We start from the raw sequence: 54,697 nt of genomic DNA on the forward strand, positions 1-54,697 counted from the left end.
ACGCCAAATCCGGAGGTGGAGACATACGCTTTCTCAAATACGCGCTTATGGCGACGGTTGCAGATTATGTCATTGGTGATCTGCTGTTTCTCTTTCCCGGACAGCTCGATGGTTACATTGTCACGCCAGGCGTCCAGCACGCTTTTCTCGTTCTCAGAGAACGTCACAGAAATATGGCCATGCGCAGGGGTGTTAACAGTAGCGATAAAATTCATGGTGATAATCCTTTAAACAACTTGTTTTCTTGTTGGTTTAATTATCGCTACGCGCATAAGGCGTCCAAGCGCTCTGTTCCGGCAGCTGGTGGCCGGCAGGGAGTCGGAGGGGTGCTCGGTAGCCTGGCGGTAAGAGGTGGATGTTTTTAGCCTGCGGGAAACAGGATGGTCATTTAAGGCCACCAGCATGGGTGGCCTCGTTTTCTTAGTGGAGCAGACCGACGTCGATGGTATCGCCGGAGCCATCCACGCGGATCATCAGCATGGCGAAAGCATTTAATGGGTATCCTGCGTGCCAGTCCGGGAAGCGGTCATCGCGCATGAAGTCGGCAATGTCATAAACGCTGTCTTCAAAGCGGAAGAAGCGGGCATCAAATTGTTCGTCCTGTTCAACGTGATCCATTTCCTGCTGCTCTTCCGGCGACAGGTCGAGCCAGGATTCCAGCCATACGTTTTCAGCTTTAGGGGAGATAGTGAAATCGGTCATGTGCATATCCTCCATGCGTAAACATCTTGTTTTCTAGTTGGTGTAATTATCGCAGTGTGGATAAGGCAAAAAACATTTTGTTATCGGGGATAAGAAAATGGCGCGGGATACGCGCCATTGGAAGGGATTATTCAAACACGCTTTCGGGAATAAATTCGTCTACCATCGCGCTGGAAACGATACGCAGACCGTATTGACCCATCCAGGTGCTGTTAGAGTTCAAATCGGAGGTAAACAGCTTATCTACTCTGGTCATCAGCTTATCGAACATCGCCTTGTCCGCGGTGCGGAAGTACGCTTCCAGCTTTAGCAGCAGCGGGTCGGTTGCGTTGCTGATGTTCTGATAACCTACGGTGTATACCGCACTTTCACCTTCCCCCTCGCGCACTAAGGTGCTGGTGTGAACCTCCGTTCCGGTAGTGTTGTCACGCAGAACGACGGTCAGTTTGGCAACTTTCTCGCCGAAGGTGGTTTCGGACGCATAATGTAAATCCAGCACAAGATTTTCGCGTAAAACAGTCATCTTTATCTCCCTGTAGTTGACTAACCTATATTATTGTCATAGGTATGTACTTACAATACAGGAGACTAAAAAAGCCCCGAAGGATGAACGGGGCTGTCGTAGGGTCGACTAATCGCTTTTGCACATGTCAGGCTGTCGCCAGTAGAGAGGCACGCTGGATTTCTTGCTGGGCTGCTTTGTTCGCCTCCAGTAGCGCCTGTTCCAGCTCTCCTTCCGGCCAGATAATCTGTTTTGCCATCCACCCTCTTCCACTCTGGCGACGCACACTCATGACGTAACGCGTGCGGGAACCATTGTCGAACGAGACCAGCGTCTCTTTGAACAGGCGAATAGCAGTGCCGTTGGCGATGATATCGAGCAGGGTCAGCTGGCTCATTGCGGTTGGCTTTTCTTTACGTGGCTGGCCCGCACTCAGTTTGGTGATCATCGCGTTTTTCATAATTCACTCCGTAAACAACTTGTTTTCTTGTTGGTGTAAATAATACCAGCGAGAAAACGGCTACAAAGCATAGCGTTACGGCGCTGCGCTGCCCCGGAGGTTGCAAACAGCAAAAAGCCACCGTGCTGGTGGCCTCACTCTTAATCTTCGTCGTCCGGGAACTCAATGTGTACCGCGTCCACCAGCTCCCGCTGTTCATCTTCACTGAGCAGGTGCCAGATATCCTTCCCTTTGGGCGATTCCCCTTCTGCCGGGACGAACGACCATAGCTTGCGGTGCAGTTCCGGCCCTACAGCATCCAGACATTCGGCCAGCGAATCCACACTCCATACCTCCACCAGCACAGGCATCTTAATTTCATTCCCCGGGCAATCGTCAGAGGCGCAAACTGTAGCGCCTTCATACTCGCGGCCACAGTGCTGGCAAATGAAAATGGTCATGCGCTTATCTCCGTTAAATAAACATGTTGTTTTCTTGTTGTTGTTATTATCGCAATAAGAAAGCGGGGAAAAAGTATTCATTAAAGGCTGATGTGTTTGTGTCGATTTATTGCTATGTATGTATCTGGCTAACTCAGAGGGAATGTGATGAGCACTAACAACTACACAGACGGTTACTTCAGCATCGACGTCGAGAGAGGCGAACTGCTACATGGCGGTATCTCTGTCGGACGCATCATTTTGACCAACGGTCAGATTTATACAGAGCTGGACGACACCAGTTCAGACGCACCTGTCGTCTCCGGCCCCTTCGGGACAAGAGAAGAGGCGCTCGATGATTTGTGGGACAACAGGGACGATGCGAATCAGGGCAGTGAGATTTTCGAATAAGCGTCATCGGCGATTTCGCCACCAAAACCCGTAACCCTTTACACTAGATCTGGCTTCCCGACATGAGCGTGCGAAGCTGATCTGGTCTCAACGCTTAACTGCGGGATTCACCATTTCCCGCACTCTTCAGGTGAATGAGGAATAAGGCATACTCCCGCAGTCGTCCCTCTCTCTGTACCGGGATGTACCCGTTCCCCGACCGGCAGCCAGCCTTTTCCCGGTTCGTATAGCGGGATTCCCACCGTTTCCCTGAAAACCTCCAGCCTTTTCCCTGCGGCGACGCTCCCGTTCCTGAAAAGGGACATGACCTTTTCCCTGGATGGCCCGAAGGCTGACCGAAGGGGTGAAAATGGACGTCACGGGGGATGAAAACTATGGCTTGAATTTCTACGGAGGAAGTAGCGATCCCCCTCTTCCCCTTCCCACTTATACCTACCTCTAATTCTCCCTCTTATGGGGGCGTATACCTCCCCCCTGATAACGCTCTATACGGCGAGTATTTCTTTGGGTGAAACGGGAGGTTTGTTCTCTCTACCGGCGTATGTGGTTTCGTTCTTCTTGAGGTGGCTCTTCTCTGTGTTTTCGTCTGGGTCGTTCTCGTCGTTTTGGTGAGTGTTCTTCTCCGTGTATGGAGTAATGGCAGGTGCGCTTTTCTCTTCGTTTACGTGAAATGATGGAAGTGTGGGTAATGGCAGTAGGGCGCTTTTGTTGTTCTCCGCATATGAAGTAATGGCGTTCCCTGCTATTCAGGAATTTGCGTAATCTTTCGGGGTAATAGTGGGTAAGCGAGATTGCGACGGTTCTGTTCTGGTCTTGGTTTGTCCGGGGTTTCGTTCTGGCTGTTCTTCTCCGTGTATTGGGTAATGGCGTCTCGGGGTTTGCGTGCGCGAGCTGCGTTCTCGATTGCCTGGGAAGATTAGGTGGGTGGTCTGTAGCCTGGGGCAAAGAGGTGGGTCTTTCCGGTAGCCTGACAGGAAGAGGTGGGTGTTTCCGGGATTTTGGGTAATGGCGTCTCTGGGTTTCCTGTGGGTGTGGTTAACTTGTTTTCCTGTACCTGAAAACAACTTGTTTAGATATCCAATACAACGCAACGGGAGCGCTTCTGAGCATGTCTATTTTTGGGTGGTATCACGAGTCGTTTTTGACGTTTTGGTCGCAGGGAGATGGGTTCTGGTGCGCAGGATTTTGGGTATAAGAGATGGCGTGCGAAAACGTCAACTTTTTAGACCAAATCAGGGGAAATCGTTGACATTTCGTTGATGTGTTATTTATTTGTTTTCTTATGAGTGTAATTGACTTAAATGCCTTGTCACGCCTGGGCTGGGGTAGGTTGGAAGGGTGGGGAAAGTGGCGATCAACGGACTCTTATAGAAATCCTCAATTTGTGACCGCCAATGTCAATGGATTGATAGTCCTGGCTCAATGTCTAATAGACATTCCCATTGAAGTGTTTTTGGGTGGCGGATTCTTGTCGGGTCCAGTCAGGACGTGCATTCTGGTTTTGACAGTCGTAAAAGCGGAGGATATCCCGCATCTGAAAATCGATGTTGTCCTGTGGCGTAGCATTAACGAAGGTGTAATCGGAAGTCTTCCCACGAACGAGATTTTGCCGTCCAAGATGAATCAGTGCCCAGTTGTGGAATTGCTCGCGGCTTTCGACCTGTCCAAATGGCGTGAATCCCCAAGCGCTGAAAAATGCCTGCATGTATTCGTCAGATTTAGTGGTTGGGATTATCGCAAACAAGATCTGCTCTCCCACGCCTTCTAGGTAGGCTTTTCCAGACAATTGGGTCGCGGTTTTGCCTGAAAGAAGCTCTGCGTTGCAGAGCAGCATGGTATCGCGTCCTGCCGGTGGCGCTGTGCGTATCAATTCATCTGTGCTTTCAGCAGCCGCTGCGGAAAACGATATGCCCAACGCGAAAGCACAGGTCAAACGAAAATTCATTGACTCTCCTTGTTTACTTATCGGTGTTATTAACTTGTTTTCTTATATTCGCAAACAAAACCATAATCCGAACTCACCGGTGCTCAGTTCCGGTTGTGACCTATTGAGCGCGAAAGCAGGATACTTTTCCAATGTTTTTCACGCCTGTTGATTTCGTGTTTGTCGCTGTTGTTGTCCATGATCTCCAGAATGGAAAACGTGACGTTTTTGAGCCGTTCCTCGTCGCAGGTACCGAACGCTTCAATCAGTCCGGCGTTCCCACCGTGTCCCGTCGTAAAGTAGGTCTTCCATCTTCCCCATATTCCGTCTTTGCCGTTAGCCTGGCCAACATACAGCTTCTCTCCATCGACATCGGTTAGCAGGTAAATGCCTTTGACAATACTCAGCGCTGTTTTCCACGATTTTAGCTCCTGCCGGATGATGGCTCCCAGACTGACTCTATCCAGTACCACGTTTTTGTAGCCGGGAAACTCACCAAACGAGAGACAAACAGGGGAGATCTCGACGATTTGCATCGTCCCAGCTAGCGTCTCACCTTTCAGGATAAAGTTGCGAGGACGAGCCGTGCGAACGTACATACGCCCACGATATTCATCCAGTTCAGTAACAGGGGTCAGTTGATAGAGATTGTATGTTTCATTCCGACCTGGGACATAATGAGATGCCGTCAGACTACACCCCTTCTTGATATAGGTCCCGGCATAGAGAAATCGTTCCTTATCTTCAGTCTGAATGAGTGAGACAACATAAGTTCTATCAAAGCTTTTATGCTTCTGTAGACATTGCCAACTATCAAACGTCTTGTTTACGAACTCCGTTATCGGGTTTTCTTTATACTCGTTGGTGCTAGCTAAATGAATTTTGCAGTTCTGTGGGGTCAGCGGCGGGTATCGCGACTGAAGGTACTGGAATAGTTCCATGCATAAAGTGTCCCTGATTAGATCGACTCTGCCGTCTTGTATCTCACACAGAGAGCCGATCTGTCCACTCGGAACAAGCAATTACCAGTCCCATGCAGGCAGCCCATCCACCAGCTCGGCGTCGCAATCGAATTGCACCGCGTCAAAGCCGGCATCCAGTATGGCCTGTATGTTGGAGATCGCCTCTTTCGAAATGCCGTATTCACTTAGCTCTTCTTTCCAGTCACTGCCACGCATTCCAGCACGAACAATCCAGCCGTACTGTGTACCGTGTACCCAATTCAACCCGCGATCGGTAAGTGGGTCGAAGCAGGCAATGGGTAGCCGCTCTGAATCCGCTGCCGTTACGTGGGCGGTGCTGATCACTGCCGTTTTGTAGACTTCCGTGAACTTCAACATACCAACTCCTTAAACAAATTGTTTTCTTATATTCGTTATTATCTCAGATAACAAAAGGCTGAAAACAAAATGTTTAAGGGGTAATTAGGTCAATTTAAAGTCATCTATGTCGTCCACGAACTCCATATGTCTGGCTTCAACACTAGACAGTCTGATCAGATATGCAAGCCCGTAACTAAGTGAAGTGGGTTGTTCCAGCACAAACTCGAACCCGTTCTCATGCGTTTTACCAAGCCAGAATCCACCGCCGTATTCTTTTTTACGTTGGAAGAAAACGAACTGTCCAGGTATTAAGTACTTGAGCACTTCTCCCCTGTAGACGATCACATATTTGGAATTTTCTCTGCCCATTTCACACACCCCAATACTGTATGTATAAACAGTAGTATTTTAGATGCAATGAATCAACTTTGATGGTTAATTAAATAACTAGGTGGTGAAAACAATTTGTTTCGGCACTTGAGATTTCGGTAATTGCACATACATGGAAAACGACAACGTTTGAGACCTGATTTGACCCATGTGAAAGGAGGAAACGATGAAGACCTATGATCGCAACCGTAACGCTATCACTGCCGGCAGCCGGGTGATGGTGGCAACGAATGGTGCAACGGGAGTCATCAGGGAAATCTGTGGAGAAGGCAAATCAGAAGAACAATTACGCCGCTCTGACTGCGTGTCTATCGAAGGTGTGGAAGGTCTGTTCTGCCCAATGGATTTAGTTCGCCTGGGGTTCCATTGATTTCACCATCAATAAAACAAATTGTTTAAGGCCACAATTAGTGGCCTTATCTGTCTTATGGCACAGCGGTAATCAGATCGCAAATGCCTGTTTTAGTTAAATCACTATTCAGCTGCTGAAAATTGGCATTCAACATCGCGGTGTGTATGCGATTCTCAAGCTCAAAGAAAAGGTCGATCTTGCCCTCTTTTGCTGCGTGCTTCTTCCAGACATTTACCTGGTCGTCAGCAATGCGACTGGCGCAGGTGAACAAAAACGAACTCCCTCTGGGAAGAGATGTCGTACTGTAGTACTCACCATTGACCTCAATATACTTAGCCCGGAATGATTCCAGAGTTAGCTCATTACCTTTCTTGGCCGGCTTTGCGTCTGCCTTGCTTGTCTTTTCCTGAACTTCAGGCTGTTTCTGCGTCGGCTTCGGTGTCTCATTGACCGCTGCTGTAGCGGCCGGAACACCTAAGCCATTGAGACCATTAATTTGGATAAGATAAGCCAGCTCCAGAGCCTTATCATCAGTGAGTTTTCCACGCATATTTACCCACTGTCGTTGAACCGTCTTTAGGGTATCTGCATTTTCTGGGTTAGCCTTGAGCGCGCTGGAATAGGTTGCGCTAAGTTGTTCGTCTAATTTTGACAGGCGTTCGTTGTCACAGATTTTGTGTTCGATTTCTGTCGAAGCCTTTTGGCAGTCAAAGCTGGCTGCAAATGAGACCGGCGATGCCACCAACAATGATGCCAGTAGGATATTTTTCATATTCACTCCATAAATACAAAAGCGCCTGACTATATCACTTAACCAACTGCTTATCTCGACTGATCGTCAACCACTTTCAGTCCATCACGTACCGCTCTGACATACGCTCAAGGTATTGGTATGCTGGATTTGGCACCGTTGGCCAGCCTGCATACCACGGTTCATCGCCAAACAAACTCAGCAGTTCGTTACCTACTCCGAAACAGCAGCAACTCTCTTTTACGTCATCAGCGTTTTCAGCTTCGTCCCACATATTTCTGGCCGTTTCTGCGTCGATTTCCCTCTCTCTGCGCAACTTTATGATTTCGGACTTTACGAAAATCAGATTTGCGTCGTTGTCATCGCCGACCGTACTTCGCAGTTGAGGGGCGAGGCAGCCAATCAAGTAATCATCACTCACTCGCTTAATAAATGTCTGAACATCATCACCGCCCATCGCAAACCAGGCGGCAGTCCACGCTTTCCCATAGCAGGTTATGGTGACTCTTCCCTTACCCGGCTCGTAGTTTTCAATCATTACGCGTACCGGGTCGAGACGTTCCAGATCCGTCAGCACAAAGGAAAGAACATCTAATTTCTCGACCTTCATGCAGCCTCCCACGCGCTCCAGATCTAACGGAGTGCCGGCAGCCAGAGCCTCTTTTGCTGTGTCCATTGCGTCCATGAACCGGTCGAACTCATTGGCGCGTTTCTCAAGGTCTCTCCACTGCTGGCTCCAACGGCGTGCCAGATGTTCGATAAAAACCTGCGCCGATTCATCAAAGTTACCTTCGAACGTCACAAGCTCCTTGTCGATTTTGATGGTTCCGGCAGGCGTTCCTTCGTTCCCCTGTAGCACTAAATTAAATGGCAGCTTCGCCTGATTAACGCTGGCGAATGTAATTCTCGAGTTTTCGCTCATGTGTTCACCTCTGATAAAGTGGCTCTATTCTTACATAAATTAGGTAAGTATTTACCTATCATTTTACGCGTTTGAAAACGTATACGCTTACAGTGATTCCGGTGTCTTCAAACTCGTCAGTAAACGACTTCCCTTTGGCATAAACGTAATTATCCAGCGTCATCCAGTTCAGAACTGGCGCATCACCCGGCAGTACTGCCACCAGTCGCCCGCCGACTTTCAGATGCTCCAGCGCGGCCAGCGTATGCTCTCTGTGACGGCCAAGAGAGTAGGGCGGGTTCATGACGATTTTGTCGAACTGATAGCCTGCGTTGTCCTCAGACCACTTCATGAAGTCGCAGCAGACCGTATTTGTGTACCCCTTGCCAAGCAGGATATCAGCGAAGAGAGGTGCGACTTCTATGCAGGTAACGTCTTCCGGATTAGCGTCGATGCAGGCCAGCAGATCTCCACGCCCGGCTTCAGGCTCCAGCAGCTTCTCACCTGGCTTCAGCTCGATGGCTCTGGCAACGTACTCCGCTATCAAACGTGGGGTAGGGTAGAACTGGTGTGATTTTGTATCCGGCATTAAGCCGGTGGCCACAATCGTATTGAGCGTATGGCCGATCTCATACGGGAACTGCCAGTGCTTTTTCTCCTGTACGCCGCCAATGAAGTTCAGTGTGCGCTCAAGCTCTTCCACTTGCGACTTCTGGAGGTTGGAATCAGAGAAGTACCAGACGCCTTTGTCTTTGTTGAATCGCCCGTCGCGCAGCGCGGTACGAACCGGCTCGGAGATCGTCTTCTGGATTAACCCGAACTCTTTTGGTGCCCGTGTTTTGGGTGCAGTACGGCATGGCGCCGGGATTGCTGCAGGCATACTGTAAGCCAGCACCTCATTCAGCTTCCAGGCCACGTCAGGATGTATTTCAAAGTGAACGTTGCCGTTCTTGAACATCTTCACGCGCATCAGGTTTCCGTCGACATTCATCCAGTCACCGGTCTGGCAGTCGTTTGCCCGGTACGCAGCAGATAGCATCTCAGTTGTGCGGTTGATGGTGATGAACTCTTTGTGCGCGAAGAAATGAAGCATGACGCGCAGGTCGTCGATGTAGTCCTCTTTTCGGTAGTTCACGCTGACGCTGTCCCGCCAGAACTCGGAAATGCAGTTGGCGATGATCAGACGCTCGCTAAAGCCGTTCGTCTTATTGGTCTTGTGGGCAGGACTCAGCGCCTTAAACAAGCCATACACGCGCTCAGAGAGATATTTGTGCCTGTCATTCAGCAGATTGAGCATCGTGGGGATGACCGTTTCTGCTTTGAACTCCGGCACACCAACGAACTCCTTAACCTTCATCTGGTAGCCGGTTCTGTCAGTCCTGATGGTCTCCTGCTTGCCCTCGATAAACTGCTCACGCCACTCGTCGCGGCGGGAAGCTGGCATGATCAGCAGAACGTTTGTCATATCCGTGACCTTCTTCCAGTACTCGGCCCAGATATTCTGTTTCACCCATTCAAGGTCGACCTTGTCCAGCCAGGCTCTGTTAAAGCGTGTGCGCTCGTCATCCGGCCGGTGGTTGAGTCGCAGCAGGCGGTTAATCATGTTGTGGCGTTCGTCGCCATAAACGAAGTCGTGAACCTGATGCATGAATGCGATCTCTTTCTCGCACTCGGCCACAATTTCGTGGATGACGTTCATTTCCTGCCGGTAGTCGATATCAGTGTTTGGGGTGATAGCGTCAATGATGGAAAGGGCTGTATTCATGATTGCACCATTAAACAAATTGTTTTCTTGTTGGTGTTATTTTCCCAAAGTTGAAAAGGCGTAAAAGCAGCATTCACAGGCGTTGCAGCTGATTTAAGGCGTAAAAAAGGGGGCTTTCGCCCCCTGTCGGCAGGTGAGATATTAGTGGTGTACGTGCTGCGTTTTGTGCGGCTGTTTGTTCAGGTCGTGGCGATGGGTCAGCTCGCGCATCATGTCTTCAAGACGGCTCTTGGTGTCGTCAAGCTGGTCGGCCATTGCCCCCAGCAGATGGCGAACGGCTATCGGATCGTCGCTGTTCAGCTCAGGCATTTTGAACCCAGCCTGGGAAGACATCAGTTTGAAGGCGGCCAGCAACATCGCCAGAGAAGACTTCAGCCCGGCGATTTCACGATCTTTGCTGGCGTTGGTTTCATCTGCCTTGACTGAATCCGGTGAGCACTTCGGCTTGATTACCATTTCCAGAGTTGCCTGAAGTTTGTCGGCGCGTTCTTTCTCTTCCAGATACGCTTCGCCGAAATGACGCGCCAGCATCACAATTTCAATCGGATCATCAATCATGCTTGAGAACTTGAGAACGCTGAAAAGGCGGTCGATAGGGGAGGCGTCGTCTTCGTGACCAACCACAAGACCCATGATCTCAACCAGTTCGGCCGCACCAACTTTTTTAATCACGTTTTCAACTTTGGCATTAGTTTTTTTGCATTTTTCGCACATGTGTTTTTTCCTTATGTTTTTAAACAAGTTGTTTTCTCGATGGCGTTATTGTGGCGTGACTGAAAAGGTGGGCAAACGCTACGTAAAGGCGGACGCCCACACTGACGGTTAATGAAGACGTTTGGATTCCTTCATTTCGCGTTCGACATGCTCACGACAAGGCTCATACTCAATGGCGCTGGCGGTAATTTTCCCGGCAGCAATTAGCTTCACGGCAGCAAAGCAAAGTCCTTTAAAGGTGAACTTGGCCTGGTTGCGTCCGTTTCCGATGACAACGTTTTTGCCATATCCGCGGTCAATGAAGATCTTGAGGAACTGGCGGTTAACAGTGGTGTATTTGCGCTTAACGTACACATCACCCAGCGAGTCCATCAGCGCACCCAGAACAGCCCCGGACGTTCCGAGAATGCGACCAGCTTCATTCAGCCCATAAAGCTCATCAGCAGTGCCGCAAATGGTGTCCATGAGAATGGCTTTTGGCCTTGCCACCGACAGCTTGCGCTCAAGATCAGCACGCTGTTCTTCAAGATCGGCTGCCAGTCGAAGTGCTTCTGAAAAGGTTTCCGGGATGCTGGGGTAGGCACCGTAAAGCGCCCCGCTTGAAACACTCATTTCCAGCTCATGCCAGCGCTCAATGACAGCAGCGCGGTACTTCAACGAGTAGCCGGTAATGAGAACATCGGTATGCTTTCGGTCGAGCATGTACTCGCCTTCCATTCCCCGGTAATCGATGTTGACAACAATGCCTTCAACAATTGTAAGTAACTGATTTTTCTCATAACGCAATTTTGCGTTATGGTAATCGTCGGCATACAGCTCATTCAGCACGCTACGGATGTCGCGAAGAATGTCGCTGTGTCGTTTACCGGTCAGCTTTGAGATTTCTTTTGAGGACATCAATGGTCTGTCCGGGAGCACACCGGGAATCGATAAAGTAGTCATCTCAAACATACATTCTCCATTCAGTGTAAAAAGGGCCGTCAGTGGCCCTTGTTGTTAACTCTCATTGGTTAATTGGCTAAACAATTTGTTTTAACAGTGCCGAAAATGGATTCGGCATCAAAAGAACCCGAGAATGCTGCCCACCGGAACAACGAAAATTCCCACGACACGCGCAAGTGTCATTCCGGCATCAAACTGAAGATCGCCACCGTTCACGAGTTTCACCAGATTCATGATCCAGCCACCAAGCAGAAAAATGGCGAGGCCAACAATCATCGCGGTGACTTTCTGGAAGCTCCATTTCATGCAATAGCCTCAGTCACAGTAGAAGGAAGATCCGGAGTTGCAGGTCGAGCTGGAATCGTGTCCAGCAGCATCCCATCCAGAGAGACAGGAGGTCGTTCTGGCAGGGGCGTCGTCTGCAAGGTTGTGGTGGAAGTAGTTGTGTCCGGTATCAACAGACTCTGACCGGCTGGCACGGCTACCGCTGCCAGGGTTGCTAAAATTACTCCGTAGGCCATTGGCTTCAGTCGATTTCGTTGAAAATTTTCCATGGGAACTGTCCTTGTGCGTCTGGGATTCACGCAACACACGAGAGGCGACGGAATCACGCACCTTCTCCATGCCTACTGTCGCACCCAGATTTGCTATGGCGGTAGCTTGCGCATCAATGCGCTTCTCCAGCTCAAACACTCGTTCTTCCAGTTCCGCAAGGCGTGCAGAAACACGACCGCTAAACAGCTCGGCCAGAACCAGGCGAATTGAACGGGGACGTTTATTGAAAGAAGTGAAAGGCGTTTGACGTGCCATTTGGATTCCATTCTGTGTCAGAAAGAGTTGCGGCTGGCTTGGCCAGCCGCCTTTTGGCGTTCCATCCTGGAACAGTACCTAACCGGTACTTCGTCATCCTGACGAACGGTAAGATACCTGATTTAAAATGATAGGTAAATACTTACTTATCATTTTGTGACAAAAATCCAATGTCACGCTTGTGAGGCATATCAGCTGCGGAGTAGGCGGCGATCTTCGCCAGGCGGTCACACATTTCGTTCTCGCGATGACCGGCATGACCTTTAACCCACTTCCAGCGGACATTGTGACGGCTGGCGGCCGAATCGAGACGTTTCCAGAGATCGACGTTTTTGACTGGCTTCTTCTCAGACGTGATCCATCCGTTACGCTTCCAGCCTTTCATCCAGAGCGTCATGCCGTTTTTTAAATACTGGCTGTCGGAATGCAGGATCACGTTGCAGGGGTACTTCAGACGCTCCAGCGCAATCAGGGCGCCCATCATCTCCATCCGATTGTTGGTCGTGCTGTGGAAGCCCTCAGAAAGCTCGCGCTCTTCGCCTCGATACTGGAGAACGATGCCGTAACCGCCCGGCCCGCCCGGATTTTTGAGGCAAGAGCCATCACTGAATACTTTTACGGTTTTGAGCTGGGGATTGAACTCGACTACGGGGGTTTTGAAGTTGGTACGGGATTGCTGGTGGGTTTGGTATCTGGCTTTGGACTTCGTGCGGCAGCCAGTATGTTGCCGGGCTGGGGTCTTGGTCGTCATTTTGGCTCCAGAATCGCGCGCCGCGACGATTTTTTTCCTCGCGCGTGTGCGCACGCGTGCGTGCAAATATTAAAAATTATTAGAAAAGAAAAACTTACTTCCCAGAACAGGTTTTAATAAAACCTGAACTGAACGAACGAAGTGAGTGAAGTTCACCTCGAACGAAGTGAGAGGTTGTCTTTTCAGGTAATACTTTCCCAGGGAGGTGAGTACAAAATTTCCTCACCAACCTGGTCGTTACATAACCTGAAAAGTTATGACCTAAGTCTACTGCCAGCTTAGGCTTGGGAAGTTATGGATGACAGCACCCCAGAACCGAGATCTTCCCACACTTTATGAAGGGGAGTACTGGATTCAACCTCTCGAAACACTCCAGACTCGACAATCATAAAGTGACCCTTCTCTCTGCTCACTTTGGTTCCCCCTTCCCCAACCCCTAAACGGTGCCGGTTCTACGCTGGTAGTGAGCTTTTTTAAACCTGATGCCAGTGACGCTATCCCCCACCCATCAGGTCGAGCTGCCGGAATCAATCCGGAAAGCGGGTATATTTTATCACTGGCGATCTGCGTTTTAAATGGTAAGTACTTACCGATTATTTCGATTGATTATTTTCTCGCCCATGAAGCTGGACGTTCAGGGCAAACACCTCATTGATGAGTTCCCCTAACAGCTGCTCCACCAGCTCTTTGTGCTCGCCTGAATGAAGACATTTGAGCGACCATTCGTAGAGACTGAAAGCCTTATCGCGATCTTTCATCATGTCGCGCACTTTGGCCAGAAAATCGCTCTCAACGAGCGCTACGACGTTCGTCGGGTATACCATGATAGTTTTCCTTACTGTGGTTCATAAAATCGATTCTAGAGCGTCTGAAGAGGGGTTCCAGTGGGTTCTGGAGGTGTAAAACGGTCAGGGAGTTGTTTGGAAATCACGTCTTAAAAAGCCTGCGTCTGTATATATTAATAATTAGTACTTAGTTATTTATATATACAGACGCAGGTTCTCAAACTAACTCCCAGACTGGTGTTTACGCTGCCTTTTTACGTGGTCTCTTCTTCCTGACAACATTGGCAGGATCATAACCACCCAGCTTTTTCATCACCGCCAGCGGTATCTTGTTGATGGTGTGCCCAGCTTCCTGACAGTAGCCACGGAAGATAAGCAACATGCTGCCACCAGGGTTGATGTTCACCTCCACCAGCCCAAGTTCAACATCTGGCTCAACGAACGCCACGCGGCCGCCAGACAAGATGACGGTTTCGTTGGCGCATTCAGCCGCACGCTCGTACCACTGCGTATCGAGGGATTGTGGTATCAGCATGACCGTCGTCACTCCACGCGCCTGCTCGCGGATGGCTGCGTCTATCCAGGGGGTGATTTTGGAGTAGGGCGGGTTAAGGAACGCCACAGTGCCAGGTTCTCCCCAGCTGCACTTGAGCGCATCACGCTCAACACCGATAAAGTTCGGCAGGAGGGCATTATCTTTGTTGCAGGCGACGTCCACATCGAACTTTGCGCCTATGTAACGTTGGATGGCGACAAACAACCACTGCGGTGTGCGCCAAAGGTCGCGAAGAGAGGCATCACGCTCTCGCTTTTTGATTTTTTCGGCTGCGATCATTACTTTGCTTTTATAGGTAATTACTTACCTATTTTTTCATTTAATCCAACGGATAGCAAACAAAGAAGAACGCGCCAGATTCGCAAACGGGAAGCTCTCTGGCGCGTTTTATCGATGCTGGGTATGCAATTAGCTTACCCAGCGTCCTAAAGCTGTCAGGGGGCTTTAGATCGGGTAGGGGAACATCATCCAATGGAATACTCCGCTATGAATTTTTTGACGATCGGCGACTCTTTATTAAGGGTTAGATTTCCACCTTCCCTGGTGGCAATGCCAGTAGCTGGAAACACAGCCATCATCTGGCCAGCCTGAGTCGAAGCGGTGTTGAGCGGATATGGTTTCTCCGGGTTGCTCATTAGCGCCAGTTTAATGCTATTGCTGGTCGCCGTGTTCGCGTCAAGGATATGGCGCATTGCGATTACCGTGTAGACGCTGATTTCCGGCCCACCACTAAACCAGTTCAAAAGGTTTAAGATCTTGTCTTTAGCTTTGACTGGCGCCCCTTCGAATGCGGCAGTAAAGCTCTCACTTTCCAGACCGGCTGTCGCATAGAACGATTCGTCCTTACCTTCCAGCGTGAAGCGAGGTTTGGCCGGGGTACGCTCTGATTTTGCCTTCTGGCGTTTTGGCTGCTCTTCTTCAGGTTTAGGCTCTGACGCCACTGAAGGTAAAGGGGTTGGATCTGTACCGGTAGTCTCAGTACTTCGAGCGTCAAGTTCAGGCGCTGGCTCGTTCACTATCTCCGCAACAAGGTCACGCTCTGGTTCCTCGACCTTCACCGATTCGTGCTCAATCTCAAGCTCTTCCAGAACGCTACTCAGATCGCCGGTAGAGCTGGCATTCATGACTTCATCCGCCACCGCCTCGACTGGTTTTGCGATTGCATCACCTAGACCAGAGAGAAGATCGTCGATCTCGTCGACACCGCTCATTTTCGCAGCTTTTTGCACTGGTTCGTCGAGAGATTGCAACATTGCAGTCAGTTCGTCCAGTTCATCGTTTTTAACAGTGTTTGTAACTGCGCTCATTTTTAACTCCTTATGTTTTCGTTGGTGCGTTTCCGCGTTTTGGTTGAGCGTATTCTGGCAAAACCTATCAGGCGGAAAAGTCATAATTACAGGCAGTTAGAAGAACTGAAGGCAAAGAAAAAGCGCCATCAGGCGCTTTCGAATGGGAGTTTGAAGAAGCCGTATTTCTCTCGGGCTTTGAAGAAGCACTGCATCATCAGGTCAGTATCGTAGAGAGCGCTGTGAGCCTTCTCACGGTCGTAAGTGAACCCAAGTGAGAACGCCAGCTCTTCCAGGCGTGGGCGCTTCCCATCCTCGGTAGCCCACAAGCCATCTAGCATGGAGTCAACCAGAGGGATATCTGGCAATTTCACCCCATAGCTACCGAACTCGTGGCGAATGAACGGAAGGTCAAAAGCCTCTCCGTTATGGGCGACTAACGCGCTACATGCGCCCATGTACGCAGCAATCTTGCCTGCGTGGTCAGCCAGTAGCGGTTCCGTCGCCAGATCTTCCAGTGAAATGCCATGCACTGCCTGCGCCTTCGGATCGATACTGCGACGCGGGTTGAAGCGCATCTCAAGGCTGTCGATGTGCTTCTGGGTTTCCAGTTCATAACGGGTTATCGCGATTTCGATAATTTTGTGGCCGGATGTGAAGTCCAGCCCTGTGGACTCAATATCGAAGCCACCGACAATCGTGGTCATTGGTACTCCTTACAGCTTCTTCGCGCCTTTCAGCAGTGCGCCACGCACAAACTGAGCAGCCTTTTTCAGTGCGTCCTCGCCACTTTCGCAGACGACCGGCTCGCGCCATTCGCCCGTTGATGTGTTGAGGATCTGGATTTGGTTGGTCTCCAGGCAAACGGACACGTACAGAACCGTACCGCCTGAGAGTTTGAGGTGCATAGGAAACAGAGGGCGCTTGGTGCCGCCATTGAACTGCGACATCGCCACATTGATGGCTTCGCCAACCTCTTCCCCAACAAGCCCTTGAACGGACTCAAACACTGCGCGGATAGCCAGACGTGCTTCACGTTCACTCATCAAAGAGCGGGATTGTTCGTCAGCAATGCGGATCAGTGCTTCAATCGCTTTACGATCTAATTCATCCGAGAGGGGAAGTTCGTCTATCATTCTGTTTTTCCTCGATTCATTTCGCGTGTCTTATTGTCACACTGCCCAACAGGGGAGCAACATTCAGTGGAAGGTCACTCGTCCTGTTATACGGCGCTCGATGTTTTCAGCGGCTCTATCCAGCACTCGCAATACCGATCTGGCTCGCGCTTCAACCGTGCGGCACTTTTCAGAAATAACGAACACCTGCAGATCGCCGGTTTGGGGAAGCGTGTTGATTTTCGTCAGCTCACCGCACATAAGTGCATCGATGCGAGCAACATAGAGACGGTCAAGCGATCCTCGCTGGGGACGCGCGAGATCTTTGCTGGAAAGCTCAACGCCCGGGCGAAGACCCGCGATAGCATTGAAGTTGGAAATGGCCGCTTTGTGGCAAAACTGCTCAATGTCGAGAGCCAGCTCGATGCAGCGGTCTTCGTTGGTCTGGCCGACCAGGTCAAGCGTATAAGCCATGACATCGGCTGGCGTGCGGTCGATAACAAAACCTTCAACGCCGCGGGTGATCATCTCGATATGTCTGGCAATCTCCATCTGAACCTGAAGACGTTCGTAAAGGGGCAAACGCTCGCCAACCTTCACCCCCAGACTGCTCATCAGCTTGCCAACGCCGGCATCCACATACGGAATGCCATAATGCGCATCGATGTACCTTGCCAGGGTTGTTTTTCCACTGCCCTGTGCGCCAGTGATTCCAATCCGGTAATCCATTACGACCTTCTGTATACGATCTGCAAAAAGCCAGGCTCATCCTCATTTGCACGTTGGGTATAAGCCGTTTCGACTGGTACGAACCCTAAAGAACGCATCATTGGCGCCGGGAAGAACGCATCCGCGCCCGGCACATCCACGCCAATATGCGACAGCCAGATCTCTTCTACGTGTGGCATAAAGAGCAAGTAAATCTGCCCGCCACCAATCACCCAGACCGGATCTGGCAGTCTCAAAACGTCATCGATGCCAGCGGGGTAGAACCCATTGGGGATATACCCACGAGAGCGCGTCAAAACGAGGTTATGGCGCTCTGGCAGCGGGCGCTTGAGACTTTCCATCGTCTTGCGTCCCATCACGACAGTGGCGTTTTTGGTGAGTTGTTTGAACAGTTTCAGATCGGTCGGGCAACGCCAGGGAAGTTCGTTGCCAATGCCGATTTCATAGTTGCGGCCGACAGCTGCAATCATCTTCATTGGCTTACCTCATAGATGGTTGGTCGCTGGTGAGAATCTGCCAGCGCAGAACGCAGACGCGGATCATGAACCAGTGCGGCGATAAGTAAGTCGCCTTTGTGCTCTGCCAGCGTGCGCTTGATATGGGTTTCAAAACTGACACCGCGCGGAACAAGGTGGAGCCAGTCATAATCAATGCCGAAGTCCTTCAGCCAGCGTTTGGTTGGGCCTTCGAGCGCTTCCGGACGACTACTGATAAGCACCACTTCAGCACCGGAGCGAGCAAAACCACGCAACATGCGGCTGGTGGGAAAGATGAGTTCATCACCGGCAATGAGAGCGCCTGCATCCGCATCAGACACTGCTTTGCGATGGCTGGCTCTCGCCAGCACACCTTCAATTTCACACAACACATACATCCCTCTGGCCATATCACACCGCCACTGGAACCTTGATCCACGGAAGAGGGCTGTAGCCGCACACCTGCACACCTTCCCATTTGAAGTCGTCCAGTTCGGCCCATTCATGCGGAAAAATGACAACCGGGTCGGACTCTTTGGGCGGCTCGCGCTTCATCAGCTCCTCAACGCCTTCCATGTGGTTGTCGTAGAGATGAACGTCAAAGCCAAAATGCACGAATGCGCCAGCCATGTGGCCGGTGATCTTCGCGAGGAAGTGGGTGAGAATGCCGTAACCGGCGATGTTGAACGGCATACCAACAAAGGTATCGACGCTGCGCTGCACCAGGCATGAGTTCAGAATGCGTTTCGGGATGCCCAGCTCGTCCAGCATGTTCTCAGTAATGCCGCCATCTCTTTCCAGAAGACACAGCATCTGGGTGTAAATGGATTCGTGGCCGTGGCGGTTGTGCTGGATGCCAATGTCGGTGGCCATCGTCAGTCGAGTCTCAAAGTCCAGCTCGCGACTCCACAGTGAAAACACGAAATGGCATGGCGGCAGCTTCATATCTTCCAGTTCGCCAACATTCCAGGCATTCAGCAGGATGCGACGATCTGTCGGGTTGGTGCGAAGCGTGTGAACGATACGCTGTAGCTGGTCGATTTCACGGGACAACACAACGCGATCTTCACTTACGCCCAGATACCCCTCGACCTTGTACCCGCGCTCACGGAACGTGTCGATTTTGCTCAAATACTCGCTATGGCTCACGATGCGGGTATCTTCCCACCGACGCCATTGTTTGCCATAGACCGGGCCTAAATCGCCATTTTCATCAGCCCAGGCATCCCAGATTTTGACGCCATTGTCTTTCAGGAACTGGATGTTGCCCGTTCCTTTGAGATACCACTCCAGCTCAACCAGTAACGGCTTCAGGTTGACGGCTTTTCCGGAGATAAGTGGAACAGAGCCTCCCGTCAGCATGTAGTAGGAAGGGACATATGAAACGCTTTTTGTGCCGGTTCCGGTGCGATCACCCGCGTGAACGCCAGTGTTGAGCACCGTTTCAACCACTTTGGCATACGAACCACTGGCAAACTGACCGTTCGTAAAGTCTCGATTCAGTAGGATAGACAAAATCAACCTCACACAAGATAAGTAAGTACATACATATTATTTTATACAAGTTTATCTGTCAGAAGTGTGTAAGGCTAGGAGGGGAGTAAAAAAAATGGTGGCTCTTAGGCCACCATTGCAATGAGCAATTAAGAACTTGGACAATAAAACACGCCCAGGCAATATATAATGATAAGTGGATACTTACAATTATTTTTTTACCATCTCGTAAAGAGATGAGGCTTTCGCCTTCTCAACAAAGCGAGTCAGATCCACATCGCTGTAGGTTGGGGATTTGAGGATCTTGCCATCAGAAACTCTGAAGCCAATCATCATGTCAGTCCCTTCAGCGTGGCGGAAGCCCAGATCTTCCTTGTCGTATTTGCAATTCTCTACCGCCACACGACGCTCTTCGGCGCCAGCCGGCCACAGCTTGGTCATGTTGGAACGATGGATTTCTGCCACCAGCTCAACAATATCGATACCGAGAAAATCAGCCAGGCGGTAGGTCATCATGCAGGCAACGTAGATTTTATTCATCACGCGGCGCAGCTCCTGCACCAATTCGGAATCGCTAATCGGCTTCGCTTCGAGTTTGTCAGCCAGCGCATTCAGCATTAATGCAGCTTCTTTTGCTTCTTCAAACGGGATGGCCATGTCGTCAAAGACCGTGTTGCCTGGAACCATGATGGTGTGGATGAAGCGATCAACACTCTGCTCTTGGGTGTAGTAGCTCATACCTGTAGAGATACCGCCTTTGATGGCCACCATTGTGCCGACGCCCACGTAAAGGAAGTCAGCCATCGCATCCAGCAGCGCCGTCATGTCCCCGTTTTTAGCTGCCGGGATGCCCTCGGTAACAGCTTCTTCGTGGATCAGCTTGGCACGCAGACGCAGTAGTGCCGGATCTGGAATGGCACGGCGTGGGTGATGAAACAGTGTGTGGAACTGGTCAACCATCAGGTAGATGCTTTCCGTTGCCTTGCCAAAACCGGGATTCAACTCGTAAGGCTCTGGCTTAAATCCCACGAGTTTGTCTGCGGCAAGTTTCAGATGATCGGTCAGTTTCGTAAATTTCATGTCTTCTTTCTTTCCTTTGGACTTCATTTGATACGTCAATTGTGACCCAGCAGCGCCAGGCCACAAAGTGGTTAAACTCGGCTTAAAGGTCTGCGAACTGGCTCAGGCCGGAGCGATCGACAGCGGAGTCAATCTGGCCAACGAGGTAGTTGCTTTGTTCAGCTTCCTGCGGAGCGATCTGCAGGGTGTCTGACAGCAGCCATTTGTTCATCCATACCAGTGGATCGTCTTTGATTTCCGGGAACAGCGGTCGCAGCCCAAGACGACGCATTGCCAGGTTGGTGCGGTATTTCACATAGCTTTTGAGGATGTCGGCATTCAAGCCAATCATTGAGCCGTCTTTAAACAGATAGTCAGCCCAGCGCATTTCCTGCCCGGCCACGTCCATCATGGTCTGATAGATGAAGCTCTCTTCTTCTGCGGCAATCATCTTCCACATCAGACCTTCACGACCGGTACGCATAAAGCGGATCATGCGTTCAGTACCTTCGCAATGCAGAGCCTCGTCGCGCGCGATGAAGCGCATGATCTTCGTGTTGCCCTCCAGCAGCTTCCGCTCACCAAAGGCGAACGTACACGCAAAGCTCACGTAGAAGCGAATCGCCTCCAGTGCATTCACCGACACCAGTGTTCGGAACAGCTGGCGCTGGAGAGGGTAGGGCTTGCCATCAAACTCGCTGACATACAGCCGTTCAAATTCGTCTTCGCCAAGATGCTGGCGAGCGCAGGTCATTTCGTACAGCCTGTCATATTCGCTTGAGATGCTTACAGCCCGGCTGATGATCTCTTCGTCCGTGACGATGCCGTCGAAAACGATGCTCGGGTCATCCACCATACCGCGGATAATGTGCGTATAGCTGCGGCTGTGAATCGTCTCGGAGAACGACCAGGTCTCGACCCATGTCTCCAGCTCAGGAATGGAGATCAGCGGCAGCAGTGTTGCGTTAGGACTGCGACCCTGAACGGAATCCAACAGCGTCTGGTAACGCAGGTTGCTCAGGAAAATATGGCGTTCGTGCTCTTGCAGCTTGGTATTGAAGTCGATGCGGTCAGTGGTAATGTCGACTTCTTCAGGGCGCCAGAAGAACGAGAGTTGTTTCTCAATCAGCTTTTCGAAGTCACGGTACTTTTGCTGATCGTAGCGTGCTACGTTGACAGACTGGCCGAGGAACATAGGTTCCTTCGTTGCGTCGTTAGCGCCCAAACGGAAAGTAGAATAAGTCATGTGTTTCCCTCTGAATGTTATCGAGTGGCTTTAAACAAATTGTTATCTTATTGGTTTAAACAAGGTGCTCAACTCAATGAAAAGGTGGGGATTTCTCCCCACGCTCATCAGATTTTGCACGCACCATCGCACTCATCTTCTGGCTCAACAACCTCCGCAGCGGAAGGTTCTGACACCTGATCGTCGTCATCACGCTTACCAGCGCCATCACGCGTGTTGTGGTAATAAAGCGTCTTCACACCTTGCTGATACGCAAACAGCAGGTCTTCCAGCAGCTTCATCATTGGAACCTTGTCGCCAGGGAAGCGAGTCGGGTCGTAGTTGGTGTTCGCAGAGATGGCCTGATCGAAGAACTTCTGAATGATGGCCACCTTAGTCAGATAGCCGCGGTTGTCCGGCATATCCCACAGGTACTCGTACTGGTCTTTCAGTTGCGCGAAGTCCGGAACGACCATCTTCACGATGCCGTCTTTGGACGACTTCACGGACACCGGGCCGCGGGGCGGCTCAATACCATTGGTGGAGTTGGTGATCTGACTGGACGTCTCGCACGGCATTTGGGCGGTCAGAGTGGAGTTACGCAGACCATGCTCACGGATACGGCCACGCAGCTCTTCCCACGGCATTTTCAGCTCGAAAGAGGTCTCCGGGTTGGTATCCAGCGTTTTGCGATAGTGGTCGACTGGCAGCTGGCCCTGTGCATATTTGGTGTGGGAGAACCAGTCACATGCACCTTTCGCTTCGGCCAGTCGGCAGCTCGCATCGAGCAGGTAGTACTGAATGGCTTCGAAGGTCTCATGCACCAGCTGGTTGCCCGCAGTGTCAGAGTAGTTAAAGCCGTTCTTCGCCAGATAGTAGGCAAAGTTGGTTACGCCAATGCCCAGGCTACGACGTGCTTTAGCCGGGATTTCTGCAGCAGCCATCGGGTAGTCCTGATAGTCGAGCAGAGAGTCCAGTGCCGCCACAGCGTAGAACGCCACGTCTTTCAGTGAGTCCAACGTGCGGATCGCGCCCAGGTTAAACGCAGACAGAGTGCAAAGCGCGATTTCCCCGTTCGGATCGTCAGTGAACGCCAGTGGCTTGGTCGGTAGCGTGATCTCCATGCAGAGATTGGACTGGTGTACCGGTGCAATTTCCGGAACGAATGCGCCGTGATCGTTCATGTGGTCGACGTTGGCAATGTAAACACGACCAGTAGAGGCACGCTCCTGCATCAGCGTAGAGAACAGGTCGACGGCCGGGATAGATTTCTTACGGATGCTCTCGTCGGCTTCGTACTTCAGGTACAGCTCTTCGAACTTGTCCTGATCAACAAAGAACGCGTCGTACAGGCCCGGCACATCGTGTGGGCTGAACAGCGTAATGTTTTCGTTGCGCACCAGGCGGCGATACATCAGACGGTTAATCATCACGCCATAGTCGAGATGACGAACGCGGTTCTCTTCAATGCCACGGTTGTTTTTCAGCACCAGCAGGCTTTCTACTTCCAAGTGCCAGATCGGATAGAACGCTGTAGCAGCGCCGCCGCGAACACCGCCCTGAGAGCAGGATTTCACAGCTGTCTGGAAGTGTTTCAGGAATGGAATAACGCCAGTGTGGGTGGCCTCGCCATTGCGGATCTCACTTCCCAGCGCACGCAGACGCCCAAAGCCAATACCAATTCCCGCGCGACGTGACACGTAGTCAATGATTGCGGAAGACGCAGCGCTAATCCCTTTCAGACTATCAGCAGCTTCAATCAGCACGCAGCTGGAGAACTGGCGAGTAGGGGTGCGCACGCCGGCCATAATTGGCGTTGGCAGAGACAGCTTGAATGTACTGGTCACATCGTAGAAGCCTTTGACCATCTCCAGACGCGTCTTACCGGCGCAGCCATCTTCCCAATTCTGGAACAGGCACATGCCGACCAGCATATAGAGTTGCTGTGGCCCTTCGTAGATAGCGCCAGTTACTCGGTTTTGAACGAGATACTTGCTCGCCAGCTGCACGGTGGCGGCATAGCCGAAGTATTCGTCGCGCTTAGGCTTGATGTACACGCCCAGCTCGGCAATTTCTTCCTGAGAGTAGTACTTGAGAAGGTCTTCATCGTAAACGCCACGACTGACGTTGCTGACGATGTGATTGTAGAAATTCGGGTAGTCATACTGGCCGAAGGCGTCCTTGCGGATCTTGAACAGGCTCAGTCGCGCGGCAACCTGCGAGTAGTTCGGGGTTTCCGGAGAGATCAGATCGGCAGCGGACTTTACCAGCGCCTCATGCAGCTGGCAGGTGGTCATTCCGTCGAAAATGCTGGCAGCAGCGCCCATAGCGACAGCAGACGCGCTAACGTTGCGAATGTTTTCGACTCCCCACATCACAACGCGGTTGTATTTTTCCTCTGACAACGGCTCAGTGGAACCGTTACGTTTTACGATGCTTATCATGTATCACCCAATAAAAAAGGCCACTAAATATAGTGGCCTCATGTTAATAGATAAGTACTTACCTATCAATTACCGACTTATAAAATTCCTGCAAGAACATCGCGAACCTGAAGGAATTGATCTGTTTGCATACCGGTGTAAATCGACGCGACAGCGTCCGCAAGGTGCTCGTTTTTATTCACCAGCACTTCCTTACCAGATTGCTTACGGCGCAACCACGGGGCGTTTGGCTGCTTCTGCGTAGCCCACTGAATGATCTCTTCCTTCGACGTGGTCAGCTTATTCCCGACATAGTGCTTAATCTCGTTTGGCGTGACCTGTATCAGTGGCTTATCCACGCACGCCAGTACGCCAATACAGATGCCGTATGAGGTCTGAGAGCGACTCGATTGGCTACCAACCGGCAATTCGCAAAACACCATATGAGCCTGCTCGATTATGGGCTTGGCGGTACGCCAGATTTCATTAGCGCGGCGCAGATCGTCGCTGTTTACGCGAACCGTCTTCTTGTTGCCGCCAGCTTTGGTTTCCACCAATGTCAGGCCATGAATGTCCAGCTTATCCGTTTCCAGATCCAGCGTGCCAATCGCCAGGCCAAAGTTGCTCATTGAAGGGTCGACGCCGACCACACGAATGGTTTTACTCATTTTTGGTCTCCTTACCACGTAGCCCAGGTTGGGCATTCCATTAGTTTCTGTTCAAGTGTCTTTTCCGGCTCGCGAGTTGGCGGCTTCGGAATGTCGCTAACAACGTGAATGCTATCGTTGGTTAGAACGCCTGCAGCAATGTCTGCATCGATCATGCTCTGGCCGATGAAATGCCGCATGATGTCGATCAGATGGCGTGCAGCCGTTTCATTCGCGCTGAATACATGGGGGAGAAGTACTTCAATAATCGCTACTTCACATCCCTCCTCGTAAAAGCAGAGTTTCGCCCGCTTTGAAATTGGCGCGTGTCGGTCATAGTCAACAGAGAAGCTGGCGAAAGCAGCACCCGGCATTGCAACGTGATCCGCGCGTGCGTTAGCGTGTCGAATCAGATTAGTGAATGCGGTGCTGATGTGCGTCTCCATCGCATTGAAGAGCGCATTTTCTTGGATGTTCAGCGTTCCGGTTTCAGGAATCACAACGAACCCCGGCCCAGAATGTGGGAGATATCCACCTTCCGTAAATGGATTAATAAGGATCGGCGCAGTGCTTCCTGACGGCAGCATAGACAAACTCGGCATCAACGGAGTCGATGACAGCAGACTGGTTAATACCGAGAACTGGTCGTCATTGATGTTTTCGTTTTTCCACAAAAGTGCAGGCGCAGCTGCTTTTGCCGTATGGTGGTTTATCAGCTTTATAGACTGCATCACGGCAAACATCTGCAAAAACTGCGTTCGGCTCAAGTTAAACGACATAGCTGCGACCCTCTTTGACTTCGACTGTGATGGTTTCCCGGAACCACGATTTCATCTCTTTGTGGGAAATGATCATCACTGTGCCGCGTTCACGCGCTTTGGCTTCCAGAATCCCCATGAGACGCTCCAGACCGGCAGTGTCGAGCGCGTCGTCAATTTCATCGCCGATAAACAGCTCGATATTCTTACTGGCGCGACTGGCAACCAGATCCTGCAAAGCAAGAGAGCACGCAATGCGTACCTTACGCTTCTCGCCACCAGACAACGTCTGGAAGGATTTGCTGGAGCCTGTTTTGGTTACGCTGATATTGAATTTGTCGCGATACTCGCCTTTCTTCGTTGTCTCCATTGTCGACCATTCGGCAACGATGTTGCCGTCCGACAGCGTGTTGAGATACTCCGCAGTTCTGATGTTAAGGAAAGGCGTAACAGAGGTCAGGATGTGTGAACGCACACCAGCTGGGGAGTAAACCTGGCGAGCTTTCTCCAGCAACAGAGCCTGCTCCTGAATACTCTTTAACTCATTTTTAAGTACTGAATGATTAGATTTATTGGCAGCAAGGTTGTCTTCATGACGTTTAATAACGGCCAGAAATGGGTTTACCTCTGCCATAATGCGATTCATGTCGGTACGTGCCCGCGCCACCATCGCTTCGACGGCCACAACTTCACGTTCTCGATGACGCAGCGCACTTAGCTCATTGGTCAGGCGTTCGATTCTGGCGATGATTTCTGATACGTCGGGTGTGGCTGCGACCAGTGCAGACTCGATGCCGAGCGCTTTCTCAAGACGAGCTTTGTGTTGAGCCACTGCCGCTGCTGATGCCTGCGCCTGGCCGATCTCATTACGCGCTTGTTCAATGAAACTCTCCTTTACGGTGGACAAATCTTCTTCGCAGTAGGGCTTTCCGCACGTAACACAAGGTGCTCCGACCTTTGTGCCAACCTCTTCTGCTTTGGTTTTAAACGAGCGAGCACGGTTCATGGACTCGTTCTGTGCCGCTTCTGAAGTGCGGATGCTTGAGCGGATCTCCGTAATCGCACCGCGCACCTTCAGCAGTTTGGCGTCATGCTCTTCTTTGGAGGCCAGCTTACTGCGTTCGCCAGCAATCGCGTTTTCCGTATCCCGGATCTGTTCCGGCAGCGAGCGAATTTCCATCACGACTTCGGACAGCGTTACCTCCGCGCCAGCCAAATCGACGCGGGCCTTGTCCAGACGTTCGCCGCGATCGCGCTCCCAACTATCAGAGGACGCTTTGGCCGCCTCAATCTCTGACTGCGCGGTCTCGATAAGCGTGAGACAGGCGTCCATTTTGGATTTGGTAACATCCATGCGTGCGGCAGCTGCATTAGCACGCTCGCGAGCAATGGCATAGGCTCGCGTTAACCGGTCGACGCCAGCGGCTTCTTCAACGATGGTTTTGAGGTTCTTGTCGGACATACCCGGCAGATCAGGCATTGCTTCCTGACTGGCGTAGATGGACGCCATGAACACCTCTTTCGATGCACCAATCAGGCGTTCAACGAACTCCTGCGTCAGTGTGTCTTTGCCTTTGGTCATATCACCGTCTTCGCCACGGACGATCAGCCGGTTCTTGAACTCTTTGTGTTTGCGGTGGCGAATGATGGCGTAACGCTTTCCTTCATCCTCAACAGTCACCATCACACGACAGTTTTTCTCGTGACCTGTAGACAGCACGTCGTCACCTTTGACGCCATGCGCAGTTTCGCCATACAGACACCACATCAGGCTGTTCATCAATGTCGATTTGCCCGCACCATTGCTGGCAGCAGAAGAGTCGCCACTGTTAACACCCTGAATGAGCACCAGACCGCGTTGGTCTAACTCAACTTCGGCGCTGGCTAACGCCATGAAGTTCTCAACCTGGAGCTTTAGAAATTTCATACAATGCCTCTAACTTTTTGATTCAAATGCTGGCCTTTTCGCAGTTGAAACTCTGTGTGGGCCGGGAAAGATCTCCGTTTCAGTACGCCTTGTTTGCTCAGTCTTCCCAGATAAAACGCCACAGGGTTTCCGTTGGGTGGGTAGGGCTTGTGGAACATCACCGTCTGGCCTCGTTCAAGTCTTTTCATCGTGGAGATGAAGTCCCGAAAGCTCCCAGAATGGCTCGTTCTCACACTGCCTCCGCACTCTCCGCTTCGGTCAGGATCTCCTGACATAGCATGTCCAGCTTGCTCAGGTCGAAGCCGCCGTCAGTGTCGTGAACGATTTTGCAGTACGCCGCGACGGACTCGCCCAGGCTGTCTATTTTGCTGGTCTCCGCAGTACTGGCAGTGCCTTCCATCATCGATGCCTTGCGGATGAAGTTGCAGACGACACCCTTCGCGCCCATTGTTTTCAGGACGTTCTGGATTTTGATGCCTTCTTCATCGCTCTCCACAACGGCACGGAAGCGCACGTAGTTACCGCGAATTTGGTCGTCTTCCACATCGTCCTCAAGGTTGACGAACTTGGGTGCGGAGGTTTCGTAGTGGGTGAATGTGCCGTCAGGGTTGACGATCATGAAGCCAGCCAGCGAGCCAACATCGCCCCAATTCTGGTGCGTCAGCGCCCCGATGCTAACCACTCCAGGCAGCACTTCTTTGTGGTTGTGGTAGTGTCCGGACAGCAACAAACGGAAGCCGATATCTTTCAGTTCCTGTGCGTCGATGCCGACATCTGGCATGGTGGGGATCGCTTTGTTGATCGAGGTATGCACAACGACATCGTGATTGTCGCCATCCAGCCCGGAACGCAGTGTTTTGAGGTCGCTAATAAGCTCTGCGTGGTTGTTACGCCAGCTAATCAGGTGGACGGTTACGTCGCCCATTTTGATGGAGTGAGGACGTTTGCCGCAGACAATTTCCACACCGATTGAGCGCAGAGAGGCCGCTGCATTGGCGCTGTATACGGAATCGTTGGTTTCGAGGTCGTGGTTGCCGGCCAGCATAACCACTTCGAGGCCCAACTCTTTGATGATCCACTCGTAAGTTTCAGTCACGAAATGCAGGACGGAAGGTGATATAGCACCACGAACATGGAAAGTATCACCAGCCACCAGCATGTACTTACAGCCCGCAGCTTTCATGGCTTTGGCTGCTTCTTTCGTGGCGTCCAGTTGGATCTCCAGTCGAGAGTTCAGCCCGTCAGCGTTTGTTGTCGCAAAAGCATCCCAACGATGATAATGGGGATCTGATATCACCCCGTATGGCAATGTCATGTGTCTTTTCCTTTGTGGTTATTTTGATACAGATGTTAAGCGTGTTTGAGAGGCGAGCAACCCAGACAACACGGCACAGAAGAAAATCTACAGGCACACGATTATGACAAAATATATAAGTAAATACCTACTTATTTTTATGGTGGTGACAATATCTCAACCGTATGGGGGCTTATTACTTCGGATCGCGAAACAGCATCTGCGTGCCTTTGGGGGACGTGTCGAAAAGGTGAAAACCTCTGCGTTTTAGCATGTCGGCCATTTGCGAGGATTTGACGTAGCACTTCGCCATCATCGGCTGGCTCGGGTTTGAATCGATCATGTCGGACACCAGCATTGACCCATAGCCTTTCCCGCGTAGCTCTTTGACGATACTGACGGCACGGAGTTCAAGTCGTGGCGCACCGGTTGGATCGAGTTCGGCACAGAACCAGATTAGCCCTGCTTTTTTGTCATCAGAACGGCGCAGCAGGATGTAGATATAATGCCCGGAGTATTGGCCCTGCTCGTTCGTCTTGATGGCCAGCCTGGTCTGCTTCTCAAAGGTTTTACCCCCCTTTGATGTGAGGATCTCTTCGTAGAAGTGACCCTTGCGTGCGCCGTCTTCGAACTCACCCATGATAAATGGCATGTCTGCCACAGTTGCTGCCCTTGAATAAAATTCACTCATGTATTAATCCCTAAAGCTCTCAGTGTCTTTCTAAGACACCATATTTTATGCCCCGGTAAAACCATGAGTTTACGTTTAAAACGTCTCAGGGGGCTTCTGACGCGCTACGCTGATGTCGATTACCCCAGCTTTTGGGCGAGGGTCGACAAGATTCAACTCTTCAGCACTGTGATACTCCGTATCGAACTCCCGATCGACATGGCGAATGTAGATGGCCGTAAGAAGGCTGTCGTCGTTCAGGAAGTGTCCGTAGGATTTGCGGATCACTTCGCCAACCTTCTCGATCTTCTCTCCACCCATGCAGAGATGGTTAAACCGGCTGTGTTTCCGCAGCATCTCATCCACCGGGCCGGAGTAGACCTTATCGACTCTCCCGAACCGGATGATATTTCCAGTATCAGCCTCAACCAGACAAACGAGCTTGCCAGGTTCGACCCGGTCTCGCCATGTTACACCAGAGCGGAGTGTGTTGAAGTAGGGTGCGTCTAATCCGATGATCGGTTTACGAAATGCCAGCAGTGGCACGTAACGTATGCAGCTGTTCAGGTGGAAGTGCGCCCCGGCGTCGTGGAGTTTGAGCCGGGTTTCGTTAATCGGGCACTTCGACGCAATGCCGCACAGGTCGCAGAGCAACTTCTGTTTGTTCAGGCTAGTGTTCGATTCAATGGTGTAGGAGCCATCTTCAAGACGGCGAACCCAGCGCGTGCGTTTGAGATCCATAGTTCTTATTCAAATAGTTTTGTCCGGGGCAACGATAACTGACAAGGCGCACCGATGTTTGCAAATGCCTGTTTTACTTATACCCATTATTCACAGGACCGATCCAATAATTAGATCCCCAGAGAGATCCTACAGAAGATCAAAAGAGATCCCCGATCGTCTCCAGCCGTTGCGGTTACTGGCCTGAGAGGGGGTTACTATCCACTATGGGGAGGAAAGTAACCTCTGTAGAGAGCATAATAACCGCTATGAAGAGCAAAACAACCTCTCTGGAGAGTGGTCGGTATCCACTGTAGTGAGTAGGAGACATTGTCTTAACTGGATAACTCAGTGCCTGTTTTTCTACGTCAGGTGGCTGATATTCATAGAGATGTTGGAAGTTTTGCGTTCAGGCGTGTTTGTTTCGACCACACATTATCCCCAGAAGGGGAGTGATGGCTGGTTTTGCAATTACCTGATTTTTATACACAGGCCCGATCCAGTAATTCAGATCCTAAAGAGAACCAAATAGACCCACAAAGACCCAAAAAGATCCCCGTACCCCGCAAACCGTTGTGCCACATGGCCTTAGAGGTGATCGATATCCACTATAGAGAGAAGATCAGCCACTATGAAGAGTAAACCAACCACTGTAGAGAGTAGAAAAACCACTATAGGCGGTAGGATAACCGCTGCGATGAGTGCTACTATCCACTGTAATCAGCAAAGGCCACCAAAGCGGTCGAATAAAAAGAGACACTTGGAATGAGCGAAAACGGCAATAAAAACATAGCGATCGTTGAAGCATTCTCAGAAACAGACAAAAAGACCGGTGAAGTTGTTACGTTAGTTCCTAACACCAACAACACAGTTCAGCCTGTTGCTCTGATGCGTCTTGGTCTCTTCGTTCCGACGCTGAAATCGACCGCCAGGGGCAGAAAGGGGCAAATGGTCTCTATGGACGCCTCTGCTGAACTCAAACAGCTGTCTCTGGCCAAAGCCGAAGGGTACGAGGACATAAGGATCTCCGGCGTTCGTCTGGATATGGATAACGACTTCAAAACGTGGGTAGGCATCATCCACGCGTTCGCCAAGCACAAGGTTGTTGGCGACACCGTCACGTTACCGTTCGTCGAGTTCGTCAGGCTCTGTGGCATACCAACGGCCAGATCGTCCGCGAAGTTACGCAAGCGCCTGGACAGTTCTCTAACTCGTATTGCCACAAACACTATCTCATTCCGCAGTAAAGGCTCTGATGAGTATTACGTGACGCACCTTGTGCAGACAGCAAAGTACAGCACAAAGAACGACACGGTCTCGCTGCAGGCTGATCCTAAGATTTTCGAACTCTACCAGTTCGACAAAAAGGTTCTTCTGCAACTCCGGGCAATTAACGAACTCTCCAGAAAAGAATCCGCGCAGGCGCTCTACACCTTCATCGAAAGTTTGCCACCTGACCCGGCACCAATCTCGCTGGCTCGCTTACGCGCCAGACTTAACTTAACCAGCCGCACCATTACCCAGAACGCGACAGTCAGGAAGGCGATGGAGCAGCTGCGTGAGATCGGCTATCTCGATTACACCGAAGTGAAGCGCGGCAGCTCGGTCTACTTCATCATCCACTATAGGCGGCCGAAGTTACGCCCGGCATTGCCACCAGTTAAAGCTGCGCCGGAAGAACCAGAAGAGCAGGAAGATAGCTTGCCTGGTGATGATCAGGAGGACATCATCGATGTTGTTCCTGAAGAAAAAGACGGTGAGATGGTCATGTTAAGCAAGGAAGAACTGGCGATTCTCGAAGAGCTGCGCAAAGCTAAAACTCGTAAATAGCCCAACCACTGTAGAGAGTAGAAAGGCTCACTATCCACTGTAGTGAGCCTTTTGTTTATCTGGAATCCGCTATCCACTGTAGTGAGTAACAGCAACCGAAGAGTAACCACTGTAGGCAGTGGCACGCAAACAACGAAATAAATGTTAGTGGTTACAAACCTAGATGAATCAAGGGCTGCGAGGTTAGTGGTCACTGGGTATCTTGTTAAATCTACTCTCTATAGTGGTTATCGTTGTTCCCTTCGTTATTGGCTATCCACTGTGGAGAGCAGAATCGGTTGGCTGGGTTTACTAACCACTGTAGTGAGTAGATATCCGCTGAAAACAGTGAAGGTTTACTCTCTATAGTGGATATCCGCTGGAGAGCGCATTCCATCACTCGCTATAGTGGTTGTTTGCTGCGAATGAACGCCTGTTTACTCCCTACAGTGGATAGCGACGTCGATAATCGCCACTTTACTCACTACAGTGGATACCGGATGTCACGGCAGGCGTTTTACTCACTACAGTGGTTGGATTGCATACCTGAATGGTGTTCTACTCACCACAGTGGTTATGAGCAGGATACGCACGCGGTGAGCTGGCTACTCACCGCAGTGGTTAGTGTTATCAGTGGATTTTCTTCAGCAGACCCCAGAGTGTCCCGGCCTTCGTCGTGAGCTTACCTGTTTCCGGATCGTACATGCGCCATTCGCGACGCTGGTGGACAATGACACCGTCCTCACGTTCCAGACGTTCCAGCACGCCAGGTTGCTTAAACCCTTTGGCACGCCAGTAGCCGCTTGTTTTTTCGATTTCCAGACCTGCCAGTGTAACCGCCATCAACCAACCTCCTTGCAGTCATCGAAAAGATAGCTGGCGTTCTTCGCGTGAACGCCGTAGACATCACCTGATTTGTTGTAAACGAACTTATCTTCACCCACGCCAGTCAGTTTGCCGTTACGTTCGGTGAGATAGGGGGAAGACAGGACGCGATCATCGCGCACAACATAAAACTGTTCGCCGCTGTCCACAACCATCGCGCCGTAGCTGGCTTTGACGACATTGCGGATCACGTTGTTTTTCACTTCGGCCACTGACATCTCACACTCATAGACGTATGTGTCCGCGTAGACTGGGAGGGAGAGCAGCACCAGAGCCAGGGCTATTTTCTTCATGCCACGACTCCTTTGATAACGCCAAATGCTGAGTCGAATACCAGCACTACGGCCAGCGCATTAATCATCGCGCCATTAACAGGCGCCAGCGCTTTACGGATTGCTCCGGTGAAGATGCAATCGAGCACAAAAGCTATCGAGACAATAAGTAATAAAGTGTCTAATACAGTTTTCATGATAGGTAGATACTAACTTATATATTTTTTGCTGTAAATATCACTCAAAAGTGCTGATACCTAAGATACGCTCAAGATGAGCCGCGTCTTCATCGCTTACCGGCATCGTGTCGTCGACGTACCAGCAACTACCGTTGTGCCAACAAACACCGTCATCGTCGACATACACAGAATCTGCATCCATGCCAGTGTACTCAACGAGATTGCGCTCAATTGCCGCTTGAATTTCTTCATCGTTCAGCCCATCGCACTTGACCATGAATAGCGGGTAAACGTCATAGTCGGTGCTGGCTGAAACTCGAACCAAAATCTTCATGTGTCTTCTCCTTGTTGGTAAGTACTTATTTATATTAATGTGCGCCATGCGGCGCACAATCATTGTGTTCAGGCTGGTGGAAAGAACTTCTCCAGCGTGCGGTCGACAGCTTTATCGATGTGCATCAGATGCCAGACGACCATATCTTTACTTCCCATACCGCGGGTGTAGATCACGTCGAACTTACGCCAGGCGGCGTGAAACCAGTGCGGTGTATCATCAACCGGCAGATTCTCTCCAGCCTCCTTGAAGTACTTGAGCAGCATGGCCTGTTCAGCGGTGGGCGTCGGGCCAATCTCTTCCGCGTACATTCTGATGAAACGCTGCCAGTCGGCTTCATCTTCTGAAGGTTCCGGTGCGTTCATCTCTGCAATCGCCTCACGCAGCTGCGTCGCCCATTCTGGCTCCGGGAAGCCCTGGGCAATTTCGGTATCCACTACATCCAGCGCAGCGTTGGCCGCGTCATACAGTTTCTTCACGCTTTTTCTCCTGCATTAAAAGGAACACGGTCATTGCCGCTCTGAAAGGGTTAGGGTTCTGGATCAGATGTTGTGGCGTTGAGCTATCCACCTTTCTGTGGGCCGCTCTCCACTCGCCAGGCTGTCTGGTGGGGATTACGCCGATTCTGTGTCGATAAATAATGTCCCACGCATCTTCCGGATCGTTACACCAGTCGAAGGTTCCGGCTCCGTTCGGGCCGATGGCGACCACTGCTGTGTAATCGCCTTCCTGTGAGCCTTTCCAGCCATATTGTGAGATAAGCGGTCGATGGCCGGTGGCTTCCGCGACCAGGCAGTTAATCTCAAAGTCCGTCATCTCGCTGTAATTTTTCATTCCCGATCTCCTTCTCATCCGTTGCCGAACAACTATGTGGCGTTGTCACTTTGTACTTCTACGGATGCTAATTCCGTATTAGTAACCAATTTGTTTTCTTGTTGGTGATAATACGGAAATAAAAAAGGCGTCCAAGTGGACGCCTTGTGATTACGCTTCTTCTGTCTCTGCTGGGGACGACTCTTTCGCTCGCCGTTCGTCTATCGCCTGGAGTGCTGCGATGATTTCCGGGAGTGGCTTCTCGCGGTACATCTCGACGATCTGCGATTTGGTGTATTTCTTATCGCCAATTTCCACACGCCCGCTGGCGTTCTTGGGCAGGTATCCTTCCTCCAGCATGTACTCAACCAGCGATTCGATGACGTCCAGCCCGCGAGTCGGGTCGAAGTAGAATTTCCATGAGCATTTGCCAAACGGAGGCGCGACTTTGTTTTTAATGCACTCGGCGCCAACGTCCTGTCCGATCTTCTCTTTGCCATCCTTCATAACGGATGCGCCCAGACGGATGCGCACCGACGCGTAGAACTTCGGAGAGTCGCCACCTGGAGACGTCGTCGGATCGCCAAACATCACGCCAATTTTGGTACGCACCTGGTTCAAGAAGATGATGCACGCGTTGTACTTACGCGCCCAAAGCGCCAGAGTAGGGAAGTTCGCACTCGTCGCGCGCGCCAGCGCCGTGTTGTCGTTCATGTTCAGCTGATCTTTGTCCTTCGCAGTACCTTCTGCCATCTTGTCGAACTTCTCAGCCTTCGAGTTCGGAACCATCGACGCCAGAGAGTCGGCAACGATGCAGATAGGAGCTGTTTCCGGGATAAGCTCTTCGTCGCGCACCAGCTTGAGGATTGTGCCGATCAGCTCTACGGAGTCTTCGAAGGTATCCGGCTGTTTGTAGACCCACTGACCGTCGTCTTCGTCGGCGTTCAGTCCGTTCGCTACCGCCAGACCAACGTCGAAACTGTTTTCGTGGTCAAGGAACACGGCCAGACCATCCTGTTTCTGTGCTGACACCATCGCTGCCGTCGCGAGGAATGTGTTGTGGCTGATAATCCCGTTAGACCAGAAAGAGTGTGTTTCCGGCATCGCTACGTCGAACGTTGGTGCTTCACCTTCCTCAATAGCCACGACTTCGTCGTAGAACAAGTTAGAGTCAATTACCGCTGCCAGTTGTGCAAACAGATGCTCGTTAAAACGATTTTTTCTGCCAATGAAGGAGACATAGATTTCTCGCAGTTTGTCTATTCCGACACGATCGCCGCGGCCAATAACGTGATCTACCAGAACGTAGTCTTTACGAGAGGTCTTGGTGAGTGACTCGTAGAGTGATTTCACTAAGCCGCTGATGTGCGGAACGTAGCCTAAATAAGTGCGGTCAAAACTAATGTCCCGTTTGGTTGCCACTGCTAAACGAGCCGGAGACTCGAACCCAATCGTTGACAGGAAAAGGTCGTAGTTAGAGCCACTGAATGACAGCCGGTAATATATGTTTTTATAACCTGCGACGTGTTTTTCAGAGATAGTTGACGTAATCCCCAGATTCAGGAGCATGAGGCGAATTTGCTGTAGCAGCAGCCCACTCGCGCTCACAACCTCAATGCAGCGACCATCATTGACGTGGCATTCCAGCTCAAAGTAGCCGCGAAGGAATGCAATTTGAGCCTCGCTATTGGCGCGACGCACACTCAACGGAACCTGCTTGCCAGCAGCTTTCTCATACTCCAGACCATATTCTTTAAAAAGCAGCGAACGCACCTCTTTGCTAAACAGCACATGGTCTTCCGAGCCGTTATGTTTTCTCGTAACTGGCATCTTGTTTGATACCAGCGAAATGAGGCGGTAGTACTCATCCTTGATGAATGGATCTGTGTTAGAAAAATGCACAGAATTTTCAGAGGCCACGTATCCGTCAGCAATTAAATAGCCCATCAGTTTTGCGATATTGGCATCCAAGTGCTGATCGCCGAATTGATGTGTGCCAACCATTGAAGGAATCGTGTCGCCTACACTGATTTTTTCAGCATACCGCCAGACGATATTGCCTAAGTCGTCAACCACACGAATTGGGTGACGGAACGTAGCCTCGATGTAACCCCCTGATGCCAGCTTAATGCGCTTGAATTTGCGACGGTTGTTCCATGTCAGGTGTGAGGTCTTCTCTATCACGCCATTTTCATTGATGAGTCCAACGTTATGCTCTACATCGCGAGTAGTGCATGTTGCTTTGTGCCCCTCAATCTCAAACAGTTCTTTCACTGTTACCATTCCACGCTCCGTCAGCAGCATGGTGTCTGCGGTAACACATTTCCCCGCGCTTGGTGGCCCGAAGACTTCAACGATACGTCCACACGGAAAACCACCGTCGTAACGTCCGGAAATGGCTTTGTTTAGTGGAGGGAAACCGGAGTCAATCCAGTGGGAGACCTTCTGGATCTCGTCATTGCTGCCGATTTTCTTTTTCAGCGCCAGTGCCAGTGCGGATTTGCCTTTTGCCATGATTAGGCTCCTTTTGATTCGTTGATTCGCTTCGAAGCAGCGGCTTCGTCAAACTTGATTGCGTCGTGGTTCAGGTGTTTGGCGACGCGAGCGATGATCTTCACGACCTGCTCGCTGACCAGCGCGAACTCGCGCTCAGTTGCAGAAATGCCAGCAGCGCCCAGAATGTTCGGCAGCGCCACCACAGCGTGCTCGCCGTGGCAGAAGACAATCTCTTTAGCCAGCATGGTTGGCGTAGTTGCCCCGCCATTAATGATGGACTTCAGCATCAGCAGTACCTCTCAAATGGCAGAACAAACACTTCCAGATCTTCCAGAAACGACCGGAAATTCAGCTCGTAACACATCTGTTCGAAGGCATTCATGTCGCGTGCGCCTTTAATCGACTCGATTTCGCTGGGTGGGAATTTTGTGTCGATAAGGTTCATCAGCATCATGTTGCGCTTAAAGGCTTCGAGCATCCGGCAGCCCGTCTTCTCGTTGAAGGCGTTCTTTGCCAGCTTGTTGAATGCCGTCTTATAGCGACCCTTATTGATGACAATGGAGCCGTCGTTAATGCCGCGTACCATTGCGGCCACGCTTCCCCACTCATGAAGCAGCTCTTTCGCGCCACCATCACCAATGCCGCCGACGCCTTTGATGTTGTCCGAGTTATCGCCCTGCAACGCTTTCGCTTCCAGAAACGCGCGTGGTGTTGGCAGACCTGTCAGCTCTGCGAACTGTTCGAAGTTCACCTGCTTGTGCTTGGCATCTTCACGCAGGCTTACCCAGCTCACATTCTCGCGAACCAACTGGAGCCAGTCGCCATCGCCCGTCAGCAGGTAGATGTGATCGACGGTCGGCTGCGGAGCCAGGCGAGAGACCAGCATTCCAGCCAGGTCGTCCGCTTCTGCGTCCTTTGCAATGAGTTGGTTAACGCCCAGCGCGGTCATCATTTTCAAGATGTACGGCTTCTGGATGGCAAAGCCTTCTTTCATCTTCTTCATATCCGGGTCGTCATCGCGATTCGCTTTGTACTCCGGGTAGAAGTCGCGACGTTTGTCGCTGAATCCATCCCACAAGATCATTGGGCGGGCATGGAGAATTGAGGCGTAACGACGAACGTTCTTCACGAAGCCAAAAGCCGCCTGAACTTCCATCTCGCCGTTGTGTAATTTGTCGGATTGCTGGTGGTAATAGCCCAGGCTGTTACCGTCCACAAAGAGATAATTCACCGGTACACTCCTTCCAAAAAGTAAGGCGTCCGTAGACGCCTTACTGGTCACGTTATGGGATTACAGAGCGTCCAGTTCAGCCAGCAGGTCGTCGAGACCTTCGTCAGCTGGTGCAGATGCAGCGGCAGCAGATGCTGAAGCACTTGCAGCTGCGGCGGCTTCCGGAGCTTTAACTTCTTCCGGTTTAGTTTCCGGTTTGAACTCAGCTTCAGCGGCACGCAGGATCTCTTCATCAACCAGACTGGTGGACTCTGGAGCCGGAGTGTGTGCTGTAGCGACAGCAGCTGCGCCTTCCGTATGACCAGTGATAGAGCCAAAGCCTGGCAGTTCAGCAGCAGCTGATTTTGCAGCGGAAGAAATGGCCGGAGAGGACATTGTTGCTGCCGGAGCCGCAATACCAATCAGACGACCCATAGTGCGAGCCGTAGACAGCAGACGAGTTTCGTCAGCCTGGTTCGCGTATGCGATCAGATCGTGTTGGGTAGTCCAGAGCTTCTCAGGAATGTCGCCTTTGTAGACTTTACGTTTCGGGGATACGTCGTACTTGGTGTCACGACCGGAACCGGTACGCTTAATCAGGAACGCATAGCCTTCTTCTTTGCTCAGTGGGTTGCCGATATCATCCGCAATATCTTCGGACATCACTTTGCAGATATCGTCGAAGACCGTAGACGGCAGCTCAATCAACTGGCATTTCTCTGCGTCTGCAAAGTCTTCACGCGCAGACAGAACACCGTTGACCAGATAACGCGGTGTAGCACGCATACTGTTAATGCGCTCTTCCATCGCTTTGTTGCCCTTAAAGCGAGCACGACCTTCCATAACCATCTCACACAGCTGGCAAGCGTGGCCGTGGGTGTGCTGTTCGCAGATGTAGGCGGTTGTTACATCTTTGCCTTCCTCATTCTGATGCTTAACGTAGTGCATACCGAAAGTCTGGAAGAACACGCCATTCGGGTCGTCCTTGTTCGGAAAAATGCGCAGATAGTTATTGCCGTCTTTCAGACGGGTCAAATCAACGTTATTGCCACGTTTAGAAGCAATATCGCCACGGGTCTTGTTAAGCAGATCAAGTAATGACTTAGACATATATTTCTCCTTGTTGTGATTGTGGCCATTGGCGCTATGCGCGTTGGGCGTTCGTTTATTCGTGGCTCTTTCGAGCGAGAAGGATGATAGATCAGTACTTACTTACGATCTAGCATAAATTAACGGGAAGAGTGGAAACGTTCGGCGCCCAAACGTTCAATCTCCACGATAGCCATTTTGGACGCCTGGACAATCATGTCGCGGCGGTGAGAGAAGGCGGCCACAGCGTGCTTGTACAGATCTGCAATGTGCCGGGCATCGTCGAGTTTCTGGCGCTTTGCGAGGTATTGCGGGTTGGTTCTCACCTTCGCCTCCAGTACGGATTCATTGAACTTAATGCCGTTCATACTCAGGTTCTTACGCTCATTATCGTAGATTTTCGCCTCAATCGCATCGAGGGAGAGTTTTGCATCCGCGACCTCGCGTTCTGCCCGCGCCAGCTTAGAGCCGTACTCCATCAAAAGACGCGGCTGCTGACGCCAGACTTCCTCCAGATTGTCGCGATCGAACTCAAGATCGGACATGATTTTTTCGTAGATATCGGTGCTCATAGTGTTAATTGCCTGCTTATTTATATGTATCAATTTTATCATAATGGAAACAGGCATTGGAGATTATGACACGATGAAATGGAGGTTATGAGATAGGTAAGCCAGTGAAAAATCAGGCGGTTCTGGTACTCTATGCCCCGTTAAAAGCTGGCCGTAGACAGCGTACGACAATGTGGTGGAGATACGGACGGATTGAGTTTACTCGCCGTTGACAGTTGTCAACATCGAACATATAATATGCCGGAGATAAATTGTATCTGAAGACGCATCCTAATAAGCACATTCAAGCGGCCATTGAATATGCTGTAACTCAAGGCTGGGTTTGGGTTCCACCAGGCGATTCTGCACACTGTTTTTGCAAATTGCGCTGTGGCAATCCAGAAGGTGAACACCGAGATCACCAAATGAGTGTATGGTCAACGCCGAAAAGTGCTGAAAACCATGCCAAGCAAATCATTCGTATGGTTAAACGCTGCGATTGATTTTGCCCGGTAAGGAGTTGCTACAACAACTCCTTACCGAATAAATAAGAGAATACTCTGAATACTAAACGAAGAGGTACTATGGCGCTTTTTAACTTCACTCTGACACTCTCAGGCGTAACGTATGAGACCGAAGGACTGGAAGACGCGCTGTACGAAAGCGGCTGTGACGATGCGCTGATTTGCGCATATGGAAACTCCGTCTATGTTGAGTTCGACCGCGAAGCCGAATCGCTGGATGCTGCTATTGCATCAGCGATTGACAATATCGAATCAGCCGGTATCGGCGCTATTGTTGAATCTGTCGACTCTGCTCTTGTTGGCCTGAGCGACATTGCAGAAATTACAGAAATGTCCCGACAGGCGATTGCAATGTTGAAAGATGGCACTCGCGGTAGCGGCGACTTCCCTTGCCCAGTCCAACGCATTAAAGGCCAATCCCCACTCTGGGATTGGGCTGATGTAGCCGAATGGTTACTAAAGAACGGTCGATTAAAAGAAGACAGCAACTTGGTAAATAACGCTCGTGTGCTGAGTAAATGGAACCTTGCCTTACGTGCAAGCGCTTCAAAAGATTTTCAAGAAGTTGAGTCAATAGCGGCAGCACTAATCGAACGTCGACGTAAAACTATTTCATAGTCCTTACGCGTTTGGTCTTACTGCCCCTCCATTTTATATTAATAACGATGTGCAATTGAGGAATTATGGCCCAAGACTCCAAACGTGGTAGTGAATTGGTTGAGGTTATAAAATCTGATGATGTAACCGATCTGTTCAAGGAATACGGTGAGATAGCTATTGACTCTGCCCTTGAATCGGGAACGCTTGAGTCGATTCCTTTACTCAATACTCTCGTTGGAATTTTCAAGACGGTTAGCTCAGTGCATGATCGTCGGTTTACGGAAAAGTTAATTCGTTTCATCTCTGGCTTCGCCGATCTAGACGATGCTACACGAATAAATATGGCCAATCGGTTGAATGAAAATGACAAATTTGCGGGTAAGGCCGGCGATAGACTGATTGAAATCATTGACCGCATGGAGAGTGAAAATAAGCCAGAAATTGCAGCAGCATTCTTGAAAGCGTTTGCGTTTGAGCACATTGATTTTATTACATTACGTCGCTTAATGGTTGCGCTTGAACGTATCCCTTCCTTTGAGATTGATGAGTTAGATACTTTTTCCAAATACGATGAAAATAACCACCATCAAATATCAGATGAAGCGCTTTTACTCTCATTTGTTAATGCTGGGTTGGGGAAAAACAATGGCGGGTTTGAGGGAGGTATTATTTTGCCGACAGATTTGTGCGCAGTATTCGTTCGGTTCAAAGGCTTCAAACCGGAATAATTTAGATCATATAACCCGCCATTTGGCGGGTTTTTGCTTTATGCGACTTTCTTACCAAAAATGTTGGATAGAGTGACTCTTATCTGGCGCTTCAGCCTGTACTGTCTCACATCGCCAATTTTGTTAACTTCCATAAATTCTTTGGCCACCTTCAGTACCAGCCGATTGCGGAATACTTTGAATGCCTCCAGCTGTTCCTCTGGGTTATCTGATTCGTAGATCTCCAGCAGATACTGGCACGCCTTCGGATCTTGCGTTTTAAGCGCCAGCGCTCTGGCACATTTACGCAGACGACTGACTTTATCGGCGCCATCCAGCCCGGCGAACGCCAGCGCCAGATCTAACGTGACCGGGCAGTCGATGATTTCCCAGAACTGCGACCGCATGGTGGCCGCAACTGCTTTATCCTGAAAATCCGCGGGGATAGCCGCCAGCGCTTGTGCAATCTTCTGTGCCTCGTTCATGGTGTTCTCTTTATTCATTTGCTAATAGTCTCCGCTACCTCTGCCAGAATTGCTTCCAGCTTTTCGCCTTCCTCTGGGCGAAAGTACAAAATGTTCGGGTTAAATCCGTAGAAAACGGTCACATCCAGCTCTGGCAGATACTCTTTGCGTCCAACCAGGTCGGATGGTTTGCTCTTGTTGTTGAAGAGTGACGTCGCCCGGCTGCCACACGTCAGCACATAGGTCGGACGCACCAGATTGATCTCTTCACGCACAAAGTCGATGAACTGGCCGATTTCGTCTTTGGTGTAGTCCTTCTCTTTGTCCTTCACCTTTTTGCACACGCCGGTGACGTAGAGATCGCCCATACGCAGATCGCCTGCAGTAAGCAACTTCGCCTTAAAGTCGTCGTAGCCGTTCTCCATGAAGTAGCCGGTACGCCCATCATTGCCGTTCGCGTTGTCCAGAATGACCATGATTTTCGGCTTAATGCCAATGCTTGGGCGGATCAGGTCGTCTCCCAGACCCATTTCGGCCGCCATGCGAGTCATCAGTACATTCACTTCAGCAGAGCGCTTAGGGTTCATCTCGAACGGTCGAGAGGCTTTTACAGCGTCGATCACCAGATTGCCCATCAACTCTGCCTGGTCGCGCAGCCGTTCCGGATCTGTCGCTGGCAGACTGCCAGGCTCAATCGATGCGAACGCACCTACTTTTTGCAGTGACTCGCGTACCCGGCTGTTACACGCACGCTTCTCGACCGCTTCCTCAAATTGCTCAAGTGACTCGAATTTACCGCCAACTTTCTCACGCGCTCTCATGATGGCCTGGCAACCATTCTCAGAGCAGCCTTTCACAGCAGAGAATGGCGCATACAGAACCTGGCTGCCGTCTTCCAGCGTGCGGATCTCAATTCGGTTAGATGACACGTTAACGTCTGGTGGCAATACGCGAATGCCATAGGTCAGCGCATCCTTAACCAGCCCCTGGTGCTTATCCTCGCCCAGAATGGTGAGAGCAGCAGCGAAGAACTCAGCAGGGTAATGTGTCTTTAACCACATAGACTGATAGCTGATCAGCGAGTAGGCAACGGAGTGTGATTTGTTGAAGGCATATCCACCGAACTTCTCAAAGGCGTCCCATATTTCTTGGGCTTTCTCAGGGCTAAGACCTTCCTGCTCGGAAATAACTTTGGCAATTTTCATGTGTTTTTCCCGTCATTTGCTTCAAACGCTAGCTTTTTTTAAGATATTTGCGATTTGAGTGTTAGAGATGCCGAATTTTTCTCGCAACTTTTCATAGGTTGCGCCAGCCTTGCGCAAGGCGACCACCTCAGCTCTTGCTTCAGCATCCAGTTTTTTGGATGCTCTTGAGACAACGATCGGCCCACCAACTCGTGCCCATTTCTTCCCGGTGACGATATGGTGAATGTAAAGCTCAGTTAAACCATATTCGGCCGCGAGGTCTTTGTTCAGAGCGCCTTCTGACTTTTTAATGCGAATAGCAATGACGACTTCGTTGGTTAGCTTGGCGTTGTAGCGCCTCTCACCAAACTCAACGGTATCGTGTGCAATGGCGTCAGCCATGTTGTCGACTTGAGTGCCATACGCGAGATTGGAGGGCGCATTGTTTGATGGTCTTCCGTCAAGATGACGAATAAGTAAGCCTTCTGGTCGTTCTCCGTGGAATGCAGTTGCTGCCAGATAATGAACTGTGCGGTCGCATTTGACGCCGTTGACGCTTAGTTTCACGCCCAGATGTCCAAAATCATTGATTACGCGAGGTTTGAGGATTTGCCCCTTCTTCACCCATTCGCCCCCATTGGGGGCTGTTCGTATAACATCTAAAGAGCGAATGCGACCTAAACTGGATGCTTCGTAATAACCTTCAAACTCAGGAATGGATTTCCAAATTTCTTCCACCGTCAAACTCCAAAATCAACAATATCAGCGTTATCACCAATCGCTTCGTCATAGGTTCTGCGTTTGCCGTCAGAGCACATCAGCTTGGCCTTTTTGTGGACTTCTACTGTGCTTCCGTTTTCAAGTGACAGTGTCACCCAACCTGCTTGCGCTCGTTCTACAAAATCGCTGCCGATCGCTTTCATCTTATCCATGTTCTTTTTACCGATAGCGGAACGCAGAGCGTCAGCCTCAGCCATAGAGAATCCAGCGAGTACGCGAGAGCTTTTCATGATCTGCTCTTGATAGAGTAAAACGCCGTTGGTTTCTTTAGTTGCTTCCTCAAGACGCGGATGAATTGAATGTGGAGCCATGAAGCCTTTGGCTACGGAGACATAGTCGTCCAACATGCCTGACTGAATCGGGCCAGGTCGAAATAGCGCGGTAGTAGCGACAACGGTTTTAAAGCTCATTGGCTCAATGCCACCGCCCAGATCTTTAAGTAACTTACGCATGGGGCCGGACTCCAGCTGGAATACGCCCTGCGTGTACCCTGCAGCGAACCCATCCAGAACCTTGCGATCGTCCAGTGGGATAGCATCGAGATTGATGTCTTCCCCGGTACTCTCTTTGATGTAGCGTTTCGCGCTATCCAGCAGATCGAGCGTTGCCAGACCGAGAACGTCCAGCTTAATCAGCCCCATCGCCTCGCAGTAACGTTTATCGAACGCAATACAGCGAGCATTGCCACGCAGCTCGACGGGCGTGCGCTCTACCAATGGAACACCAGCGACGATCATCCCCGCAGCGTGACGACCAAAACCACGCATCAGGCTTTGCAGCTTACACGCCGCTTTGAACGCTTCCGGGTTTTTCGTGGCGTATTTGTCCAGGCTGGCCAGTTGCTCGCGCAGCTCTTCCAGCGACAGGCTATCGTCTTCCAGATTCTTGAACTCTTTGGATACCGCCATATCCGCAGCGTCGACACCGTAAATACGCGCAGTGTCACGCAGCGCCGAAGCAGCGCCCAGATAGGTGAAGTTCGGAATACCGGCAACGTAATCTTCGCCATAGCGTTCATTCAGATACTCGATCACCTCATGACGACGTGCCTGGCTGAAGTCCAGATCCGCATCCGGCAAGTCGAGACGTTCAGGGTTAATGAAACGCTCAAACAGAAGACCGTGACGGATAGGATCAACGTTGGTTATGCCTATGCACCACGCCACCAGAGACCCGGCAGAGGAACCACGACCTGGCCCGACAGGAATGCCAGTTTCACGACTGTGATTCATCAGGTCGCGCACCATCAGGAAGTAGCCACAGAAGCCCAGGCGGGTCAGTGTGTCCATTTCGTACTTCAGGCGATCAACATACACACGGTGCTCAGAAGCCGGTGGTGTGTAGCCAAACTCTTTGGTAGTAAGACGCTTGCGCAGCCCCGCGACAGCCAGCTTCATCAGCGTTGCAGGTTCGTCGTCTGCCATCTTGGGCAGTGCTGGTGGCAATTCATGCCAGCGCCATGTGCAGGCTTCAATAATGGTGTCCTGCGTTGTTGAGGCCATTGCAGCTGTTACCGGCACATCCATTCGAATGGAGAAGGCTTTCAGCGCTTCAAGGAGATGGCGGCGACCATTAACGGCATTATCTCGCTGGTGGGGAATACGCAGACGATGCGGCTGGTCGATTTTGATGTTGTTCGTAACCATGTGCGCAATGTCTTTAATGTCAGCGTCGTCGACCGCTTCGTAATAAGCGGGATAGAACGCCACTGGCTCTATTTTCAGTGCGCTCGCTACTTTCATCGCCCGGACGTTAATCTGGTCGTAGAATGGGGTAGGGTGCGGATAAACCACGCTGTAGAAGTTATCGCGTCCTCCAGCTGTCACCAGCGTCCCGATAATCTTTGTGAAGTCCCGGCGCTGGAATACACTGCCAATGTCGGACGTCAGCAGGATGATGTTGCCTTTGGCATATGCGGTCGCCAGCTGGTCAAGTGCCAGACGAGGGACAAAGTAGAATTGCTCGCGCTTGTTGGCTAAGGTCATCAGTTCGCACACGTCGCGATAACCTTGCTCATTCTTTATCAGTGCCGTAAAGCAGTAGCTGCGATCACGTACCAATGATTCCATACATCCCCCTGACTCTTTCGCCAGGCGGGCGCGGTGCTCGTATGTCGGATCGTCGACCACATTCAGCTTAACACCACAAATAACCGCCATGTCGTCGCCAGCGGCACGCTGCAGGGGGATCACACTGGCAATGTTCATGCTGTCAGCGGAAATGACAGCGGTGTAGCCAGCTTCTCTCGCGATTTTCACCGCGTTTTCTGCTTTTAGAGCCGACTCTCCCAGGGAGAAGTCAGTTCTGACCATCAGAGCCTTCATGTGTTTTTACCTTTCTGGTTTTCTTGATTTTGTCATTGGGGAAGCCAACGAACTTCCCATACATCGAAATCGCAACCTCTTTGGCTGACTGGTGGCACTCGGGCCTATCCGGACACGCCAGACAAGCCCGGCCAGTTTCAGACGCTGCGATAAGAGAGCCGAAACATCCTTTACGCACGATTAACCGAAGATCTTCTGAACCACTTCACGCGCTGCCTGTGCAGACGTGGATGGAAGTTTATTGATAAACGACTTTTCGATGCCGGCAGAGAAATCACCGCGCATCATTCCGATTTTTGCGGACAGCAGCAGCTCGCGAGGGCCGATTGGCTGGCTGATCAGATGCTGTTCATAACCTTCACGGACAAGGTTCGCGAATTTCACCATCTTCTCGGCGTATTCGCGGATGACGCCAGCCTCAGCCAGCATGTTGACTTCAGCCTTAGTGCTCATGTACTTCACGTTCGAAACAATGCCGAAGCGCGAGAAGTTCGCCGCGTTCTGGATGTTCGTTCCTTGATAGAGACCCGTTTCGTCGCCAGAGCCGTTAGTGTTGCCAGTGCCAATGAAGGCAAAGCGTTTATGCGGAGTGATACGGCGCCAGTCCGGAGTTGCCTCTTTGATGATCAGCGGTTCTCCTTCAAGAACTGGCTGGTACACACCCAGAATCTGCGGGAACGCGAAGTCATATTCATCAGCGAGGTACACCCAGCCATTTTTCATCGCCAGCGCCAGCAAACCAGGCTCGAAGTAGGTGGAACCATCGCGAGCGAGGATCTGGCCTGTAACGTGTGCCTCTTCCATAGACGCCGTATGCTGGGCGCGGATCAGTGGTCGATTCAGCAGGGCGCATAGCTGCGTAGGAAGAGAAGATTTACCGGTTCCTGCATGACCCCAGAGATAGCCTGGGATTCCGATTTCCAGCATCATGAAGATGTCTTTAATCAGGTCGAAGTCGCCATACACATAGTTCTTCTTCGCTTCCGGTACGAACTCCGGATATGGCGTGTTGACGTTGACTGTCACCTGTAGTGGTTTTCCGCGTGGCGTTCCCAGCTCTTTGATCGTTACGCCAAGCAGCTCGTGCGCGGCCACCAGTTCGGTCTTGTATTCGACCGTTCCTGCGTAGCCCGGATGTGCGCTAATCTCCGCTACTTTTCCTTCGCCTGAATGCTTTTCGGCACGCTTCTCATTGAGTTTGGCCAGTGCCGTGCGAGAGATCGTTGGTTCATCCGGAAACGCAGAGGTGTACATTTTCACCACCTCGTCCACGTCCAGACCTTTCGCGGACTCAGGAATGTTCTCGCAGCGGCCCATAGAGATATGGGATTTCAGGTAATGAAAGGATTTGCCACACCACTTGCAGACGATGGCTTCCGGCAAATGTTCTTCTTGCTGTAGTGCAGTAGCGGTCATGTGTTTTTCCTTACTGTTTGTCGTTCGTGGGGTATATCTTATATAAATATATTAGGCTGTATAGTAAGTGATTACTTATTTTTACGGGTAAAGCAATTACCCAAGAATGATACGAGATAGCTCTGTGACGACTGACGGCCCTAACTCTTCTACGCTGTTTACCAGTGCGTAATTTTTGTAGTAACGCCGTGGTGCGTCGGTCAGAACGCCGATAGCCATCAAATCGATGTCACTCAACGTCTCAATTTCTTTGGTGACGGTTCGTAAATGCTGATGGAACCCATCGCCTGCAGCACATGGCGCCCCGTCGCTCATAACCAGCATGATCTTCTTGTCCTCCATTCGCCCTGCAAACAGAGTCGCCAGCTGCGCGACGCTCTCACCATCGACGTTATTGAGCAGGGGGAACGTCTCACACACGCAGCCCATGCGGGCGCGGATCTCTGGAGAGTTAGCTTTCTCATTCCAGTTTTTGATAATGGGCAGCATTAGCGCCTCGAAGCGAGTAAACCCGCGCTTCGACATGGTTTCATAATCTGGGCTACCAAACGTGGTAAAGCCGGTGATGATGTTAGGCACATTGATACGATCCAGAGCATCCGCAATGGTGTAGGCGCTTGCGAGTGCCAACTGAATCTTCCTGCCGCCCATTGAGCCGGACAAGTCGATCACTTGCTGGACGCACGCGTTCACCGCTCTGTGGTCTTCTTTTTTGCGGAACACGCGGTCGTCGTTCATTGCCAGACGATACAGGTTCGCGCCATGTATCCGCCCACGTCTCTGGCCTGGGATAAACTGAACTCGGTTGCGGCTGGCGATAGCTCGCTCCAGGTCTTTGGCCAGAGTCGAAGAAACGCCTGCTGACAGATGTTTTTCGATTTTCAGTTCAAAGAGCTTTCTGCCTTCCGGAACCATGCGGTAGCGATCGACAGGTGAGTGCATTGGGATTGCGCCGAACGTCTTTCTGGTGCGCTTTACATGCTCTTCAGCCTCATCAATCAACCCGATAAAGTCGTATGAACGATCGTATGGGCGATACTCAGAAAGTGAGGTGCTCATAAGCTCTTTGCTGATGGTGGCCGACAGTGCGTCTTCGGTCATTTCGCCTGTTCCGTCTTCCATCTCGTCGAGCGCCTTGAGTGCGTCCTCCAGAGTCATTTCATCCGGAGCAGGAACAAAGCCTGATTCACTGTCTTCAGGCGCTTCCGCGGCATCCTCATTTTCTTTACCTTCGCCGTCTGTGTGATCGGCGGCGTCATCTTCCTCTTCGCCTTCTCCTTCGGACTCCCCATGACCGGCATCGGAGTCTTCGCCGTCATCACTATCACCATCGCCATCGCCAGCGGCGCCAGAGCCATAACCATCGGAGTCATCGGCGTCATCGCGAATGCCATCACCAGGCGTTGGAGAGCCAGTGTCATCACTACCACCTTCGTCATCAGAATCACCTGATTCCATGCCGGCATCATCGGATTCTGGGGTGTCTCCTGATTCCTCTTCGCCTGCTTCTGTATATTTACTTTCTATATCACTAATTTCTTTATCTTCTGTAGGTAAGTCCTTATCTACTGATTCGGGCAAATCAGAATCCCCAGACTCTTCCTCTTCTGAGGCATCATCTTCTTGCTCTTCCTTGTCGTCGTCTTCGCCTTTGGTACGCTTTGGTGCTGATTCACTATGAGTCGGTTCATCACCGGCTTCTGGGGTTTCCTCTGACTCATCCTCACTCTTCGACGGCTTCCTAGCAGACGATTTAAGCTCTGGTAATTTGCCCTCTGGCTTGTCTTTCATATCCTGCATGATTTGGGCGATAGCAGCTGCGACCTTCACACAGTCTTCTGTGTTCGACATATTGCGAACGGCCACGTCGATACCATGCTCTTTGAGCAAGGCTATAGGCTTCTCGATGAGGTGCCAGTGTTCTTCCATAAAGTCGATGAAAGGGCTTTGGCCATCCCAGGCGCGGACGACAGGGCAAAGGAAGAATTTCAGGAACAATTCACGCTGGTTGCCGTGGCAGATTGAAACCGCCTCTGACACTTTGCCCTTGAAGTATTTGTCGATCACCAGGTTCTGTGTGGCCAGTAAATTGCGACGGGTTCCGTTGAATACCTGTCCCATTCTGCGTTCAATAAAAACGTCTTCCAGCGCGTTCCAAAGCCCGGTAGACGGAGCCTTTCCTCTCTCGCGCATCTTCATTGCGACTTTCGGATCAGTAAAGAGGATATGGGCTACCTCATGGTCGAGAAAACCACGTACTGCGTTCATGAGGGTTGGTGACGCGTCGTCCGGTATAGATGGGATGTTTACCAGCACTGGTTCGCCGCGCCGGTTGTAGCGGACATATGCTTCATTGCCTCGCTCTGCAACAGGTATCTGTTTGCCTGATAGCATCGCTACAACTCGTTTTACGCAGTCGCGGAAGTCCTGTACCTCTTTCAGCACAGCTCTGGTCATGGCTTTGGACATGAGAATTTCCTTGTTATTAAAACAATTTGTTTTCTGATGTGCGTAATTTATCACTGTACGAACAGGCGACTAAGCTGTTCGTACAGGCTTCTATCGGCAGGAATGTGTGTTAAATGGTTCTCACGGCAAGGGAGCCGCAACCAGTATTGATGAGTGTGAAATGTTTATTTTTTAGTTCAAAAGTGAAAACCGTCGTATCAACCATCTCCACGGGAAGCTCTTCAGATTCTAGTTCTGTCAGGATCGTCGCAACGCCATCCAGCCCAATCGCATATGCGTGTCCAACCTCAAGGGCGGTCAATTTAGAAGTTATATTTTTCATTTCATATCATCCAACTGAACACATTTGAAAGTTCGGCAATACTACTACCTATTGTATCAATATGGAATGCACCTATATCAGATACGTCTTACTTTTCTCTGTAAGCGAATAGTGACAAATCGCCTAAAAACCATAGTATAATGGCGGTATGCTGGGGTTTTGTGCCTATCGAAATTAAATAGATAAGTCTTTACAACCCTGGCCTTTGCTGTAATATCAGTAAGCACTTACCAGAGATAAACAAAACACGCAAGGTTCACTACATGGCTACCAACGAAACAGAGATCAAACAAGGTCGCTACGCAGCTTACATTGACTCGTTAATCACAATCTCGCCTAAAAGTCAGGCTACCATTGCCAAAGAGGTTGGGTACAAGAACGCCAACAATCTCTCTCTCATCAAAAGCGGCAAAATCCCACTTCCAGTAGATAAGGTTCGAGCATTAGCCGAAGCGCTGGATGCAGATCCGGTTCGACTGATGCTGATGGTTCTGGAAGAACGTCATCCTGAGCTGCTTGAGTTTTTTCGCGAAGAGGGCACTGCACCGCTCTCCGCTGATGAAAAACTCGTTCTAGAAGCGTTCCGTAACCGTTTTGACGGTCAACAGGGAGCGTCAGAAAAGGTGGTAGAGGCCATCAAGTCACTGTGAGAAATTTACACGAATAAGCTCGGTGGCTAGACGATCTCCCTTGAATTTGTGGTCTATCTCGTCTAAGTCTGTTTGATTCACGATAGATGCGATGTACGTTGAGAAGTTATTCAAGGCGTCTCGCATCTCATCCATATAATCGTGGCGATCATAGACGCGATCTATCCCTTCAAGACTGTGGTTCATAATCTTACGGGCCACCTCCTGATTAATCCCCAGAGCAGGGAAATAACTACGCGCTGTACGTCTCAGATCGCGTGGGGTGAATGACTCAACCTCCATCAACTCAGGTCGTTCCAGTATCCTTCTCAGTGCCTGGGCAATGGCCACCTTAGACATTGGCGTATCCACGCCCTTCTTCTTATTCGAAGGAACGAGCCACTGGCTGCCTTTCCCGTACTCAAACAACCCTTCTACGCATTGGCGCATCAATGGGCTTAACGGCAGCGCGTGCTGTCTGGCCGATTTGTTTCGCGTACCTTGATTCCATACATCACGTTGAAGGTTGAACTCATCCTTTCTGGCCCGGAGCACTTCATCGGGTCGTCTGGCGGCGACAAGACAGAGCCTGGCCGCCCACTTTGTGCCTTCGCACACATTGAAGTAATCCCAGACGTTCCAGAATACCCAGACCTCGGCGTCCGTCAGCTTACGTTCGCGCGGCACTGGCTTTGCGCCACCGGCAACTCTATTGAGCGACATATCATTCAACGGTGATGTATCAATCAGCCCCTGAAAAGCGCACCAGCTCAGGAACTGTTTCATTAGGGAGAATACGCGTCTGCCCTGGACGATCTTGCCTTCCAGTATCAGTGGGTTCACCAGTTGGTTGACCAAGACCCTACTTATATCACTTACCTTTACTTCAGAGATATGCGGCATTATATGTATCAAAACACAATGAACGGCTATTTCAGGTCGACGTCTCGTTATCAGTAAAGATAAGCGAGTGAATAATATGAAGGCGGAAGAAAACGACATGTCTCCGTCGAAATTGGCGGTCGACACTGCCGACAAACCGGAAGCGCGTTCGAGGTACTCGATGGCTTCCCGAGAGGTGTTTTCTGCTGCGCGTGCTTTATCAAAGGTGTTTTTCATCGTCCACTCACTGAGTGAAACCTTTTACTGTATGTATGAACAGTATATTAGGCTTAAGTTTTTGTATGATCAACCATAAAATAGCCTGTTTTGTACAATGATTCCATACTTAATAGGTATGGAATCATTGAGAGTCGATTTTTTTAAATCTGAGAAACAAGCAAGATGATTTTAGCGGTTGTGAAAATCTTCAGCACAGGCTGAAAAGTGGGAGATTAACTGTGTGTTGGCGGCGCTCATGAGATCGTGTGCTGGGGTAACAACTGCAAGAATGGAGTATCTGTCCGGATTCCACAAATGCTGTGCATAAACTAAATAAGTATTACTCTTCTTCTGCCGATCTGGAGTGCGAGGTGGCCAGGGCTGTTCGTCGGGTAGCTTGATGTGGATGCGAGCGAGTTGAGCGTCTACGGCATAAGGTGGAAAAGTGAAGACGGCGTCACTGCCGAAGGTATCCGTTGTGGCGTTGTGCTCCTTGCAGTAAATAAATTCCTCTATGAGCTGCTGTTCCAATCCAGGGAACTTTTTGAAAGTGGGGTCTAAAAATGCGGCGCGTGTATCGGGGTTGATCTCGACAATCAGAGCCATTTGGTCGAAGCCTCTGTGCCACTGGCTGCCAGAACAGCAAGAGCCGCATGGCTAATTTCTGATTCGCGAAGAGGGCTAACTGTCAGGATCTGATTAACCAGATTATCGAGATTTTTGGCCCCGTGACGCATCTCAGCGACAGCCCTGCATAGCTTGTATTCAGTGGAGTTTTTGTCGTAAGACCGGATGATCGACATCTCTGGTAATGCCTGGAATAAGAACTCGGCAATTGCCAGGGAGCCAATTACATCAGCACGTAAGCCTTCTGCGGCAAACTTTGCCTGCTCAAAATCATGTTCTGCCAACGCATCCAGTCTGGCGTAAATTTCACGGCCATCAGCGGTAACTTCCTGGATTTTACCCACACTTTCGCGCAGTTCTGCGAGGGATGGTGCGCTCGCCCCTGAAGTAATAGCGCTGCGTTCATGGGTGTGATCTTTGGCATAAGAACCGTGTGACAGGCTGCTTAGTGCCAGTGCCACAACCATTGCGATTTTGGTGATTGAGTCTTTCATGATTTATCTGCCTGCTTTTTGCTGGCTCGTAACTAAGTGTACGCGTTCCCTGAAACTGCGACAAACAGAAACGGCCCCAAAAGGAGCCGTATTGTATTACAGGGTGCTCGCAAAAGCAGCAAATTCCGTATAACCCCCGATAGGTTCGCCATTTACGAACACCTGCGGTATGGTCTCCACCGGCTTGCCAACCAGGTCGCTCAACTTCTCTTTGTCGATCCCGGCAGACACAATATCGATGTATTCATAATCGCCAAAGCCGTGGCCGTGCAGCTGCTTCGCCAGCTCGACCGCACGTTTGCAGTATGAGCAATTATCCCGTCCGTAGATAACGACCTTCATCACTTCACCTCGTGCAGCTGCTGCTTGAGAAGATAGCCTTCCAGGGGCCAGATTTTGGCAATCGCGTTCTGGCGTGCAATTTTACGTCCGATCTCCGGATCAAAGTTCTCCGGGCTGGCGCACGCAGACTCGCCGGTTACGGTGTAGCCGTTCTCCAGCACAAGAACGCAGAATGTCAGCAGTTCGAGTGATTGCGGGGCCGGTTCAGGCTCTTCCTGCTTCAGCCACAACGGTGAGCTGCGATATCCGTCCGCGCCGGTAAAGTAAAATTCGCCTGAGATAACAGCTTCAATGCGTTCCGGGGTAACACGCGCGGCCGTTTTGCCTTTGGCCACAATCTCTTTTTCGATATCCATATCGGTCATTTTGGTTTCCTTACGTTAAAAACGAGCGATTCGGGCACGAAGAATTAGCTCATAGGCTTTCATCGCGTCCAGCTGCTTAATGAGCATGTTGCGGTCGACTTGAGGGAGACGACTAAAAATCTCGGTGGCTGTGAAGCACTCCAGCTTGAAAATACGGCGCGACAGATCTTCCTGTTCCTCTATCACACGCTGCTGGTGAGGCAGATATTCTTTGGTCACGCTTATCTCCTTATTGGTAGGCTTCAAGCGCAATTTTGCATAACTCAGACCGTACACAGTCCTCGCTCTCGAACTCGATCCGTCCAACATATTCAGACGGCTTAAAGCGCTCCATAGCGTCTTCCAGCCCGGATTTGACGCTGCCAGGAAGATCGCATTGGGTGATGTCCCCGTTAACGATAACCGTGACGTTTTCTCCCATACGGGTCAGG

At 50.8% G+C, this 54,697-nt stretch carries 67 protein-coding genes and 1 pseudogene (2 of these 68 running past the window's edge); 7 read left to right on the plus strand and 61 right to left on the minus strand.

Annotated features, from left to right (window positions below):
- From ABOC97_RS17610 to ABOC97_RS17630, 5 genes are all read right to left on the minus strand, one after another.
- Positions 1–215 carry the start of a hypothetical protein gene (locus tag ABOC97_RS17610; protein ID WP_022649937.1) on the minus strand. 268 nt of this gene lie to the left of the window's left edge, so the window shows 215 of its 483 coding nt (coding positions 1–215); it begins with the start codon at positions 213–215; the stop codon falls past the left edge of the window.
- 205 nt (positions 216–420) lie between these two features.
- On the minus strand, positions 421–702 hold the full coding sequence (locus tag ABOC97_RS17615) for a hypothetical protein (protein ID WP_022649935.1): 282 nt from the start codon (positions 700–702) through the stop codon (positions 421–423).
- 127 nt (positions 703–829) lie between these two features.
- The gene (locus tag ABOC97_RS17620; RefSeq protein ID WP_022649934.1) at positions 830–1,225 is read right to left on the minus strand and encodes a hypothetical protein; all 396 of its coding nucleotides are present in this window, start codon (positions 1,223–1,225) and stop codon (positions 830–832) included.
- A 127-nt stretch (positions 1,226–1,352) separates the two neighbouring features.
- Positions 1,353–1,664, minus strand: coding sequence for a hypothetical protein (locus ABOC97_RS17625; RefSeq protein ID WP_022649933.1), 312 nt, complete (start codon positions 1,662–1,664; stop codon positions 1,353–1,355).
- Between the two features lie 140 nt (positions 1,665–1,804).
- Positions 1,805–2,020 carry a hypothetical protein gene (locus ABOC97_RS17630; RefSeq protein WP_161496784.1) on the minus strand — a complete coding sequence of 72 codons (216 nt, stop codon included), beginning with the start codon at positions 2,018–2,020 and terminating at the stop codon, positions 1,805–1,807.
- 231 nt (positions 2,021–2,251) lie between these two features.
- On the opposite strand from ABOC97_RS17630, the gene ABOC97_RS17635 reads away from it, so the two are divergent.
- Positions 2,252–2,494 (plus strand): hypothetical protein, encoded by a 243-nt coding sequence (locus tag ABOC97_RS17635; RefSeq protein WP_022649931.1) that lies wholly within the window; start codon positions 2,252–2,254, stop codon positions 2,492–2,494.
- Positions 2,495–3,920: 1,426 nt separating this feature from the next.
- On the opposite strand, the gene ABOC97_RS17640 is transcribed toward ABOC97_RS17635, so the two are convergent.
- From ABOC97_RS17640 to ABOC97_RS17655, 4 genes are all read right to left on the minus strand, one after another.
- On the minus strand, positions 3,921–4,439 hold the full coding sequence (locus tag ABOC97_RS17640; protein ID WP_022649930.1) for a hypothetical protein: 519 nt from the start codon (positions 4,437–4,439) through the stop codon (positions 3,921–3,923).
- An 83-nt stretch (positions 4,440–4,522) separates the two neighbouring features.
- Positions 4,523–5,359, minus strand: a complete 837-nt coding sequence (locus tag ABOC97_RS17645) for a GIY-YIG nuclease family protein (RefSeq protein ID WP_022649929.1) — start codon at positions 5,357–5,359, stop codon at positions 4,523–4,525.
- A gap of 81 nt (positions 5,360–5,440) precedes the next feature.
- Complete coding sequence (locus tag ABOC97_RS17650; protein WP_022649928.1) at positions 5,441–5,758, minus strand: DUF5983 family protein; 318 nt, start codon at positions 5,756–5,758, stop codon at positions 5,441–5,443.
- Positions 5,759–5,842: 84 nt separating this feature from the next.
- Complete coding sequence (locus ABOC97_RS17655; RefSeq protein WP_022649927.1) at positions 5,843–6,109, minus strand: hypothetical protein; 267 nt, start codon at positions 6,107–6,109, stop codon at positions 5,843–5,845.
- A gap of 187 nt (positions 6,110–6,296) precedes the next feature.
- Here ABOC97_RS17655 and ydfZ point away from each other — a divergent pair, with 187 nt between their 5' ends.
- On the plus strand, positions 6,297–6,500 hold the full coding sequence (ydfZ, locus tag ABOC97_RS17660; protein WP_022649926.1) for a putative selenium delivery protein YdfZ: 204 nt from the start codon (positions 6,297–6,299) through the stop codon (positions 6,498–6,500).
- A gap of 55 nt (positions 6,501–6,555) precedes the next feature.
- On the opposite strand, the gene ABOC97_RS17665 is transcribed toward ydfZ, so the two are convergent.
- From ABOC97_RS17665 to ABOC97_RS17795, 27 genes are all read right to left on the minus strand, one after another.
- Positions 6,556–7,254: a lysozyme inhibitor LprI family protein gene (locus ABOC97_RS17665; protein ID WP_022649925.1), complete on the minus strand. Its 699-nt coding sequence runs from the start codon at positions 7,252–7,254 to the stop codon at positions 6,556–6,558.
- Positions 7,255–7,330: 76 nt separating this feature from the next.
- Positions 7,331–8,155: a hypothetical protein gene (locus ABOC97_RS17670; RefSeq protein ID WP_022649924.1), complete on the minus strand. Its 825-nt coding sequence runs from the start codon at positions 8,153–8,155 to the stop codon at positions 7,331–7,333.
- A gap of 58 nt (positions 8,156–8,213) precedes the next feature.
- The gene (locus tag ABOC97_RS17675) at positions 8,214–9,899 is read right to left on the minus strand and encodes a DUF4942 domain-containing protein (RefSeq protein WP_022649923.1); all 1,686 of its coding nucleotides are present in this window, start codon (positions 9,897–9,899) and stop codon (positions 8,214–8,216) included.
- A 141-nt stretch (positions 9,900–10,040) separates the two neighbouring features.
- Positions 10,041–10,613 (minus strand): hypothetical protein, encoded by a 573-nt coding sequence (locus ABOC97_RS17680; RefSeq protein WP_022649922.1) that lies wholly within the window; start codon positions 10,611–10,613, stop codon positions 10,041–10,043.
- Positions 10,614–10,721: 108 nt separating this feature from the next.
- A complete protein-coding gene (locus tag ABOC97_RS17685) occupies positions 10,722–11,564 on the minus strand; it encodes a Rha family transcriptional regulator (protein ID WP_000462606.1) in 843 nt (280 codons plus the stop codon).
- A 108-nt stretch (positions 11,565–11,672) separates the two neighbouring features.
- Positions 11,673–11,861, minus strand: a complete 189-nt coding sequence (locus ABOC97_RS17690; RefSeq protein ID WP_000872126.1) for a hypothetical protein — start codon at positions 11,859–11,861, stop codon at positions 11,673–11,675.
- A 9-nt stretch (positions 11,862–11,870) separates the two neighbouring features.
- Positions 11,871–12,365 (minus strand): hypothetical protein, encoded by a 495-nt coding sequence (locus ABOC97_RS17695; RefSeq protein ID WP_022649921.1) that lies wholly within the window; start codon positions 12,363–12,365, stop codon positions 11,871–11,873.
- 142 nt (positions 12,366–12,507) lie between these two features.
- On the minus strand, positions 12,508–13,116 hold the full coding sequence (gene rnhA / locus ABOC97_RS17700; RefSeq protein WP_022649920.1) for a ribonuclease HI: 609 nt from the start codon (positions 13,114–13,116) through the stop codon (positions 12,508–12,510).
- Positions 13,117–13,709: 593 nt separating this feature from the next.
- The gene (locus tag ABOC97_RS17705) at positions 13,710–13,940 is read right to left on the minus strand and encodes a hypothetical protein (RefSeq protein ID WP_000262979.1); all 231 of its coding nucleotides are present in this window, start codon (positions 13,938–13,940) and stop codon (positions 13,710–13,712) included.
- Between the two features lie 202 nt (positions 13,941–14,142).
- Positions 14,143–14,736, minus strand: a complete 594-nt coding sequence (locus tag ABOC97_RS17710) for a phage N-6-adenine-methyltransferase (protein ID WP_022649919.1) — start codon at positions 14,734–14,736, stop codon at positions 14,143–14,145.
- 185 nt (positions 14,737–14,921) lie between these two features.
- Positions 14,922–15,764 (minus strand): hypothetical protein, encoded by an 843-nt coding sequence (locus ABOC97_RS17715; RefSeq protein WP_022649918.1) that lies wholly within the window; start codon positions 15,762–15,764, stop codon positions 14,922–14,924.
- Positions 15,765–15,892: 128 nt separating this feature from the next.
- Positions 15,893–16,450 carry a 3'-5' exonuclease gene (locus ABOC97_RS17720; protein WP_022649917.1) on the minus strand — a complete coding sequence of 186 codons (558 nt, stop codon included), beginning with the start codon at positions 16,448–16,450 and terminating at the stop codon, positions 15,893–15,895.
- Between the two features lie 9 nt (positions 16,451–16,459).
- A complete protein-coding gene (locus tag ABOC97_RS17725; protein ID WP_004109992.1) occupies positions 16,460–16,879 on the minus strand; it encodes a hypothetical protein in 420 nt (139 codons plus the stop codon).
- Positions 16,880–16,942: 63 nt separating this feature from the next.
- Positions 16,943–17,587 (minus strand): AAA family ATPase, encoded by a 645-nt coding sequence (locus tag ABOC97_RS17730; protein ID WP_000386471.1) that lies wholly within the window; start codon positions 17,585–17,587, stop codon positions 16,943–16,945.
- A complete protein-coding gene (gene dfrA51 / locus ABOC97_RS17735) occupies positions 17,587–18,063 on the minus strand; it encodes a trimethoprim-resistant dihydrofolate reductase DfrA51 (protein WP_022649916.1) in 477 nt (158 codons plus the stop codon). Before dfrA51 ends, ABOC97_RS17730 begins: the two co-directional genes overlap by 1 nt.
- Positions 18,060–18,455 carry an HAD family hydrolase gene (locus ABOC97_RS17740; RefSeq protein WP_160859100.1) on the minus strand — a complete coding sequence of 132 codons (396 nt, stop codon included), beginning with the start codon at positions 18,453–18,455 and terminating at the stop codon, positions 18,060–18,062. The genes dfrA51 and ABOC97_RS17740 overlap by 4 nt, the downstream gene beginning before the upstream one ends.
- 19 nt (positions 18,456–18,474) lie before the next feature.
- Positions 18,475–19,578 carry a thymidylate synthase gene (locus tag ABOC97_RS17745; protein WP_022649915.1) on the minus strand — a complete coding sequence of 368 codons (1,104 nt, stop codon included), beginning with the start codon at positions 19,576–19,578 and terminating at the stop codon, positions 18,475–18,477.
- Positions 19,579–19,767: 189 nt separating this feature from the next.
- The gene (locus tag ABOC97_RS17750; RefSeq protein WP_022649914.1) at positions 19,768–20,637 is read right to left on the minus strand and encodes a pyrophosphohydrolase domain-containing protein; all 870 of its coding nucleotides are present in this window, start codon (positions 20,635–20,637) and stop codon (positions 19,768–19,770) included.
- 82 nt (positions 20,638–20,719) lie between these two features.
- A complete protein-coding gene (nrdB, locus tag ABOC97_RS17755) occupies positions 20,720–21,862 on the minus strand; it encodes a class Ia ribonucleoside-diphosphate reductase subunit beta (RefSeq protein ID WP_002231164.1) in 1,143 nt (380 codons plus the stop codon).
- Between the two features lie 107 nt (positions 21,863–21,969).
- A complete protein-coding gene (gene nrdA, locus ABOC97_RS17760) occupies positions 21,970–24,285 on the minus strand; it encodes a class 1a ribonucleoside-diphosphate reductase subunit alpha (protein WP_022649913.1) in 2,316 nt (771 codons plus the stop codon).
- Between the two features lie 77 nt (positions 24,286–24,362).
- On the minus strand, positions 24,363–24,932 hold the full coding sequence (locus ABOC97_RS17765; protein ID WP_022649912.1) for a RuvC family protein: 570 nt from the start codon (positions 24,930–24,932) through the stop codon (positions 24,363–24,365).
- A gap of 11 nt (positions 24,933–24,943) precedes the next feature.
- Complete coding sequence (locus tag ABOC97_RS17770; RefSeq protein WP_004110014.1) at positions 24,944–25,690, minus strand: hypothetical protein; 747 nt, start codon at positions 25,688–25,690, stop codon at positions 24,944–24,946.
- Positions 25,680–27,596 (minus strand): AAA family ATPase, encoded by a 1,917-nt coding sequence (locus ABOC97_RS17775; RefSeq protein ID WP_022649911.1) that lies wholly within the window; start codon positions 27,594–27,596, stop codon positions 25,680–25,682. The genes ABOC97_RS17770 and ABOC97_RS17775 overlap by 11 nt, the downstream gene beginning before the upstream one ends.
- Positions 27,593–27,871: a hypothetical protein gene (locus ABOC97_RS17780; protein ID WP_045261882.1), complete on the minus strand. Its 279-nt coding sequence runs from the start codon at positions 27,869–27,871 to the stop codon at positions 27,593–27,595. Before ABOC97_RS17780 ends, ABOC97_RS17775 begins: the two co-directional genes overlap by 4 nt.
- Positions 27,826–28,911: a metallophosphoesterase family protein gene (locus ABOC97_RS17785; RefSeq protein ID WP_022649910.1), complete on the minus strand. Its 1,086-nt coding sequence runs from the start codon at positions 28,909–28,911 to the stop codon at positions 27,826–27,828. The genes ABOC97_RS17780 and ABOC97_RS17785 overlap by 46 nt, the downstream gene beginning before the upstream one ends.
- Positions 28,912–29,086: 175 nt before the next feature.
- Positions 29,087–29,581, minus strand: coding sequence for a GNAT family N-acetyltransferase (locus ABOC97_RS17790; RefSeq protein WP_022649909.1), 495 nt, complete (start codon positions 29,579–29,581; stop codon positions 29,087–29,089).
- 75 nt (positions 29,582–29,656) lie between these two features.
- A complete protein-coding gene (locus tag ABOC97_RS17795; protein WP_022649908.1) occupies positions 29,657–30,301 on the minus strand; it encodes a hypothetical protein in 645 nt (214 codons plus the stop codon).
- A 744-nt stretch (positions 30,302–31,045) separates the two neighbouring features.
- Here ABOC97_RS17795 and repA point away from each other — a divergent pair.
- A complete protein-coding gene (gene repA / locus ABOC97_RS17800) occupies positions 31,046–32,110 on the plus strand; it encodes a replication protein RepA (RefSeq protein ID WP_016051671.1) in 1,065 nt (354 codons plus the stop codon).
- Between the two features lie 609 nt (positions 32,111–32,719).
- On the opposite strand, the gene ABOC97_RS17805 is transcribed toward repA, so the two are convergent.
- The 11 genes from ABOC97_RS17805 to ABOC97_RS17855 form a co-directional block, all read right to left on the minus strand.
- Positions 32,720–32,932: a hypothetical protein gene (locus ABOC97_RS17805; protein ID WP_006812558.1), complete on the minus strand. Its 213-nt coding sequence runs from the start codon at positions 32,930–32,932 to the stop codon at positions 32,720–32,722.
- Positions 32,932–33,267 (minus strand): hypothetical protein, encoded by a 336-nt coding sequence (locus ABOC97_RS17810; RefSeq protein WP_022649907.1) that lies wholly within the window; start codon positions 33,265–33,267, stop codon positions 32,932–32,934. Before ABOC97_RS17810 ends, ABOC97_RS17805 begins: the two co-directional genes overlap by 1 nt.
- Positions 33,264–33,443 carry a hypothetical protein gene (locus ABOC97_RS17815; protein ID WP_022649906.1) on the minus strand — a complete coding sequence of 60 codons (180 nt, stop codon included), beginning with the start codon at positions 33,441–33,443 and terminating at the stop codon, positions 33,264–33,266. The genes ABOC97_RS17810 and ABOC97_RS17815 overlap by 4 nt, the downstream gene beginning before the upstream one ends.
- A 40-nt stretch (positions 33,444–33,483) precedes the next feature.
- Positions 33,484–33,759 carry a hypothetical protein gene (locus ABOC97_RS17820; RefSeq protein ID WP_022649905.1) on the minus strand — a complete coding sequence of 92 codons (276 nt, stop codon included), beginning with the start codon at positions 33,757–33,759 and terminating at the stop codon, positions 33,484–33,486.
- Positions 33,760–33,827: 68 nt separating this feature from the next.
- Entirely contained in the window at positions 33,828–34,238 is a 411-nt protein-coding gene (locus ABOC97_RS17825) for a DUF7238 family protein (protein WP_004110040.1), read from the minus strand.
- The gene (locus ABOC97_RS17830; protein WP_022649904.1) at positions 34,222–34,593 is read right to left on the minus strand and encodes a DUF2591 domain-containing protein; all 372 of its coding nucleotides are present in this window, start codon (positions 34,591–34,593) and stop codon (positions 34,222–34,224) included. Before ABOC97_RS17830 ends, ABOC97_RS17825 begins: the two co-directional genes overlap by 17 nt.
- Before the next feature lie 150 nt (positions 34,594–34,743).
- Positions 34,744–37,086, minus strand: coding sequence for an intein-containing recombinase RecA (locus ABOC97_RS17835; protein WP_022649903.1), 2,343 nt, complete (start codon positions 37,084–37,086; stop codon positions 34,744–34,746).
- A gap of 2 nt (positions 37,087–37,088) precedes the next feature.
- Entirely contained in the window at positions 37,089–37,355 is a 267-nt protein-coding gene (locus tag ABOC97_RS17840) for a hypothetical protein (RefSeq protein WP_000920226.1), read from the minus strand.
- Positions 37,355–38,299 carry a 5'-3' exonuclease family protein gene (locus ABOC97_RS17845; RefSeq protein ID WP_022649902.1) on the minus strand — a complete coding sequence of 315 codons (945 nt, stop codon included), beginning with the start codon at positions 38,297–38,299 and terminating at the stop codon, positions 37,355–37,357. Before ABOC97_RS17845 ends, ABOC97_RS17840 begins: the two co-directional genes overlap by 1 nt.
- A 60-nt stretch (positions 38,300–38,359) precedes the next feature.
- Entirely contained in the window at positions 38,360–39,388 is a 1,029-nt protein-coding gene (locus ABOC97_RS17850) for a hypothetical protein (protein ID WP_004110098.1), read from the minus strand.
- 119 nt (positions 39,389–39,507) lie between these two features.
- Positions 39,508–39,939, minus strand: coding sequence for a hypothetical protein (locus tag ABOC97_RS17855; protein ID WP_022649901.1), 432 nt, complete (start codon positions 39,937–39,939; stop codon positions 39,508–39,510).
- A 257-nt stretch (positions 39,940–40,196) separates the two neighbouring features.
- Between ABOC97_RS17855 and ABOC97_RS17860 the strand changes: the two genes are divergently transcribed.
- The 3 genes from ABOC97_RS17860 to ABOC97_RS17870 all read left to right on the plus strand — a co-directional run bounded on the left by ABOC97_RS17860 (position 40,197) and on the right by ABOC97_RS17870 (position 41,770).
- A complete protein-coding gene (locus ABOC97_RS17860; protein WP_071785233.1) occupies positions 40,197–40,421 on the plus strand; it encodes a hypothetical protein in 225 nt (74 codons plus the stop codon).
- 81 nt (positions 40,422–40,502) lie between these two features.
- Positions 40,503–41,060, plus strand: coding sequence for a helix-turn-helix transcriptional regulator (locus tag ABOC97_RS17865; RefSeq protein WP_022649900.1), 558 nt, complete (start codon positions 40,503–40,505; stop codon positions 41,058–41,060).
- A 65-nt stretch (positions 41,061–41,125) separates the two neighbouring features.
- The gene (locus ABOC97_RS17870) at positions 41,126–41,770 is read left to right on the plus strand and encodes a hypothetical protein (RefSeq protein WP_022649899.1); all 645 of its coding nucleotides are present in this window, start codon (positions 41,126–41,128) and stop codon (positions 41,768–41,770) included.
- A 38-nt stretch (positions 41,771–41,808) separates the two neighbouring features.
- Here the strand turns inward: ABOC97_RS17870 and ABOC97_RS17875 are convergent, their stop codons facing one another.
- The 7 genes and pseudogenes from ABOC97_RS17875 to ABOC97_RS17905 all read right to left on the minus strand — a co-directional run bounded on the left by ABOC97_RS17875 (position 41,809) and on the right by ABOC97_RS17905 (position 50,708).
- Positions 41,809–42,252 (minus strand): DUF7740 domain-containing protein, encoded by a 444-nt coding sequence (locus tag ABOC97_RS17875; RefSeq protein WP_022649898.1) that lies wholly within the window; start codon positions 42,250–42,252, stop codon positions 41,809–41,811.
- A pseudogene (locus ABOC97_RS17880) lies at positions 42,249–43,388 on the minus strand (helix-hairpin-helix domain-containing protein); the annotation flags it as partial. The pseudogene ABOC97_RS17880 and the gene ABOC97_RS17875, both read right to left, overlap by 4 nt.
- 51 nt (positions 43,389–43,439) lie before the next feature.
- A complete protein-coding gene (locus tag ABOC97_RS17885) occupies positions 43,440–44,135 on the minus strand; it encodes an NUMOD4 motif-containing HNH endonuclease (protein WP_022649896.1) in 696 nt (231 codons plus the stop codon).
- A gap of 2 nt (positions 44,136–44,137) precedes the next feature.
- Positions 44,138–46,501: a DNA polymerase III subunit alpha gene (gene dnaE, locus ABOC97_RS17890; protein ID WP_022649895.1), complete on the minus strand. Its 2,364-nt coding sequence runs from the start codon at positions 46,499–46,501 to the stop codon at positions 44,138–44,140.
- A 180-nt stretch (positions 46,502–46,681) separates the two neighbouring features.
- Complete coding sequence (locus ABOC97_RS17895) at positions 46,682–47,917, minus strand: AAA family ATPase (RefSeq protein WP_022649894.1); 1,236 nt, start codon at positions 47,915–47,917, stop codon at positions 46,682–46,684.
- Positions 47,918–48,013: 96 nt separating this feature from the next.
- Positions 48,014–50,386 carry a cobaltochelatase CobT-related protein gene (locus tag ABOC97_RS17900; RefSeq protein WP_022649893.1) on the minus strand — a complete coding sequence of 791 codons (2,373 nt, stop codon included), beginning with the start codon at positions 50,384–50,386 and terminating at the stop codon, positions 48,014–48,016.
- A gap of 109 nt (positions 50,387–50,495) precedes the next feature.
- On the minus strand, positions 50,496–50,708 hold the full coding sequence (locus ABOC97_RS17905) for a hypothetical protein (RefSeq protein WP_004110118.1): 213 nt from the start codon (positions 50,706–50,708) through the stop codon (positions 50,496–50,498).
- Between the two features lie 263 nt (positions 50,709–50,971).
- Between ABOC97_RS17905 and ABOC97_RS17910 the strand changes: the two genes are divergently transcribed.
- Positions 50,972–51,358, plus strand: coding sequence for a transcriptional regulator (locus ABOC97_RS17910; RefSeq protein WP_022649892.1), 387 nt, complete (start codon positions 50,972–50,974; stop codon positions 51,356–51,358).
- On the opposite strand, the gene ABOC97_RS17915 is transcribed toward ABOC97_RS17910, so the two are convergent.
- The 7 genes from ABOC97_RS17915 to phoH all read right to left on the minus strand — a co-directional run.
- On the minus strand, positions 51,350–52,456 hold the full coding sequence (locus tag ABOC97_RS17915; RefSeq protein WP_022649891.1) for a tyrosine-type recombinase/integrase: 1,107 nt from the start codon (positions 52,454–52,456) through the stop codon (positions 51,350–51,352). The genes ABOC97_RS17910 and ABOC97_RS17915 overlap by 9 nt on opposite strands.
- Before the next feature lie 171 nt (positions 52,457–52,627).
- Positions 52,628–53,044: a type II toxin-antitoxin system YafO family toxin gene (locus tag ABOC97_RS17920; RefSeq protein WP_006812568.1), complete on the minus strand. Its 417-nt coding sequence runs from the start codon at positions 53,042–53,044 to the stop codon at positions 52,628–52,630.
- Entirely contained in the window at positions 53,035–53,559 is a 525-nt protein-coding gene (locus tag ABOC97_RS17925; protein ID WP_006812569.1) for a hypothetical protein, read from the minus strand. Before ABOC97_RS17925 ends, ABOC97_RS17920 begins: the two co-directional genes overlap by 10 nt.
- Positions 53,560–53,655: 96 nt before the next feature.
- Positions 53,656–53,901, minus strand: a complete 246-nt coding sequence (locus ABOC97_RS17930; protein ID WP_006812570.1) for a GrxA family glutaredoxin — start codon at positions 53,899–53,901, stop codon at positions 53,656–53,658.
- Positions 53,901–54,266 carry a Gp49 family protein gene (locus tag ABOC97_RS17935; RefSeq protein WP_006812571.1) on the minus strand — a complete coding sequence of 122 codons (366 nt, stop codon included), beginning with the start codon at positions 54,264–54,266 and terminating at the stop codon, positions 53,901–53,903. The genes ABOC97_RS17930 and ABOC97_RS17935 overlap by 1 nt, the downstream gene beginning before the upstream one ends.
- A gap of 15 nt (positions 54,267–54,281) precedes the next feature.
- A complete protein-coding gene (locus ABOC97_RS17940; RefSeq protein ID WP_022649890.1) occupies positions 54,282–54,485 on the minus strand; it encodes a crAss001_48 related protein in 204 nt (67 codons plus the stop codon).
- A 10-nt stretch (positions 54,486–54,495) separates the two neighbouring features.
- A protein-coding gene (gene phoH, locus ABOC97_RS17945; RefSeq protein ID WP_022649889.1) for a phosphate starvation-inducible protein PhoH crosses the window boundary here: on the minus strand, positions 54,496–54,697 show its 3' end. The gene runs 572 nt beyond the window's last position; 202 of the gene's 774 nt are visible here — the last part of the coding sequence; the start codon falls outside the window, past its right edge — the gene reads right to left on this strand; the stop codon is at positions 54,496–54,498.

The sequence above is a fragment of the Kluyvera huaxiensis genome, from assembly GCF_040149365.1.
GTDB lineage: Bacteria > Pseudomonadota > Gammaproteobacteria > Enterobacterales > Enterobacteriaceae > Kluyvera > Kluyvera intermedia_A.

What these genes read in the sequence shown, in the direction of transcription:
- ABOC97_RS17615 (WP_022649935.1), bottom strand. Translation starts at nt 702, where the DNA reads ATGACCGATTTCACTATCTCCCCTAAAGCTGAAAACGTATGGCTGGAA.
- ABOC97_RS17620 (WP_022649934.1), bottom strand. Translation starts at nt 1,225, where the DNA reads ATGACTGTTTTACGCGAAAATCTTGTGCTGGATTTACATTATGCGTCC.
- ABOC97_RS17625 (WP_022649933.1), bottom strand. Translation starts at nt 1,664, where the DNA reads ATGAAAAACGCGATGATCACCAAACTGAGTGCGGGCCAGCCACGTAAA.
- ABOC97_RS17635 (WP_022649931.1), top strand. Translation starts at nt 2,252, where the DNA reads ATGAGCACTAACAACTACACAGACGGTTACTTCAGCATCGACGTCGAG.
- ABOC97_RS17640 (WP_022649930.1), bottom strand. Translation starts at nt 4,439, where the DNA reads ATGAATTTTCGTTTGACCTGTGCTTTCGCGTTGGGCATATCGTTTTCC.
- ABOC97_RS17645 (WP_022649929.1), bottom strand. Translation starts at nt 5,359, where the DNA reads ATGGAACTATTCCAGTACCTTCAGTCGCGATACCCGCCGCTGACCCCA.
- ABOC97_RS17650 (WP_022649928.1), bottom strand. Translation starts at nt 5,758, where the DNA reads ATGTTGAAGTTCACGGAAGTCTACAAAACGGCAGTGATCAGCACCGCC.
- ABOC97_RS17655 (WP_022649927.1), bottom strand. Translation starts at nt 6,109, where the DNA reads ATGGGCAGAGAAAATTCCAAATATGTGATCGTCTACAGGGGAGAAGTG.
- ydfZ (WP_022649926.1), top strand. Translation starts at nt 6,297, where the DNA reads ATGAAGACCTATGATCGCAACCGTAACGCTATCACTGCCGGCAGCCGG.
- ABOC97_RS17665 (WP_022649925.1), bottom strand. Translation starts at nt 7,254, where the DNA reads ATGAAAAATATCCTACTGGCATCATTGTTGGTGGCATCGCCGGTCTCA.
- ABOC97_RS17670 (WP_022649924.1), bottom strand. Translation starts at nt 8,155, where the DNA reads ATGAGCGAAAACTCGAGAATTACATTCGCCAGCGTTAATCAGGCGAAG.
- ABOC97_RS17675 (WP_022649923.1), bottom strand. Translation starts at nt 9,899, where the DNA reads ATGAATACAGCCCTTTCCATCATTGACGCTATCACCCCAAACACTGAT.
- ABOC97_RS17680 (WP_022649922.1), bottom strand. Translation starts at nt 10,613, where the DNA reads ATGTGCGAAAAATGCAAAAAAACTAATGCCAAAGTTGAAAACGTGATT.
- ABOC97_RS17685 (WP_000462606.1), bottom strand. Translation starts at nt 11,564, where the DNA reads ATGTTTGAGATGACTACTTTATCGATTCCCGGTGTGCTCCCGGACAGA.
- ABOC97_RS17690 (WP_000872126.1), bottom strand. Translation starts at nt 11,861, where the DNA reads ATGAAATGGAGCTTCCAGAAAGTCACCGCGATGATTGTTGGCCTCGCC.
- ABOC97_RS17695 (WP_022649921.1), bottom strand. Translation starts at nt 12,365, where the DNA reads ATGGCACGTCAAACGCCTTTCACTTCTTTCAATAAACGTCCCCGTTCA.
- rnhA (WP_022649920.1), bottom strand. Translation starts at nt 13,116, where the DNA reads ATGACGACCAAGACCCCAGCCCGGCAACATACTGGCTGCCGCACGAAG.
- ABOC97_RS17705 (WP_000262979.1), bottom strand. Translation starts at nt 13,940, where the DNA reads ATGGTATACCCGACGAACGTCGTAGCGCTCGTTGAGAGCGATTTTCTG.
- ABOC97_RS17710 (WP_022649919.1), bottom strand. Translation starts at nt 14,736, where the DNA reads ATGATCGCAGCCGAAAAAATCAAAAAGCGAGAGCGTGATGCCTCTCTT.
- ABOC97_RS17715 (WP_022649918.1), bottom strand. Translation starts at nt 15,764, where the DNA reads ATGAGCGCAGTTACAAACACTGTTAAAAACGATGAACTGGACGAACTG.
- ABOC97_RS17720 (WP_022649917.1), bottom strand. Translation starts at nt 16,450, where the DNA reads ATGACCACGATTGTCGGTGGCTTCGATATTGAGTCCACAGGGCTGGAC.
- ABOC97_RS17725 (WP_004109992.1), bottom strand. Translation starts at nt 16,879, where the DNA reads ATGATAGACGAACTTCCCCTCTCGGATGAATTAGATCGTAAAGCGATT.
- ABOC97_RS17730 (WP_000386471.1), bottom strand. Translation starts at nt 17,587, where the DNA reads ATGGATTACCGGATTGGAATCACTGGCGCACAGGGCAGTGGAAAAACA.
- dfrA51 (WP_022649916.1), bottom strand. Translation starts at nt 18,063, where the DNA reads ATGAAGATGATTGCAGCTGTCGGCCGCAACTATGAAATCGGCATTGGC.
- ABOC97_RS17750 (WP_022649914.1), bottom strand. Translation starts at nt 20,637, where the DNA reads ATGAAATTTACGAAACTGACCGATCATCTGAAACTTGCCGCAGACAAA.
- nrdB (WP_002231164.1), bottom strand. Translation starts at nt 21,862, where the DNA reads ATGACTTATTCTACTTTCCGTTTGGGCGCTAACGACGCAACGAAGGAA.
- nrdA (WP_022649913.1), bottom strand. Translation starts at nt 24,285, where the DNA reads ATGATAAGCATCGTAAAACGTAACGGTTCCACTGAGCCGTTGTCAGAG.
- ABOC97_RS17765 (WP_022649912.1), bottom strand. Translation starts at nt 24,932, where the DNA reads ATGAGTAAAACCATTCGTGTGGTCGGCGTCGACCCTTCAATGAGCAAC.
- ABOC97_RS17770 (WP_004110014.1), bottom strand. Translation starts at nt 25,690, where the DNA reads ATGTCGTTTAACTTGAGCCGAACGCAGTTTTTGCAGATGTTTGCCGTG.
- ABOC97_RS17775 (WP_022649911.1), bottom strand. Translation starts at nt 27,596, where the DNA reads ATGAAATTTCTAAAGCTCCAGGTTGAGAACTTCATGGCGTTAGCCAGC.
- ABOC97_RS17780 (WP_045261882.1), bottom strand. Translation starts at nt 27,871, where the DNA reads ATGTCAGGAGATCCTGACCGAAGCGGAGAGTGCGGAGGCAGTGTGAGA.
- ABOC97_RS17785 (WP_022649910.1), bottom strand. Translation starts at nt 28,911, where the DNA reads ATGACATTGCCATACGGGGTGATATCAGATCCCCATTATCATCGTTGG.
- ABOC97_RS17790 (WP_022649909.1), bottom strand. Translation starts at nt 29,581, where the DNA reads ATGAGTGAATTTTATTCAAGGGCAGCAACTGTGGCAGACATGCCATTT.
- ABOC97_RS17795 (WP_022649908.1), bottom strand. Translation starts at nt 30,301, where the DNA reads ATGGATCTCAAACGCACGCGCTGGGTTCGCCGTCTTGAAGATGGCTCC.
- repA (WP_016051671.1), top strand. Translation starts at nt 31,046, where the DNA reads ATGAGCGAAAACGGCAATAAAAACATAGCGATCGTTGAAGCATTCTCA.
- ABOC97_RS17805 (WP_006812558.1), bottom strand. Translation starts at nt 32,932, where the DNA reads ATGGCGGTTACACTGGCAGGTCTGGAAATCGAAAAAACAAGCGGCTAC.
- ABOC97_RS17810 (WP_022649907.1), bottom strand. Translation starts at nt 33,267, where the DNA reads ATGAAGAAAATAGCCCTGGCTCTGGTGCTGCTCTCCCTCCCAGTCTAC.
- ABOC97_RS17815 (WP_022649906.1), bottom strand. Translation starts at nt 33,443, where the DNA reads ATGAAAACTGTATTAGACACTTTATTACTTATTGTCTCGATAGCTTTT.
- ABOC97_RS17820 (WP_022649905.1), bottom strand. Translation starts at nt 33,759, where the DNA reads ATGAAGATTTTGGTTCGAGTTTCAGCCAGCACCGACTATGACGTTTAC.
- ABOC97_RS17830 (WP_022649904.1), bottom strand. Translation starts at nt 34,593, where the DNA reads ATGAAAAATTACAGCGAGATGACGGACTTTGAGATTAACTGCCTGGTC.
- ABOC97_RS17835 (WP_022649903.1), bottom strand. Translation starts at nt 37,086, where the DNA reads ATGGCAAAAGGCAAATCCGCACTGGCACTGGCGCTGAAAAAGAAAATC.
- ABOC97_RS17840 (WP_000920226.1), bottom strand. Translation starts at nt 37,355, where the DNA reads ATGCTGAAGTCCATCATTAATGGCGGGGCAACTACGCCAACCATGCTG.
- ABOC97_RS17850 (WP_004110098.1), bottom strand. Translation starts at nt 39,388, where the DNA reads ATGTCTAAGTCATTACTTGATCTGCTTAACAAGACCCGTGGCGATATT.
- ABOC97_RS17855 (WP_022649901.1), bottom strand. Translation starts at nt 39,939, where the DNA reads ATGAGCACCGATATCTACGAAAAAATCATGTCCGATCTTGAGTTCGAT.
- ABOC97_RS17865 (WP_022649900.1), top strand. Translation starts at nt 40,503, where the DNA reads ATGGCGCTTTTTAACTTCACTCTGACACTCTCAGGCGTAACGTATGAG.
- ABOC97_RS17870 (WP_022649899.1), top strand. Translation starts at nt 41,126, where the DNA reads ATGGCCCAAGACTCCAAACGTGGTAGTGAATTGGTTGAGGTTATAAAA.
- ABOC97_RS17875 (WP_022649898.1), bottom strand. Translation starts at nt 42,252, where the DNA reads ATGAATAAAGAGAACACCATGAACGAGGCACAGAAGATTGCACAAGCG.
- dnaE (WP_022649895.1), bottom strand. Translation starts at nt 46,501, where the DNA reads ATGAAGGCTCTGATGGTCAGAACTGACTTCTCCCTGGGAGAGTCGGCT.
- ABOC97_RS17895 (WP_022649894.1), bottom strand. Translation starts at nt 47,917, where the DNA reads ATGACCGCTACTGCACTACAGCAAGAAGAACATTTGCCGGAAGCCATC.
- ABOC97_RS17900 (WP_022649893.1), bottom strand. Translation starts at nt 50,386, where the DNA reads ATGTCCAAAGCCATGACCAGAGCTGTGCTGAAAGAGGTACAGGACTTC.
- ABOC97_RS17905 (WP_004110118.1), bottom strand. Translation starts at nt 50,708, where the DNA reads ATGAAAAATATAACTTCTAAATTGACCGCCCTTGAGGTTGGACACGCA.
- ABOC97_RS17910 (WP_022649892.1), top strand. Translation starts at nt 50,972, where the DNA reads ATGGCTACCAACGAAACAGAGATCAAACAAGGTCGCTACGCAGCTTAC.
- ABOC97_RS17915 (WP_022649891.1), bottom strand. Translation starts at nt 52,456, where the DNA reads ATGAAAAACACCTTTGATAAAGCACGCGCAGCAGAAAACACCTCTCGG.
- ABOC97_RS17920 (WP_006812568.1), bottom strand. Translation starts at nt 53,044, where the DNA reads ATGGCTCTGATTGTCGAGATCAACCCCGATACACGCGCCGCATTTTTA.
- ABOC97_RS17925 (WP_006812569.1), bottom strand. Translation starts at nt 53,559, where the DNA reads ATGAAAGACTCAATCACCAAAATCGCAATGGTTGTGGCACTGGCACTA.
- ABOC97_RS17930 (WP_006812570.1), bottom strand. Translation starts at nt 53,901, where the DNA reads ATGAAGGTCGTTATCTACGGACGGGATAATTGCTCATACTGCAAACGT.
- ABOC97_RS17935 (WP_006812571.1), bottom strand. Translation starts at nt 54,266, where the DNA reads ATGACCGATATGGATATCGAAAAAGAGATTGTGGCCAAAGGCAAAACG.